This is a genomic window from Nocardioides ginsengisegetis, assembly GCF_014138045.1.
GTDB lineage: Bacteria > Actinomycetota > Actinomycetes > Propionibacteriales > Nocardioidaceae > Nocardioides > Nocardioides ginsengisegetis.
Genome location: NZ_JACGXA010000001.1, coordinates 2,549,177 through 2,604,583, shown reverse-complemented (window position 1 = coordinate 2,604,583; position 55,407 = coordinate 2,549,177). Strand labels below are relative to the sequence as shown.

Annotated in this window: 55 protein-coding genes, 2 tRNA genes and 2 pseudogenes (2 of these 59 only partly in view); 33 read left to right on the top strand and 26 right to left on the bottom strand. The window is 69.7% G+C overall.

The genetic code is table 11. The features are described from left to right. The 5 genes from FB382_RS12490 to cimA form a co-directional block, all read left to right on the top strand. Nucleotides 1–115, top strand: partial view of a hypothetical protein gene (locus FB382_RS12490; protein ID WP_182539570.1) — the 3' portion only. Its footprint begins 23 nt before the window's first position; 115 of the gene's 138 nt are visible here — the last part of the coding sequence; the start codon falls outside the window, past its left edge; it ends in the stop codon at nt 113–115. 10 nt (nt 116–125) lie between these two features. After that, nucleotides 126–1,196 (top strand): 3-isopropylmalate dehydrogenase, encoded by a 1,071-nt coding sequence (locus tag FB382_RS12485; protein ID WP_182539568.1) that lies wholly within the window; start codon nt 126–128, stop codon nt 1,194–1,196. A gap of 68 nt (nt 1,197–1,264) precedes the next feature. Next, complete coding sequence (locus FB382_RS12480) at nt 1,265–2,338, top strand: branched-chain amino acid aminotransferase (RefSeq protein ID WP_182539566.1); 1,074 nt, start codon at nt 1,265–1,267, stop codon at nt 2,336–2,338. A gap of 85 nt (nt 2,339–2,423) precedes the next feature. Beyond that, entirely contained in the window at nt 2,424–4,073 is a 1,650-nt protein-coding gene (locus FB382_RS12475; protein WP_182539564.1) for a protein kinase domain-containing protein, read from the top strand. A 257-nt stretch (nt 4,074–4,330) separates the two neighbouring features. Then, on the top strand, nt 4,331–5,929 hold the full coding sequence (cimA, locus tag FB382_RS12470; protein WP_125038936.1) for a citramalate synthase: 1,599 nt from the start codon (nt 4,331–4,333) through the stop codon (nt 5,927–5,929). Between the two features lie 12 nt (nt 5,930–5,941). Here the strand turns inward: cimA and FB382_RS12465 are convergent, their stop codons facing one another. The 4 genes from FB382_RS12465 to FB382_RS12450 form a co-directional block, all read right to left on the bottom strand. Next, nucleotides 5,942–6,724: a hypothetical protein gene (locus FB382_RS12465; RefSeq protein WP_182539562.1), complete on the bottom strand. Its 783-nt coding sequence runs from the start codon at nt 6,722–6,724 to the stop codon at nt 5,942–5,944. A gap of 4 nt (nt 6,725–6,728) precedes the next feature. Beyond that, the gene (locus FB382_RS12460; RefSeq protein WP_182539560.1) at nt 6,729–7,586 is read right to left on the bottom strand and encodes an ABC transporter permease; all 858 of its coding nucleotides are present in this window, start codon (nt 7,584–7,586) and stop codon (nt 6,729–6,731) included. After that, a complete protein-coding gene (locus FB382_RS12455; RefSeq protein WP_182539559.1) occupies nt 7,583–8,518 on the bottom strand; it encodes an ABC transporter ATP-binding protein in 936 nt (311 codons plus the stop codon). Before FB382_RS12455 ends, FB382_RS12460 begins: the two co-directional genes overlap by 4 nt. Nucleotides 8,519–8,581: 63 nt before the next feature. Next, a complete protein-coding gene (locus FB382_RS12450; RefSeq protein WP_182539557.1) occupies nt 8,582–9,181 on the bottom strand; it encodes a TetR/AcrR family transcriptional regulator in 600 nt (199 codons plus the stop codon). Nucleotides 9,182–9,312: 131 nt separating this feature from the next. Between FB382_RS12450 and FB382_RS12445 the strand changes: the two genes are divergently transcribed. Together FB382_RS12445 and FB382_RS12440 are read left to right on the top strand one after the other, a co-directional pair. After that, on the top strand, nt 9,313–9,861 hold the full coding sequence (locus FB382_RS12445) for an NADPH-dependent FMN reductase (protein WP_182539554.1): 549 nt from the start codon (nt 9,313–9,315) through the stop codon (nt 9,859–9,861). Between the two features lie 37 nt (nt 9,862–9,898). Then, nucleotides 9,899–11,290, top strand: a complete 1,392-nt coding sequence (locus FB382_RS12440) for an amidase (protein ID WP_182539552.1) — start codon at nt 9,899–9,901, stop codon at nt 11,288–11,290. 3 nt (nt 11,291–11,293) lie between these two features. Here the strand turns inward: FB382_RS12440 and bioD are convergent, their stop codons facing one another. The 3 genes from bioD to FB382_RS12425 are packed head-to-tail and all read right to left on the bottom strand — an operon-like array spanning nt 11,294 to nt 14,402. After that, nucleotides 11,294–11,962, bottom strand: a complete 669-nt coding sequence (bioD, locus tag FB382_RS12435) for a dethiobiotin synthase (RefSeq protein ID WP_182539550.1) — start codon at nt 11,960–11,962, stop codon at nt 11,294–11,296. Further along, nucleotides 11,959–13,092 carry an 8-amino-7-oxononanoate synthase gene (locus tag FB382_RS12430; RefSeq protein WP_182539548.1) on the bottom strand — a complete coding sequence of 378 codons (1,134 nt, stop codon included), beginning with the start codon at nt 13,090–13,092 and terminating at the stop codon, nt 11,959–11,961. Before FB382_RS12430 ends, bioD begins: the two co-directional genes overlap by 4 nt. Then, nucleotides 13,089–14,402: an adenosylmethionine--8-amino-7-oxononanoate transaminase gene (locus tag FB382_RS12425; protein WP_182539546.1), complete on the bottom strand. Its 1,314-nt coding sequence runs from the start codon at nt 14,400–14,402 to the stop codon at nt 13,089–13,091. Before FB382_RS12425 ends, FB382_RS12430 begins: the two co-directional genes overlap by 4 nt. Nucleotides 14,403–14,514: 112 nt before the next feature. On the opposite strand from FB382_RS12425, the gene bioB reads away from it, so the two are divergent. Continuing rightward, a complete protein-coding gene (gene bioB / locus FB382_RS12420) occupies nt 14,515–15,510 on the top strand; it encodes a biotin synthase BioB (protein ID WP_182539544.1) in 996 nt (331 codons plus the stop codon). 10 nt (nt 15,511–15,520) lie between these two features. Beyond that, nucleotides 15,521–15,703, top strand: coding sequence for a biotin synthase auxiliary protein BsaP (gene bsaP / locus FB382_RS12415; protein WP_125038853.1), 183 nt, complete (start codon nt 15,521–15,523; stop codon nt 15,701–15,703). 123 nt (nt 15,704–15,826) lie between these two features. On the opposite strand, the gene FB382_RS12410 is transcribed toward bsaP, so the two are convergent. Genes FB382_RS12410 through FB382_RS12400 form a run of 3 tightly spaced genes read right to left on the bottom strand, consistent with a single transcriptional unit; the run spans nt 15,827 to nt 17,569 of the window. Further along, on the bottom strand, nt 15,827–16,429 hold the full coding sequence (locus tag FB382_RS12410; RefSeq protein ID WP_182539542.1) for a pentapeptide repeat-containing protein: 603 nt from the start codon (nt 16,427–16,429) through the stop codon (nt 15,827–15,829). Further along, entirely contained in the window at nt 16,422–16,688 is a 267-nt protein-coding gene (locus tag FB382_RS12405) for a DUF2087 domain-containing protein (RefSeq protein WP_182539540.1), read from the bottom strand. Before FB382_RS12405 ends, FB382_RS12410 begins: the two co-directional genes overlap by 8 nt. A gap of 17 nt (nt 16,689–16,705) precedes the next feature. Next, a complete protein-coding gene (locus FB382_RS12400; RefSeq protein ID WP_182539538.1) occupies nt 16,706–17,569 on the bottom strand; it encodes a 3-methyladenine DNA glycosylase in 864 nt (287 codons plus the stop codon). Nucleotides 17,570–17,601: 32 nt separating this feature from the next. Here FB382_RS12400 and FB382_RS12395 point away from each other — a divergent pair, with 32 nt between their 5' ends. From FB382_RS12395 to FB382_RS12375, 5 genes are all read left to right on the top strand, one after another. Beyond that, nucleotides 17,602–18,411: a fumarylacetoacetate hydrolase family protein gene (locus tag FB382_RS12395; RefSeq protein ID WP_125038848.1), complete on the top strand. Its 810-nt coding sequence runs from the start codon at nt 17,602–17,604 to the stop codon at nt 18,409–18,411. Beyond that, complete coding sequence (gene gltX / locus FB382_RS12390) at nt 18,408–19,871, top strand: glutamate--tRNA ligase (RefSeq protein ID WP_182539537.1); 1,464 nt, start codon at nt 18,408–18,410, stop codon at nt 19,869–19,871. The genes FB382_RS12395 and gltX overlap by 4 nt, the downstream gene beginning before the upstream one ends. Further along, entirely contained in the window at nt 19,868–20,833 is a 966-nt protein-coding gene (locus FB382_RS12385) for a CPBP family intramembrane glutamic endopeptidase (RefSeq protein WP_343055589.1), read from the top strand. Before gltX ends, FB382_RS12385 begins: the two co-directional genes overlap by 4 nt. 36 nt (nt 20,834–20,869) lie before the next feature. Then, nucleotides 20,870–20,941 (top strand) — tRNA-Gln (locus FB382_RS12380). Nucleotides 20,942–21,063: 122 nt separating this feature from the next. Beyond that, nucleotides 21,064–21,136: transfer RNA gene (locus FB382_RS12375), tRNA-Glu, on the top strand. A 186-nt stretch (nt 21,137–21,322) separates the two neighbouring features. Here FB382_RS12375 and FB382_RS23085 read toward each other — a convergent pair. Further along, nucleotides 21,323–22,375: pseudogene (locus tag FB382_RS23085) on the bottom strand (tyrosine-type recombinase/integrase); the annotation flags it as partial. A 38-nt stretch (nt 22,376–22,413) separates the two neighbouring features. Beyond that, nucleotides 22,414–22,656 carry a helix-turn-helix domain-containing protein gene (locus tag FB382_RS12365; protein WP_182539535.1) on the bottom strand — a complete coding sequence of 81 codons (243 nt, stop codon included), beginning with the start codon at nt 22,654–22,656 and terminating at the stop codon, nt 22,414–22,416. Between the two features lie 68 nt (nt 22,657–22,724). On the opposite strand from FB382_RS12365, the gene FB382_RS12360 reads away from it, so the two are divergent. Then, entirely contained in the window at nt 22,725–23,378 is a 654-nt protein-coding gene (locus FB382_RS12360) for a helix-turn-helix domain-containing protein (RefSeq protein ID WP_182539533.1), read from the top strand. A 3-nt stretch (nt 23,379–23,381) separates the two neighbouring features. Here FB382_RS12360 and mobF read toward each other — a convergent pair whose 3' ends face one another. Further along, nucleotides 23,382–25,979: a MobF family relaxase gene (gene mobF / locus FB382_RS12355; RefSeq protein WP_343055588.1), complete on the bottom strand. Its 2,598-nt coding sequence runs from the start codon at nt 25,977–25,979 to the stop codon at nt 23,382–23,384. Between the two features lie 811 nt (nt 25,980–26,790). On the opposite strand from mobF, the gene FB382_RS12350 reads away from it, so the two are divergent. Then, nucleotides 26,791–27,168 (top strand): hypothetical protein, encoded by a 378-nt coding sequence (locus tag FB382_RS12350; RefSeq protein ID WP_182539531.1) that lies wholly within the window; start codon nt 26,791–26,793, stop codon nt 27,166–27,168. Between the two features lie 231 nt (nt 27,169–27,399). Here the strand turns inward: FB382_RS12350 and FB382_RS12345 are convergent, their stop codons facing one another. The 3 genes from FB382_RS12345 to FB382_RS12335 form a co-directional block, all read right to left on the bottom strand. Beyond that, entirely contained in the window at nt 27,400–28,032 is a 633-nt protein-coding gene (locus FB382_RS12345) for a hypothetical protein (RefSeq protein ID WP_182539529.1), read from the bottom strand. Nucleotides 28,033–28,050: 18 nt separating this feature from the next. Then, nucleotides 28,051–28,728, bottom strand: a complete 678-nt coding sequence (locus tag FB382_RS12340; protein ID WP_182539527.1) for a hypothetical protein — start codon at nt 28,726–28,728, stop codon at nt 28,051–28,053. 838 nt (nt 28,729–29,566) lie between these two features. Further along, complete coding sequence (locus FB382_RS12335; protein WP_182541497.1) at nt 29,567–30,073, bottom strand: SigE family RNA polymerase sigma factor; 507 nt, start codon at nt 30,071–30,073, stop codon at nt 29,567–29,569. Between the two features lie 86 nt (nt 30,074–30,159). Between FB382_RS12335 and FB382_RS22570 the strand changes: the two are divergent. From FB382_RS22570 to FB382_RS12310, 6 genes and pseudogenes are all read left to right on the top strand, one after another. Next, a pseudogene (locus FB382_RS22570) lies at nt 30,160–30,350 on the top strand (transposase); the annotation flags it as partial. Between the two features lie 341 nt (nt 30,351–30,691). After that, complete coding sequence (locus tag FB382_RS12330) at nt 30,692–31,243, top strand: integrase core domain-containing protein (RefSeq protein ID WP_246377172.1); 552 nt, start codon at nt 30,692–30,694, stop codon at nt 31,241–31,243. A gap of 205 nt (nt 31,244–31,448) precedes the next feature. Further along, complete coding sequence (locus tag FB382_RS12325) at nt 31,449–31,826, top strand: DUF6188 family protein (RefSeq protein WP_182539523.1); 378 nt, start codon at nt 31,449–31,451, stop codon at nt 31,824–31,826. A gap of 582 nt (nt 31,827–32,408) precedes the next feature. Next, nucleotides 32,409–32,912, top strand: coding sequence for a sigma-70 family RNA polymerase sigma factor (locus tag FB382_RS12320; RefSeq protein ID WP_182539522.1), 504 nt, complete (start codon nt 32,409–32,411; stop codon nt 32,910–32,912). A 709-nt stretch (nt 32,913–33,621) separates the two neighbouring features. Continuing rightward, nucleotides 33,622–34,341, top strand: a complete 720-nt coding sequence (locus FB382_RS12315) for a hypothetical protein (RefSeq protein ID WP_182539520.1) — start codon at nt 33,622–33,624, stop codon at nt 34,339–34,341. Further along, nucleotides 34,329–34,943: a hypothetical protein gene (locus FB382_RS12310; protein ID WP_182539517.1), complete on the top strand. Its 615-nt coding sequence runs from the start codon at nt 34,329–34,331 to the stop codon at nt 34,941–34,943. Before FB382_RS12315 ends, FB382_RS12310 begins: the two co-directional genes overlap by 13 nt. Before the next feature lie 363 nt (nt 34,944–35,306). Here the strand turns inward: FB382_RS12310 and FB382_RS12305 are convergent, their stop codons facing one another. Together FB382_RS12305 and FB382_RS12300 are read right to left on the bottom strand one after the other, a co-directional pair. Then, nucleotides 35,307–35,789 (bottom strand): helix-turn-helix domain-containing protein, encoded by a 483-nt coding sequence (locus tag FB382_RS12305; RefSeq protein WP_182539515.1) that lies wholly within the window; start codon nt 35,787–35,789, stop codon nt 35,307–35,309. A gap of 5 nt (nt 35,790–35,794) precedes the next feature. Beyond that, nucleotides 35,795–36,742, bottom strand: coding sequence for an ImmA/IrrE family metallo-endopeptidase (locus FB382_RS12300; RefSeq protein ID WP_182539513.1), 948 nt, complete (start codon nt 36,740–36,742; stop codon nt 35,795–35,797). A gap of 128 nt (nt 36,743–36,870) precedes the next feature. Here FB382_RS12300 and FB382_RS12295 point away from each other — a divergent pair, with 128 nt between their 5' ends. Then, entirely contained in the window at nt 36,871–38,346 is a 1,476-nt protein-coding gene (locus FB382_RS12295; protein WP_182539510.1) for a Dyp-type peroxidase, read from the top strand. A gap of 620 nt (nt 38,347–38,966) precedes the next feature. Here FB382_RS12295 and FB382_RS12290 read toward each other — a convergent pair. Next, a complete protein-coding gene (locus FB382_RS12290; protein ID WP_182539508.1) occupies nt 38,967–40,055 on the bottom strand; it encodes an LCP family glycopolymer transferase in 1,089 nt (362 codons plus the stop codon). Nucleotides 40,056–40,137: 82 nt separating this feature from the next. Here FB382_RS12290 and FB382_RS12285 point away from each other — a divergent pair, with 82 nt between their 5' ends. Beyond that, the gene (locus FB382_RS12285; protein WP_182539506.1) at nt 40,138–41,655 is read left to right on the top strand and encodes a DNA-3-methyladenine glycosylase 2; all 1,518 of its coding nucleotides are present in this window, start codon (nt 40,138–40,140) and stop codon (nt 41,653–41,655) included. A 1-nt stretch (nt 41,656) separates the two neighbouring features. Next, nucleotides 41,657–42,136 carry a methylated-DNA--[protein]-cysteine S-methyltransferase gene (locus tag FB382_RS12280; protein ID WP_182539504.1) on the top strand — a complete coding sequence of 160 codons (480 nt, stop codon included), beginning with the start codon at nt 41,657–41,659 and terminating at the stop codon, nt 42,134–42,136. Between the two features lie 7 nt (nt 42,137–42,143). On the opposite strand, the gene FB382_RS12275 is transcribed toward FB382_RS12280, so the two are convergent. Continuing rightward, nucleotides 42,144–42,866, bottom strand: a complete 723-nt coding sequence (locus FB382_RS12275) for an IclR family transcriptional regulator (RefSeq protein WP_125038842.1) — start codon at nt 42,864–42,866, stop codon at nt 42,144–42,146. A 99-nt stretch (nt 42,867–42,965) separates the two neighbouring features. Here FB382_RS12275 and leuC point away from each other — a divergent pair, with 99 nt between their 5' ends. Together leuC and leuD are read left to right on the top strand one after the other, a co-directional pair. Beyond that, a complete protein-coding gene (gene leuC / locus FB382_RS12270; protein WP_182539502.1) occupies nt 42,966–44,366 on the top strand; it encodes a 3-isopropylmalate dehydratase large subunit in 1,401 nt (466 codons plus the stop codon). An 11-nt stretch (nt 44,367–44,377) separates the two neighbouring features. Then, a complete protein-coding gene (leuD, locus tag FB382_RS12265; protein WP_182539500.1) occupies nt 44,378–44,977 on the top strand; it encodes a 3-isopropylmalate dehydratase small subunit in 600 nt (199 codons plus the stop codon). Here leuD and FB382_RS12260 read toward each other — a convergent pair. After that, complete coding sequence (locus tag FB382_RS12260) at nt 44,974–45,687, bottom strand: GNAT family N-acetyltransferase (protein WP_182539499.1); 714 nt, start codon at nt 45,685–45,687, stop codon at nt 44,974–44,976. The genes leuD and FB382_RS12260 overlap by 4 nt on opposite strands. A gap of 300 nt (nt 45,688–45,987) precedes the next feature. Between FB382_RS12260 and FB382_RS12255 the strand changes: the two genes are divergently transcribed. Continuing rightward, nucleotides 45,988–46,689 carry an HU family DNA-binding protein gene (locus FB382_RS12255; RefSeq protein WP_125038839.1) on the top strand — a complete coding sequence of 234 codons (702 nt, stop codon included), beginning with the start codon at nt 45,988–45,990 and terminating at the stop codon, nt 46,687–46,689. Between the two features lie 83 nt (nt 46,690–46,772). On the opposite strand, the gene cofC is transcribed toward FB382_RS12255, so the two are convergent. Then, a complete protein-coding gene (gene cofC / locus FB382_RS12250; RefSeq protein WP_182539497.1) occupies nt 46,773–47,387 on the bottom strand; it encodes a 2-phospho-L-lactate guanylyltransferase in 615 nt (204 codons plus the stop codon). Nucleotides 47,388–47,528: 141 nt separating this feature from the next. Here cofC and FB382_RS12245 point away from each other — a divergent pair, with 141 nt between their 5' ends. Both FB382_RS12245 and FB382_RS12240 read left to right on the top strand, forming a co-directional pair. Beyond that, complete coding sequence (locus FB382_RS12245; protein WP_182539495.1) at nt 47,529–48,293, top strand: 1-acyl-sn-glycerol-3-phosphate acyltransferase; 765 nt, start codon at nt 47,529–47,531, stop codon at nt 48,291–48,293. Then, nucleotides 48,290–49,300, top strand: coding sequence for an NAD(P)H-dependent glycerol-3-phosphate dehydrogenase (locus FB382_RS12240; protein ID WP_182539493.1), 1,011 nt, complete (start codon nt 48,290–48,292; stop codon nt 49,298–49,300). Before FB382_RS12245 ends, FB382_RS12240 begins: the two co-directional genes overlap by 4 nt. Before the next feature lie 5 nt (nt 49,301–49,305). Here the strand turns inward: FB382_RS12240 and FB382_RS12235 are convergent, their stop codons facing one another. Further along, complete coding sequence (locus FB382_RS12235) at nt 49,306–50,406, bottom strand: trans-sulfuration enzyme family protein (protein WP_182539491.1); 1,101 nt, start codon at nt 50,404–50,406, stop codon at nt 49,306–49,308. A gap of 33 nt (nt 50,407–50,439) precedes the next feature. Here FB382_RS12235 and FB382_RS12230 point away from each other — a divergent pair, with 33 nt between their 5' ends. Further along, nucleotides 50,440–51,570 carry a D-alanine--D-alanine ligase family protein gene (locus tag FB382_RS12230; RefSeq protein ID WP_182539488.1) on the top strand — a complete coding sequence of 377 codons (1,131 nt, stop codon included), beginning with the start codon at nt 50,440–50,442 and terminating at the stop codon, nt 51,568–51,570. 13 nt (nt 51,571–51,583) lie between these two features. On the opposite strand, the gene FB382_RS12225 is transcribed toward FB382_RS12230, so the two are convergent. Both FB382_RS12225 and FB382_RS12220 read right to left on the bottom strand, forming a co-directional pair. After that, nucleotides 51,584–52,072 carry a DUF3515 domain-containing protein gene (locus tag FB382_RS12225; RefSeq protein ID WP_182539486.1) on the bottom strand — a complete coding sequence of 163 codons (489 nt, stop codon included), beginning with the start codon at nt 52,070–52,072 and terminating at the stop codon, nt 51,584–51,586. A gap of 47 nt (nt 52,073–52,119) precedes the next feature. Next, nucleotides 52,120–52,356, bottom strand: coding sequence for an Lrp/AsnC family transcriptional regulator (locus tag FB382_RS12220; RefSeq protein WP_028645383.1), 237 nt, complete (start codon nt 52,354–52,356; stop codon nt 52,120–52,122). A 147-nt stretch (nt 52,357–52,503) separates the two neighbouring features. Here FB382_RS12220 and FB382_RS12215 point away from each other — a divergent pair, with 147 nt between their 5' ends. Then, the gene (locus FB382_RS12215) at nt 52,504–53,463 is read left to right on the top strand and encodes a thiamine-phosphate kinase (protein WP_182539484.1); all 960 of its coding nucleotides are present in this window, start codon (nt 52,504–52,506) and stop codon (nt 53,461–53,463) included. Between the two features lie 205 nt (nt 53,464–53,668). Here FB382_RS12215 and rpmB read toward each other — a convergent pair whose 3' ends face one another. Then, nucleotides 53,669–53,854 (bottom strand): 50S ribosomal protein L28, encoded by a 186-nt coding sequence (rpmB, locus tag FB382_RS12210; protein ID WP_011756723.1) that lies wholly within the window; start codon nt 53,852–53,854, stop codon nt 53,669–53,671. A 193-nt stretch (nt 53,855–54,047) separates the two neighbouring features. Between rpmB and FB382_RS12205 the strand changes: the two genes are divergently transcribed. Continuing rightward, nucleotides 54,048–55,407 carry the 5' portion of a DAK2 domain-containing protein gene (locus FB382_RS12205; RefSeq protein WP_182539482.1) on the top strand. The gene runs 299 nt beyond the window's last position, so only the first 1,360 of its 1,659 coding nucleotides appear in the window; the start codon lies at nt 54,048–54,050; its stop codon lies beyond the right edge, outside the window.

The following is a 55,407-nucleotide window of genomic DNA, read 5'->3' as shown; positions in this document are numbered from 1 at the left end:
GGGACCCGCCAGCCACCACCCCGAGAACCCGCGCAGCGCCGAGAACATCCGGGCGGCCGTCCAGCGCTCGCTTGACCTGCGAGACAACGGCGGCGAGCGCCCCGACGACAACTAGCGTTGCGGGCATGACTTCCGACTCGAACACGGGCACCCTCAAGCTCGCCGTCATCCCCGGTGACGGCATCGGCCAGGAGGTGACGGCCGAGGCACTCAAGGTGCTCGAGGTCGCCGCCCCGGCCGGCGTGAAGTTCGAGCCGACCCGCTACGACCTCGGTGCGGAGCGGTACCTCGCGACCGGCGAGGTGCTGCCCGACTCCGTGCTCGCCGAGATCCGCGAGCACGACGCCATCCTGCTCGGCGCAGTCGGGGGCAAGCCGGGCGACCCGAACCTGCCTCCGGGCATCCTCGAGCGGGGGCTGCTGCTGCGGCTCCGCTTCGAGCTCGACCACTACGTCAACCTGCGGCCGTCCCGGATCTTCCCGGGGGTCGCGTCGCCCCTGGCCGCCCCCGGCGAGGTCGACTTCGTGGTGGTCCGCGAGGGGACCGAGGGGCCCTACACCGGCAACGGTGGGTCGATCCGGGTGGGCACCCCCCACGAGGTCGCCACCGAGGTCTCCCTCAACACGGCGTTCGGCGTCGAGCGGGTCGTCCGCGACGCGTTCGCCCGCGCCCAGCGACGTCCCCGCAAGAAGCTCACGCTGGTCCACAAGACCAACGTGCTCGTGAACGCCGGGGCCGTCTGGTCGCGCCTGGTGGCCGAGGTGGGCCGGGAGTTCCCCGACGTGACCGTCGACTACCTGCACATCGACGCCGCGACGATCTTCATGACCACCGACCCGTCGCGCTTCGACGTGATCGTCACCGACAACCTCTTCGGCGACATCATCACCGACCTCGCCGCCGCCATCACCGGCGGCATCGGCCTGGCCGCGTCCGGCAACATCAACCCGGACCGCACCGCGCCGTCGATGTTCGAGCCCGTCCACGGCTCGGCCCCCGACATCGCGGGGCAGCAGAAGGCCGACCCCACCGCCGCGATCCTGTCGGCGTCGCTGCTGCTCGACCACCTCGGGTACGCCGATGCCGCGGCCGCCATCGAGACGGCCGTCATCGACGACCTCGCGGCGCGCACCGCCGGCACCACGCGTCGTACGTCGGAGGTCGGCGACGCCATCGCCGCCCGAGTAGGCAGCTGAGCTCGCCGACCCACGGCGGGCAGACGTCACCCATCCCTGCTCCCGAGAGGTCGGCTAACTTGTCTCCCATGCAGATCAGCACCACCCACTCGACCAACGCCGTCGACGACGCGCGCCTCGCCGAGATCCTCGGCAACCCCGGCTTCGGGCAGTTCTTCACCGACCACATGTTCACGGTCGAGTGGACGCCCGACGCGGGCTGGCACGACGCCCGCATCGAGCCCTACGGCCCGCTCACCCTCGACCCGGCGACCGCCGTCCTGCACTACGCGCAGGAGACGTTCGAGGGCATGAAGGCCTACCGGCACGCCGACGGCTCGATCTGGTCGTTCCGGCCGGAGGAGAACGCCGCGCGGATGGTGCGTTCCAGCAAGCGCCTGGCCTTCCCCGAGCTCCCCGTCGAGGACTTCGTCGCGGCCGTCGACGCCCTGGTGAAGATCGACCAGCGCTGGGTGCCGGACCCGGAGGGCGAGAAGTCGCTCTACATCCGCCCGTTCATGATCGCCACCGAGAAGTTCCTCGGCGTCCGCCCCTCGCAGCACGTCACCTTCATGGTGATCGCGAGCCCCGCCGGCGCCTACTTCAAGGGCGGCGTCAAGCCGGTCACGCTCTGGCTCACCGAGGAGTACACCCGCGCCGGCCGCGGCGGCATGGGCGCGGCCAAGACCGGCGGCAACTACGCCAGCTCGCTCGTCGCGCAGCAGGAGGCGACCCGCCACGGCTGCGACCAGGTCGTCTTCCTCGACGCCCAGGAGGGCACCTACGTCGAGGAGCTCGGCGGCATGAACATGTACTTCGTCTACGACGACGGCTCGATCGTCACCCCGGAGACCGGCACGATCCTCGAGGGCATCACCCGTGCCAGCATCATCGAGCTCGCGGGCAAGCTCGGCCACCAGGTCGAGGAGCGGAAGTTCTCCATCGACGAGTGGCGCGACGGCGTGACCAGCGGCCGGATCGTCGAGATCTTCGCCTGCGGCACCGCCGCCGTCGTCACGCCGGTCGGCGCCCTGAAGTGGGACGGGGGAGAGGTGCCTGCCCCGGCCAGCACCGACCTGACCATGAAGGTCCGCTCGGCCCTCGTCGACGTGCAGTACGGCCGCGCCGAGGACTCCTTCGGGTGGATGCACCGGATCGTCTGAGCCCCGTCGCGCCCGGCGCCACGGCGTCGACATCGTTACCTCCCGCCTGCGCGGCGGGAGGCATCGGCCCGAGTAGCCTCGAGCCGTGACGACCACGCCGCGCCACGACGGGCGCCGCCCTGAGCAGGCCCCGCCGGGCCTGACCGTGGGTCCCTACTCCCTCCTCTCCCGCATCGGTGAGGGGGGCATGGGCGTCGTCCACCTCGCCCAGAGGCCCGGCGGGGAGCGGGTCGCGCTCAAGGTGCTGCGCCCGCACATCGTCGGTGACGACGAGGCCCGTGCGCGGCTGGCCCGCGAGGTCAACTCGCTGAGCCGGATCCGCAGCCGCTGGGTCGCCGAGATCGTCGACTCCGACCCGTGGGGCGACATCCCCTTCGTGGCGACCCGCTACGTGCCCGGCCTCTCGCTGCACGACCACGTCGTCGACGAGGGTGCCATCACCGGCCGCGACCTGGTCTGGTTCGCCGGTTGCCTGGCCGAGGGCCTCGCCTCGGTCCACGACGTCGGCGTCCTGCACCGCGACGTGAAGCCCACCAACGTGCTGATGGAGGGCCGCACGCCGATCCTCATCGACTTCGGCCTGGCCCGCGTCGCCGACGACCCCAAGCTCACCCACACCGGCTGGCTGCTCGGCACCCCCGGCTACCTCGCGCCCGAGATCCTCTACGGCGACGACGCCAGCGCCGCCTCCGACGTGCACTCCTGGGCGGCCACGGTCGCCTACGCCGGCACCGGCCACGCGCCCTTCGGTCGCGGCCCGTCGATGGCGATCATGGACCGCGTCCGCCGCGGTCAGCACGACCTCTCCGGCCTGCCCCGCGACCTGCACGACGTGGTCGCGGCGGCCCTCGACCCCGACCCCGGCCAGCGCCCGACGCTGGGAGCGATCCTGGAGTGGCTGCGCCCGCAGACCACCCGCGTGCAGGCCGTCGTCCCGCCGCCGCCCACGGGACCGGGCGACGACCACACCGTCCCGCTCGCGATCGCCGCGCAGGCGTGGGGCGATGACGAGACCGACGTGCTCCGGGACAGGCAGGGCGACGGCGAGGAGCCCGACGGGGCCACCCGGATGTACGAGACCGAGCGGATCGACGAGTGGGGCGAGCCGGTCGAGTTCGGCCAGCCCCGCGTCCCGGTCCTGGTCCGGTTGCGCCGCCTCGCCCTGCTCGTCGCCGGTGCCGTGACCGTGGGCGCCGGCGCCGCGGCGTACCCCTGGCCGACCGTGGCCCTGGTCCTCGTCCTCGTCTGGCTGCTGCGCAGCGGCTCGCTCGCGGCCAGCGCGGTCGGCAACCGCCGATCGCGGCGCGGCCGGAAGTGGTACGACGGCGCGCAGTTCCTCCTCGGCGCGCCCTGGGACCTCGTCCGCTCGATCCCGGGCACCGTCCTGCTCACGCTGTGGAGCGCCGGGCTGGCCACCGCCGGCGCGCTCCTCTGCTACGGCGCGTCGGCGGGCACGCAGGTCACCCTCTTCGTCAGCGGTCTCCTGCTGGCCGCGTCGTTCTGGTTCGGCCCCGGCGGCTCCCGGGTCCGGTCCCCGCTGGGACGTGTGGTCAACCCGCTGGCCGCGGAGGGCCGGCGGTTCCTCGTGGGGCTCGTGGTCCTGCTCGCGGTCGCCGCCGTCATCGGCTTCCGCGTCGACACGGCCGGCACCAGCTGGCTGCCCGGCAACGGCCGACCCTTCGCCCACTGGTCGGTGCCCGACCGGCTCTCGGGGCTCCACGTGCCGATGGGGTGATCTCCCACCTCGCGCCGCGTCGTGGCCGCCCGCCGGCCGACCACGCACCCCCGGCGCGTTCAGATCCCGAGATCCGGGCCCACGGACCGGGACGCGGTGGCAGCATGGAGGACATGCAGCACCAGCAGGCGATCATTCCCTAGCGCGTCGAGCACCACCTCGACGCGCCACCTCTCGCACCCCCGAGAGGTTTTTTTGTGCCCGGACCGCCCTCGTTGGTCGAGCTTGTCGAGACCACACCTGAAGGAAGTACCCCGATGGACCTGCACGGCTCGTTCCACGTCTACGACACCACCCTGCGCGACGGAGCGCAGCAGGAGGGGCTCAACCTCTCCGTCGCCGACAAGCTGAGCATCGCGCGGCAGCTGGACGGGCTCGGCGTGGGTTACATCGAGGGCGGCTGGCCGGGCGCCAACCCCAAGGACACCGAGTTCTTCCGCCGCGCCAGCCAGGAGCTGGACCTGCGCAACGCCCGGCTCGCGGCCTTCGGCGCCACCCGCCGGGCCGGCGTGAGGGCCGCCGACGACCCGCTGGTGGCGGCGCTGCGCGACAGCGGCGCCGGGGTGGTCACCCTGGTCGCGAAGTCCCACGACCGGCACGTCGAGCTCGCGCTGCGGACCACGCTCGAGGAGAACCTCGCGATGATCCGCGACACCGTGAGCCACCTCCGCGCGGAGGGCCAGCAGGTCTTCCTCGACGCCGAGCACTTCTTCGACGGCTACCGCGCCAACCGCGACTACGCCCTCGAGGTGCTCCGCACGGCGTACGACGCGGGCGCCGAGGTGATCGCGCTCTGCGACACCAACGGCGGCATGCTCCCCGGCTGGGTCGCCGACGTCGTCCACGACGTCCTCGAGACCGCCCAGGTGCGCGTCGGCATCCACTGCCACAACGACACCGGGTGCGCCGTGGCCAACACCCTCGCCGCGGTCGACGCCGGCGCCACCCACGTCCAGGGCACCATCAACGGCTACGGGGAGCGCACGGGCAACGCCGACCTGGTCTCGGTCGTGGCCAACCTCGAGCTCAAGCTGGACCGCCAGGTGCTGCCGCCGGGCCTCCTGCGCGACGCCACCCGGATCGCCCACGCGGTCGCCGAGGTCACCAACTTCCCGCCCGCGTCCCGGCAGCCGTACGTCGGCACCTCGGCCTTCACGCACAAGGCGGGGCTGCACGCGAGCGCCATCAAGGTCGACCCCAACCTCTACCAGCACATGGACCCGGTCGGGGTCGGCAACGACATGAGGCTGCTCGTCTCCGACATGGCCGGCCGGGCGTCCATCGAGCTCAAGGGTCGGGAGCTCGGCTTCGACCTCAGCGGGGACAAGGACCTCGTCACCCGCGTCACCGACCGCGTCAAAAAGCTGGAGTCACGCGGCTACACCTTCGAGGCCGCGGACGCCTCCTTCGAGCTGCTGCTGGTCGAGGAGGTCGAGGGCCGGCGCCCGTCGTACTTCGAGGTCGAGTCGTGGCGGGTGATCACCGAGACCCTCAGCAACCGCGGCGCCGACGACGAGGCGGTCTCCGAGGCGACGGTGAAGCTGAAGGCCGAGGGCGTCCGCTACGTCGTGACCGGGGAGGGCAACGGCCCGGTCAACGCGCTGGACGCGGCGCTCCGCTCGGCGATCGGCCAGGCGTTCCCCGAGGTCGCGAAGTTCGAGCTGATCGACTACAAGGTCCGGATCCTCGACCAGGGGCACGGCACCGACGCCATCACCCGCGTGCTGATCGAGACCAGCGACGGGGTGTCGTCGTGGGTGACCGTCGGGGTCGGCCACAACGTGATCGAGGCGTCGTGGGGGGCGCTGGTCGACGGACTCACCTTCGGCCTGCGCAAGCACCACGACGCCTCATGACGCGTCGCTGAGCTACTGCTTCTGGACCGGCAGCACCACCGGCGAGTCCGAGCTGTAGCCGGTCGCCGGGGTCACCTGGAACGAGACCTCCTTGGTCCCGTCAGGAAGCGCGTTCGGGAACGGGATCCGGGCCGTCGCCTCCTCCTTGAGCCGGTAGGGGACGACCCCCAGCGAGGTCTTCCCGGCCATGGCGGTGATCGTGCCGGCACAGCCCTGGCTTCCCGTGCCGCAGGTGACCTGGGCGTTGACCAGGCCCTGACCGTCGGGCGTCACCGAGGGGCTGGTGATCGCGAAGACCGAGGGGAACGTGGTGCCCGTCGGGGTGTCGTCCGTGGCGGGGTCGAAGCAGCCGTCGAACTCGAAGAGCGGGTTGGTCACCTCGCGGCCGCGCTTGTCGGTCAGCGTGAGGAAGCCGGTCAGCTTGCTCGGCCCGGCGGCGGTGAAGCAGTCGTTGCTGTGCACGTTGAGCTCGAACTTGCCGTAGCCCTCCGAGGGCATCGGCACCTGCGGGTCGGTCCAGCTCATCAGGCAGATCCAGTCGCCGCCGGGGCCGACGTCGGCCACGTCGGGGCCGTGCTTGTCGCACATGGCCTGCGGCTCGAGGGACGCCGCGGTGATGTCGGTGCGGCCCAGCAGGCGGGCCTGCTGGACGTACATGTTGGCGAACACCACCGGCAGGGCGCGCTCGAGTCGGGCCTTGGTGACGGTGCTGCCGCTTCCGCCGGCCACGGCCGCGGCGCCGATGGCGGCCACGACGAGCAGGGTGGTGAGGACGGCGATGATGCTGCGACGCATGGCGTCAGCCTCCGGTGATGTCGCGACGGCGGAGCAGGACGAAGGCGACGGCGAGGGACGCGAGGCTCCACACCGCGCTCACCAGCACCCCCTGGACGAGCGGACCGGTGAAGGCCGGTTGGGTGAGCAGGCCGTGCCAGGACTCGAACGGCGTGGTGAGCAGCAGCGGCCGCACGGCCTCGATGCCGCCGAGTGCGCCGACGAGCTGCATCACCATGCCGATCACGACCGGGGCGGCGATGCCGACGGCGGGGTTGCGGGCCCACACCGACAGCAGGATCGCCAGGCAGGTGAAGCCGATCATGGGCGGGAGGGTGGTCGCCCAGCTGGCGGCCACGAGCTCCAGGGCGGACCGCGGGTCGACGGTCTGGCCGGAGAGGCCGATCAGCGGCTGGTGGCCCACGACGAGGAGGCTCGAGACGATCGTGGAGGCGGCCAGGACGGCCAGGACGAGGACGGCGAATCCGCTGGCGACCAGGGCCTTGGCCCAGAACAGCTGGGCCCGGCTCGTCGAGCGGGTCAGGACGGTCTTCCACGTGCCGTGCTGGTCCTCGCTGGCGAAGACGTCGCCGGCCACGATCGCGGTCAGCAGCGGCAGCACCCACTGCGAGGCGAAGCCGAGCACCAGCAACGCCAGGGCGAAGCCGTTCTCCGTGGCGAACCGGCCGAAGAGCGTGTCCTTCGGCGGCCGCGACTGTCCGTGGATGATGAACACGACGGGGATCGGGCCCAGCAGCGCCCCGAGGAGCACGGCCTTCGCGCGGTATTGCGCGCGCAGCTTGCGGGTCTCCCACCGCAGCACGGCCCCCAGCCCGGGGTGCGTCCGCGTGGTCGCGGCGACGGCCTCCAGCGTGGTCGTCATCGGACTTCCTCCAGGTCGGGAGTCGCGTCGGTGAGCATGAAGAACAGCGCCTCCAGCGGCGTCCGGGTGGGGGTGAACGCGCGCAGGTCCAGGCCGGCGCGCACCAGGTCCGCGACGTACGCCGAGACCTCGTGCTGGGGCCCGGTGACCACCAGCGCCGCCTCGGGGTCGCGCTCGACCTCGATGCCGGGCCGGTCGGCGGCCAGCGCGAGCGCCCGCGCGTCGTCGGTGGTGGCGAGCAGGTGGCCGGGGTCGGGGGCCATCGCGCGCAGGTCGGCGATGGTGCCGTGGAAGGCGACACTGCCGCGCCGCATGATCGTGACGTTGTCGCAGATCTCCTCGACCTCGTCCATGTGGTGCGAGCTCAGCAGGACCGTCAGCCCGCTCCCCGCGAGCCGCTTCACCAGCGCCCGCATGTCCCGGATGCCGGCCGGGTCGAGGCCGTTGGCCGGCTCGTCGAGGATCAGCAGGCGCGGGTCGCGCAACAGGCTGGCGGCGACGCCGAGCCGCTGCCGCATGCCGTAGGAGTAGCCACCCACCTTGTCGTCGGCGCGGTCGGCCAGGTCGACGATGGCCAGCACCTCCTCGAGACGGCCGGGCCGGGCGCCGCCGTCGAGGAGCGCGAGCCCCTCGAGGTTGGCCCGTCCGGTCAGGTAGGGGTAGAACTTCGGGCTCTCGATGAAGCCTGCGACGCCGTCCAGCACGGCGGCCCCGTCCTCCTCCCACGTCCGGCCGAAGACCCGGATCGTGCCGGCGTCGGGGCGGATCAGCCCGAAGAGCATCCGCAGGAACGTCGTCTTGCCGGCGCCGTTGGGCCCGAGCACGCCGTACACCTCACCGGGGGCGACGCGGACGGTGATGTCGTCCACCGCGCGCAGGGACCCGAAGGCCTTGGTCACACCCACGGCGTCCACGGCCAGCGGTTCTGTCATGGACGCACCGTAGAGGCACGAACATGAGCGGAACATGAACGCGCCAGGACGTGGCCATTCCCGCTACGGCGACCGCACCACCCGGCGGGCGAGGTCGACCCAGCCGGCGTACACGCGGTCGACCTCGAGGCCCTCGATCCGCACCTGCTGGTCCAGGATCGGCGCCTCCAGCGGGGCCATCAGCGCGGTGGCGAGCAGCGGCAGGTCGCCGGTGACGTGCAGCTCGCCGAGGAGGTAGCGCACGTGCATGGCCACGAAGGAGTACGCCGCGAACGACCGCGACCCGGCGCGGCCGGCGTGCCGGATCAGGTCGGCGTGCTTGATCGTCGTCTCCAGGCGCGAGCGGCCGAAGGCCATCAGCCGGTCCCACGGCTCGGCGCCCGGGCCGAGCGGCGGCGGGCCGGACATCACCGCGGCCTGCCACTCGGTCTCGGAGAAGTTCAGCAGCGCCGCCATCAGGCCCTCGCGGGAGACGAAGCGGCGGAAGACCGTGCCCTTGCCCACACCCGCCTCGTGCGCGACGGCGTCCATCGTCACGCCGTCGACCCCGCAGTGGTCGACGAGCCGCTGGGCCGCGAGCAGCAGCGCCTCGCGGTTGCGCGCGGCGTCGCGACGCTCGGGGTGGGGAGCGTCGAGCAGCGGCAGGAGGCGGGGTTCGGACATCAGGGGTCAACTCTAGGAGGAGTGGGTATCAGGGGGTCGGCAAAAAAGTTCGCCGATCCGGAATAAGAACCGGACCGCGGTCCGTTTGAAACCGTGAACGGCCCTGAACTCGACCCCCGTAGGAGCACCCCATGTCGGACACCCGCGTCATCGTCCTCGTCGGCAGCCTTCGCGCCGACTCCCTGAACCGCAAGATCGCCGAGACCCTGCGTGACCAGGCGCCCGAGGGCGTCACGGTCGAGATCGCCGAGAACCTCGAGGCGCTCCCGTTCTACAACGAGGACCTCGACGGCGAGAACGTCCCCGCGGCCGCCGCCGAGCTGCGCGCCCGCGTCGCCAACGCCGACCGCGTGCTGGCCGTCACCCCCGAGTACAACGGCACCATGCCCGCCGTGCTCAACAACGCCATCGACTGGCTCTCCCGCCCCTACGGCGTCGGCGCCATCAAGGGCAAGCCGTTCGGCGTCGTCGGTGCCACCCCCACGCCGTACGGCGGCAAGTGGGCCCACCAGGACACCGCCCGCTCCGCCGGCATCGCCGGTGCGGTCGTGGTCGAGGACGTCACCGTCTCGCAGTCGGCCCTCGAGGTCGACGTGCTGACCGACGCCGACGTGCTGGCCAAGCTCAACGGCGCCGTGCAGACCCTGGTCGACTTCGACGCGGAGACCGCCGCGGCCTGATCGGACCGCTGTCCGCGGGCAGCGTAGTTTCAGGGGCATGACTGACCTCCACGACCTGACCGCCCTGGAGCAGGGCGACCTCGTCCGGCGTCGTGAGGTCTCCTCCGCCGAGCTCACCGAGCACTACCTCGAACGCGCCGACCGACTCGACTCGGTCGGCGCGTTCGTCACGCTCACCCCCGACCTGGCCCGGGTCCGGGCCCTGTCGCTGGGCACCGGGACGTCGCCGCTCTACGGCGTGCCGACCGCGATCAAGGACCTGAACATGACCGCCGGGGTCCGCACCACCTTCGGTTCCGCGGCGTTCGACGACTTCGTGCCCGACGTCTCCGACGGCGTGACGCTGTCGATCGAGGCCGCCGGGATGGTCAGCATCGGCAAGACCAGCACGCCGGAGTTCGGGTCGCCCTGCTACACCGAGCCCGAGGGGCTGCCGCCGGCGGTGACCCCCTGGGACCGCACCCGGATGGCCGGCGGCTCGTCGGGTGGTGCGGCCGCAGCGGTCGCGGCCGGCCTCGTGCCCGTCGCCCAGGGCTCCGACGGGGGAGGGTCGATCCGGATCCCGGCCTCCTGCTGCGGGCTGGTCGGCCTCAAGCCCACCCGCGGCCGGATCAGCGGCCACCCGATGTACGGCGACCCGGTCGGCCTCGCGACGGCCGGCTCGATCGCCCGGACGGTGCGGGACGCAGCCGCGCTGCTCGACGTGCTCGAGGGACGCCGGCCCGGCGACCCGTCGTGGGCGCCACCGCCGGACGCCTCTTTCCTCTCGGCCTGCGACCGGCCGCCGGGTCGGCTGCGGATCGCCCGCTTCGTCGAGCCCGTCATCGCCGACGTGCCGGTCGACCCGGAGTGCGTCCGGGCCTGGGAGGACGCCTCGGTCCTGCTCGAGTCGCTCGGCCACGAGGTCGTCGACGTCGCGGTCCCGCTGCCGCGCGAGGCGGTGCCGGTCTTCGAGACCTGCTGGTCGGTGCTGACCGCGCTGTCCGTGGTGCCGCCCGAGCGCGAGCACCTGCTGCGTCCGCTGACCCGCTGGCTGACCGAGCGCGGCAACGCCGTCAGCGGGCCTGGTTTCGGGCTCGCCATCGGCGCGATGAGGCGGTTCGCGGCCGAGGCGCTGACCGCGCTGGCGCCGTACGACGCGGTGCTGACGCCGACGCTCGCAACTCCGCCGTTGCCGGTCGGGGCGCTGCGCAACGACGCCGACCCGGGGGCCGACTTCGAGGCCCAGAAGGACTTCACGCCGTGGACCTCGGCCTGGAACGTCACCGGCATGCCGGCGGTCTCGCTCCCCACGCACTGGACGCCTGACGGGCTGCCGGTCGGGGTGATGCTGGCCGCCCGTCCCGCCGAGGAGGCGTTGCTGCTGTCGCTCTCCGCGCAGGTCGAGGAGGCCGCGCCGTGGGCCGACCGGCGGCCGCCGGGCTGGTGACGCTCAGGCGAACCAGGTCGGCGACTGCTCGCGGAAGGCCTCGCGGTCCAGCGTGCCCACGCCGGCGGGGATGGTCGCCAGCACCGGCAGTCCGGTGACGCGGGGGAGGTCCTCGGCGTTGCAGCGCTCGGCCAGGCCGGGCTCGGCCGGCCAGGCGCCGATCACCACGCCCGCCGGCTCGAGGCCGCGGGCGCGGATCGCGCCGACGGTGAGCTCGGCGTGGTTGAGGGTCCCGAGCTGCGGCCCGGCGACGACGACGACCTCGACGGGGAGCGTCTCGGCGAGCTCGGCGGCGAGGTCGAGGATCGTGCCGCCGTCGGTGTCGAGGCGGACCAGCAGCCCGCCCGCGCCCTCGACGACGACCGTGTCGTGGAACTCCGCGAGCACCCGGATCCGGTCGGCGTACTCCGCCACGGGCGGGATCCGCACGCCCTGCCGACGGGCCGCGGTGTCGGGTGCGAGGGGCTCGTCGAGCGCGGTGTACTCCTGCACGCCGCAGCCGGTCAGCCGGTGCACCTCCCCGGCGTCGCTGTCGCCGTCGACGATCCCGGTCTGCACGGGCTTCACGACGGTGACGGTGCCGGACCCGGCCGCGCGCAGCGCGAGCGCCGCGGTGGCGACGGTCTTGCCGACGCCCGTGGACGTGCCGGTGACGACGACGATGCGGCTCATGGCCTGAACTCCTTCACGACGGCGACGAGCACCTCGACGGCGCGCGCCCAGTCCTCGTCGGACGGGCCGGCGCTGGAGGTGATCCGCAGCCGGGAGACGCCGTCGGGGACCGACGGCGGCCGGAAGCAGCCGACCCGGACGCCCTGCTCGAGGACGGCGCCCTGAGCGGCCAGGGCGACCTGCGGCGAGGCCATCGGCACCGACAGCACCGCGCCGGCCGGCGGCTCGACGCCCAGCGCGGCGGCCAGGTCGGTGACCCGCCGCCGGACCACGCCGGGGAGCGCCGGGTCGCCGCGCAGCAGCTCGAGAGCGGCCAGGGCCGCGCCGGCGGCCGCGGGGGCCAGGCCGGTGTCGAAGATGAACGGACGCGCCCGGTTGACGAGGTGCTCGACCAGCGCGGGCGAGCCGAGCACGGCCCCGCCCTGGCTGCCGAGCGACTTGGACAGGGTGGCCGTGACGACGACGTGCGGCAGACCGGCCAGGCCGAGCCGGTGCACGACGCCGGGGCCGTGCACGCCCAGTCCGTGCGCCTCGTCGACGACCAGGAGGGCGCCGTACTCCTCACAAGCGGCGGCCAGCTCGACGAGCGGGGCCTCGTCGCCGAGCACGGAGTAGACCGACTCGGCCAGCACCAGCGTGGGGCGGCCGTCGGCCCGAGCCAGCGCCTCGCGCACCGCCGTCACGTCGCTGTGCGGCACGATCTCGAGCGCGGCCCTCGACAGGCGCACGGCGTCGACGAGGGAGGCGTGGACGTGCGCGTCGGAGACGACGTACGCCGTCCGGTCGGCCAGCGCGGTCACGATCGAGAGGTTGGCGTGGTAGCCGGTGGAGAACACCAGCGCCTCCGGCTGACCCGTGTAGTCGGCCAGCGCGCGCTCGAGTTCGGCGTGGATCGTCAGCGTGCCGGTGACGAGCCGCGACGCACCCGCGCCGCCGCCGAAGGCACGGGCCGCGGCGACGGCCCCGGCCACGACGTCGGGGTGCCGGGACAGGCCGAGGTAGTCGTTGCCCGCCAGGTCGATGGTCGGGTCGTCCGCCTTCCGCGGGACCAGGCGCCGGGTCAGCCCGGCTTCGTCGCGCGCCGCCGCCTCGGCGGCCAGCCACGCGTCCCAGCCCGACGGGGTCGTCATGCCACGACCGCCGCGGCCGCGATCGCCGCACAGATCGTGGCGACGTCCTCGTCGGAGGAGACGTAGGGCGGCATCGTGTAGATCAGGTCGCGGAAGGGCCGCAGCCACACGCCGTGCTCGATCGCGACCTCGGTGGCCTTCACCATGTCGACGGGGTGGTCGAGCTGGACGACGCCGACCGCGCCGAGCGTGCGCACGTCGGCGACGCCGGCCAGGTGCCGGACCGGCGCGAGCCCGGCGACGAGCCCGGCGTTGATCCGGGCGACCTGGGCCTCCCAGTCGTTGGCCTCGAGGAGGTCCAGCGACGCGAGGGCGGCCGAGCAGGCGAGCGGGTTGCCCATGAAGGTCGGGCCGTGCATCAGCACGCCGGACTCGGAGTGGGAGAGGCCGACGGCGATCCGCGACGTGCAGAGGGCGGCCGCGAGCGTCAGGTATCCGCCGGTGAGGGCCTTGCCGACGCACATGATGTCGGGGGAGACCCCGGCCGCGTCGGCGGCGAAGAGCGTGCCGGTGCGGCCGAAGCCGGTCGCGATCTCGTCGAAGACCAGCACCAGGTCGTGCCGGTCCGCGACCTCGCGCATCACCTGCAGGCACTCGGCGGGGTAGACGTACATGCCCCCGGCGCCCTGCAGCAGCGGCTCGACGATGATCCCGGCCAGCTCGTGGGCGTGCTCGGCGGCCAGCGCCTCGAACCCGGCGGCCCAGGCCGCGACACCGTCGGGGGACGACGGCGGCTGGTCGGCGAAGACCTGCTGCGGCAGCACGCCGCTGAACATCGAGTGCATGCCACCCACCGGGTCGCACACGCTCATACAGCCGAACGTGTCGCCGTGGTAGCCGCCACGGATCGTCAGCAGCCGGGTGCGCTCGGGATGGCCGACCCCGCGCTGGTACTGCAGCACCATCTTGAGCGCGACCTCGACGCTCACCGACCCGGAGTCGGCGAGGAAGACGTGCTCGAGCCCGACCGGGGACAGGTCGACCAGCCGCCGGGCCAGCCGGATCGCGGGCTCGTGGGTGAGCCCGCCGAACATCACGTGCGCGTAGTCGGCCGCCTGCGCGGCGAGCGCGGCGTTGAGCACCGGGTGGTTGTAGCCGTGGATCGCGGCCCACCACGACGACATCCCGTCGACCAGCTCGGTGCCGTCGGCCAGGGTCAGCCGGGTGCCGGACGCCCCGGTCACCAGCCGCGTCGGCGTCGGGTCGGTCATCGAGGTGTAGGGGTGCCACACGTGCTCGCGGTCGAACGCGAGCAGGTCCGGGGCGGTGCCCGCGCCCGGCGCGGGGATCTGAGTGGGGGAGGCCGTCATCGCCCCGGCAGTCTACGAGCGACGACACGCGCGCCGACCTGCACGTCCGGCGTACGTTCCAGTAACCGACCGGCGTACGCCGCGCGTCCCCACGGCGGTTAACCTGCCTTGCGTGACTGACATCCTGGAGCGCGCCCGCACGAAGGTCCTCGACGACGGCGAAGGACTGTCGTACGACGAGCTGGTCGAGGTCCTCCAGCTCCCCGACGACCAGATCCCCGAGCTGCTGGAGCTGGCCCACGGGGTCCGCATGAAGCACTGCGGCCCCGAGATCGAGGTCGAGGGGATCATCAGCCTCAAGACCGGCGGCTGCCCCGAGGACTGCCACTTCTGCAGCCAGTCCGGCCAGTTCACCTCGCCGGTCCGCTCGGTGTGGCTGGACATCCCGCAGCTGGTCAAGGCCGCCGAGGAGACCGCCGCCACCGGCGCCACGGAGTTCTGCATCGTCGCCGCCGTCCGCGGCCCCGACGAGCGCCTGATGACGCAGGTCCGTGACGGCATCAAGGCCATCCAGGAGGCCGTCGACATCAACGTCGCCTGCTCGCTCGGCATGCTCACCCAGGAGCAGGTCGACGACCTCAAGGACATGGGCGTCCACCGCTACAACCACAACCTCGAGGCCGCGAAGTCCTACTTCCCCTCGGTGGTGACTACGCACTCCTACGAGGAGCGCTGGGAGACCTGCGAGATGGTCCGCGAGTCCGGCATGGAGCTGTGCTGCGGCGGCCTGGTCGGCATGGGCGAGACCCTCGAGCAGCGCGCCGAGCTGGCCTCGCAGCTGGCCGAGCTCGACCCCCACGAGGTCCCGCTCAACTTCCTCAACCCGCGCCCCGGCACCCCCTTCGGCGACCTGCCGATCATGGACTCCGCCGACGCCCTGCGCACGATCGCTGCCTTCCGCCTCGCGATGCCGCGCACCGTCCTGCGCTACGCCGGCGGCCGCGAGCTCACCCTCGGTGACCTCGGCACCCGCGACGGCCTGCTCGGCGGCATCAACGCCGTCATCGTGGGCAACTACCTGACGACGCTCGGCCGCAACGCCGACGAGGACCTCACCCTCCTCTCGGACCTGAAGATGCCGATCAAGGAACTCGCGAAGACCCTGTGAGCCGGCGGAGATGAACGACTTCTGCGGTCACTGCGGCGAGCCCGTCGAGGCCCGCGACCACACCGTGTGCGACGTGCAGCTGGTGATGGAGCCCCCGCGCTTCTGCACCAGCTGCCGTCGGCGCATGAAGGTCCAGGTCACTCCCCGTGGCTGGTCGGCCGAGTGCGTGGAGCACGGCGTCCTGACAAGTTAGTCACTCCTGTCCCACCGGACGCAGGAATCACCGGTGGACCGGCGTTCCCGTACGTTCTGGAGGGTTGCAACCCTCCATAACGTCCAGGACCACCGGTGAACCGGCGATCCCGACCGGCCCCGGCTAGACGCTCGCGTCCACCGACGCCCCGTGCAGCTCCGCCAGCAGTACGGCGCCCTCGAGGTCCAGCCGGGTCGCCCGGAGCCGGGCGGCGGCGAGGTCGACCCGGTCCAGGCTCGCGCCGCGCAGGTCGGCGCCGCCCAGGTTGGTCTCCCGGAGGTTGGCGCCGTCGAGCCGGCAGTCGCGCAGCACGGACCCGGTGAGGTCGGACATCGACAGGTCGGCCTCGCGCAGGTCGAGCCCGGTCAGGTCGAGCTTGGTCAGGTTGGTGCCGCGGATCGTGACGCCCTGCCACTGACCGCCGCGGATCTCGACCGGCCGCAGCGTGCACTCGGCGAACACCGAGCCGACCAGCTTGCAGCCGTCGAACGTCGCGTCGAAGAAGCTCGTCCGGCGGAAGTCGCAGGCCACGAACGCCGAGCTGGTGTGCGTCGAGGCGTTGAAGCGGCAGCCGTGGAACGTGCACCGGTCGAAGAGCGCCCCCGCCGTCGTCGCTTCCGAGAAGTCGACGTCGCTGAAGGTGCACTCGACGAACTGCGCGGCCTTCAGCGGCTCGGCGTACCAGTCCTCACCGGTGAACGCGACGCCCACCCGGGGCTCAGACATCGAAGCTGCCGCCGCTGCGCCAGTAGACGCCGTCCTCGCGGGTCAGGAAGAGGTTCTCCACGAGGTAGCGGCGCAGCGCGGCGTAGTCGGGGTGGAAGCCCTCGAGGATCTCGTTGACGTCCTTCTCGGGGTAGTGGCATCCCGGCTCGAAGGACTGCGCCAGGTGGTCGAGGACCACCAGCAGCTTGGCCTGCTTGCTCGGGATCGTGTGCAGCCGCCCCTCGGGCGTCATGAAGTTCCGTAGCACCCGCTCGTCCATGCGGCACACCGTAACCGTCACTCGGCGAGCAGCCGCTCGCACTCGGCGACCAGGCGGGCGCGCAGCGGCGCGCCCCGCTCGGCGAACCCGCGCTGCGCCTCGGCGTAGGCCGCCTTGCCCGCCGCGGTCTCGATCCGCACCGGCTCGAAGCCGTGGCCGTCGATCTCCAGCCCGGTGAGGTCGTACGGCGCCGCGCGCATGTCGAGGATGCGGATGTCGCGGGCCAGCTCGAAGCAGTCGGCGACCAGGTCCGAGCTGATCATCGGCGTGAGCCGGAACGCGTGCTTGTAGAGGTCCATCCCGGCGTGGAGGCAGGCCGGCTGCTCGAAGTCCGGCCGGTCGGTCGAGGTGGGGGAGAGCGTGTTCAGCGGACGCGCCGGCTCGGTGAAGAAGCGGTAGGCGTCGAAGTGCGAGCAGGCGATCCGGTGCGACTCCACGACCGCGTCGGTGCCACCCCCGCCCAGCCGCAGCGGCCAGTCGTGACGCTTCCCGTGCTCGGCCGCCCGATAGACCATCGCCCACTCGTGCAGCCCGAAGCACCCGAAGTTGGCGGCCCGCCCCGCCGTCGCCGACAGCAGCCGGCGCAGGGTCTCGAGCAGCACCCGCTGCGAGGCGACGTGCTCGGCCGTGACGCTGGCCGGCTCCCCGGCGTACCCCTTCAAGCCCGCGTACGACGCCCCGTCGGCCAGCCCCACGCCGTACCCCGGGTGCCACCGCCGCAGCTGGGCCGGCCGCTGGGAGTAGTAGGTGAAGAGGAAGTCGTGGACGGGGTGCTTGACCCGTGACTCCCGCCGCGCGAGGTGCGGCTGCACGAAGGCGTCGATGCGGGCCGCGTGTGCCGCGGCGCACGCCTGCCACTCCTCCCGCGCCAGCACCTCCATGGCGCCCAAGGGTAGGTCGATAGGCTCCCCGAGTGCGTATCGCGAGATTCACGACCGGAGAAGACCCCCAGTACGGCGTGGTGACCGGCGAGGTCGACCAGTTCGGCCAGCCGGCCGAGGACTCCGTCATCGTCGCCCTGGCGGGTGATCCCCTGTACGTCGGGGTGAAGCTGCTCGACGAGGAGCACCGCCTCGAGGACGTCCGGCTGCTCGCGCCGGTGCTACCGCGCAGCAAGGTGGTCGGCATCGGCCGCAACTACGCCGCCCACGCCGCCGAGCTCGGCAACGACGTCCCGGCCGAGCCGCTGATGTTCCTCAAGCCCAACACCAGCGTGGTCGGTCCCGGCGACCCGATCTTCTACCCGCGCCAGACCCAGGACCTCCACTACGAGGGCGAGCTCGCCGTCGTGATCGGCCGGATCTGCCGGGACGTGCCGCCGGAGCAGGCGACCGACGTGATCCACGGCTACACGATCGCCAACGACGTCACGGCCCGCGACCTGCAGAAGTCCGACGTGCAGTTCACCCGCGCCAAGGGCTTCGACTCCTTCTGCCCGCTCGGCCCGTGGATCGAGACCGATCTCGACCCGCAGACCTTCATCGACGGCGTCCGCCTCCAGACCTTCCTCAACGGCGACGTCGTCCAGGACGGCTCGACGGCCGACATGATCTTCGACATCCCCGCGCTGATCGCGCACGTCTCCAGCGTGATGACGTTGCTCCCCGGCGACGTCATCCTCACCGGCACCCCCGAGGGTGTCGGTCCCATGCAGGTCGGCGACGAGGTCGAGGTCTCGATCGCCGGTCTCGGCACTCTCACGAACAAGGTGGCCCAGCGTTGAGCAACGTCCGCGTCCGTTTCTGCCCCTCCCCGACGGGATCCCCGCACGTCGGCCTGGTCCGCACCGCGCTGTTCAACTGGGCCTTCGCGCGCCACCACGGCGGCTCGATCGTCTTCCGGATGGAGGACACCGACAAGGAGCGCAGCACCCAGGAGTCCTACGACGCGATCCTCGACCTGTGGCGCTGGCTCGGCCTGACCTGGGACGAGGGCATCGAGGTCGGCGGCCCGCACGGCCCCTACAAGCAGAGCGAGCGCGGCGACATCTACCGCGACGTGCTGGAGCGGCTGCGCGACTCGTCGTACACCTATGACTGCTTCTGCACCAACGACGAGGTCGACGCGCGCCGCAAGGCGTCCGGCTCCAAGGCGCAGGGGTACGACGGCTTCTGCCGCGACCTGTCCGCCGACCAGCGGGCGGCGTTCGAGGCCGAGGGCCGCGCGCCGATCGGGCGCTTCCGGATGCCCGACGGCTCGATCACGTGGGACGACCTGGTCCGCGGGGACATCACGTTCGAGACCGAGAACGTCCCGGACTTCGCCCTCTCGCGCGCCAACGGCGACCCGCTCTACACGCTGGTCAACCCGATCGACGACGCGCTGATGGAGATCACCCACGTCCTGCGTGGCGAGGACCTGCTCTCCAGCACCCCGCGTCAGCTCGCGCTCTTCGACGCCCTGGTCGAGCTCGGCATCGCCAAGTCCGTGCCGGCCTACGGACACCTGCCCTACGTCATGGGTCAGGGCAACAAGAAGCTCTCCAAGCGCGACCCCGAGGCGCACGCGCTGGCCTACCGCGACCAGGGCTTCATCCCCGAGGGCCTGCTCAACTACCTCGCGCTGCTCGGCTGGGCGATCGCCGGGGACCGCGACATCTTCTCGCTGGAGGAGATGGTCGAGGCGTTCGACATCAAGGACGTCAACCCCAACCCGGCGCGCTTCGACCTCAAGAAGGCCGACGCGATCAACGTCGCCCAGATGCGGCTGCTGTCGGTCGAGGACATCACCCACCGGGTGCTGCCGTTCCTCAAGGCCGCAGGCGTCGTCTCCGACCCGGTCTCCGACGCGGACGCGCAGCTGCTCGAGCTCGCGATGCCGCTGGTCGCCGAGCGGATCAACAAGCTCACCGAGGCGCCCGAGATGCTCGGCTTCCTCTTCGTCGACGAGGCCGACTTCACGCGCGACGAGGCCGACGTGGCGAAGCTGCTCGACGAGACCGGCCGCGAGGTCGTCCAGGCGTCGTACGACGCCCTCGCCGGCCTCGACACCTGGTCGACCGCCGCGATCCAGGACGCCCTGCAGGGCAAGCTCGTCGACGAGATGGGTCTCAAGCCCCGGGTGGCCTTCGGCCCGGTCCGCGTGGCCGTCACCGGCCGCAAGGTCTCGCCGCCGCTGTTCGAGTCGCTCGAGCTGCTCGGTCGCGAGCGCGGGCTGGGTCGTCTGAAGAGCGCACTGGCGTGACGGGGGAGCCGGCCGGGGCGGCCGTTCCCGGCCGGCTGCCCTACCAGCAGGTCCACCTCGCCGGCCGGGTCGCCTGGTGGCGGCCCGTCGTCGGCACGACGATGCTGATCGCGCTGATGCTCGTCGTGGTGCCGATCGTGTGGCAGGTGCCGTTCGCGATCGCCTTCGCGATCCAGGGGCGCCCGCTGGGCGACTCGATGACGCAGCTGCTCGACCTCGGAGACCCGACTCCCGCGGGCCTGGCCTACCTCAACCTCGTGCTGGCCTCGGCGATCCCCGTGACCTGGCTGCTCACCAGGGTGATGCACGGGCTGCGGCCGCGCTGGCTCGCGTCGGTGATGCCGCGGATCCGCTGGCGCTGGCTGCTGACCTGCTTCGGGCTCGCCTTCATCGGGCTCTTCGCGACCCTCGTCGTCTCCTCGCTGCTGCCTGCGCAGGGCGAGGGCACCGACATGAGTGGGCACCTCAACGACTTCGGCCGCACCACGCAGGAGTTCGCCCTGGTCGTGCTGCTGCTGACGCCGCTGCAGGCCGCGGGGGAGGAGTACGCCTTCCGCGGCTACCTCACGCAGGCCTTCGGCGGCCTGTTCCGCACGCCGTACGCCGCGGTCCTGGGGCCCGCCCTGCTCTTCGCCCTGGCGCACGGCGCCCAGAGCGCGCCGGTGTTCTTCGACCGGTTCGCGTTCGGCATCGTCGCGGGCATCCTGGTGATCCTCACCGGCGGCCTCGAGGCCGGCATCGCGATGCACGTGCTGAACAACTGGCTGGCCTTCGGCCTGGCCCTCGCGTTCGGCAACATGGGCTCCACGCTGAACCCTTCGGGGGGCAGCTGGTGGAGCATCCCGGCGACCCTCACCCAGTCGCTCGTCTACCTCGCGCTGGTCGTGTGGACGGCCCGTCGCAAGGGCCTGGAAACCACCATGGACCGGGGCGTTTTGGTGGCCCCGGAACCCTCCGTGTAAGGTTTCTTCTCGGTCCTCCGGGGCCGGCAATGCCAGTGGGATATGGTGTAATTGGCAACACGACTGGTTCTGGTCCAGTTATTCTAGGTTCGAGTCCTAGTATCCCAGCGAATCGCGGTCCGTCCGTTCTGAAGGCCGCGATTTTGTGCGTCACGACAGCGTTCGCTAGAGTTTCGCGGGTTGTCGCAGCAAGGCCGAGAGGCCTGAGAGCGACAGCGAAAGCAGGACAAGCCCCCGTTGTGTAGCGGCCTAGCACGCCGCCCTCTCAAGGCGGTAGCGCCGGTTCGAATCCGGTCGGGGGTACATCCCAGAATAGGGGCCCTGAACAGCGGAAACGCTGGGCAGGGCCCCGTCTGCATTTCGCTCAAGACCGGCGTCGGGCAACACGGGGGCAACACGGGGCAACGGACCTCGCCGCTGTCGCGCGGCCTCGCGAGCCCGATCCATGGCGTCCCCGACCTCGTCCAGCCGGTCCTCGAAGAGGTGGCCGTAGGTGTCGAGCGTCATCGTTGCCGAGGCGTGTCCGAGCATCTGTTGGACGACCTTGACGTCGGCGCCGCTCGCGATCGCCAAGCTCGCCGCTGTGTGCCGGAGCTGGTGCGGGTAGAGGTCCGGCACTCCGATGGCTAGGGCGGCCGCGCTGAACGCCGTACGAAACGTGCTCACCCGCAGCGGCTGGCCGCCGCGAATGCCGGCGAAGACAAGGTCGTCGGCCTTCTTGTCGGCGACGTGGGCGGCCAGCTCGGACGCTAGGAAACGGGGGATCGGGACCTCCCGGCGCTGATGGGTCTTGGGTGTGCCCCACACCAGTCCATGGCCCTGGACCGGCGTCACGGATTCCGCGATGACGGCGCGGTTGCGGCGAAGGTCCAACCGCGCCACCCGGAGTGCGGCCATCTCCCCGAAACGAACTCCGGTGTAGGCCAGGAACAGGACGATGAGCCGGTAGGTCTCGTTGGCGCGGGTGTCGTGGCTGCTGAACTTGCTCGCATCGCTGGGGTAACCGGTCGCCGTCGCGAGATGCTCGACCTGGTCGTGGGTGAGATACCGGTGCTCGTGTTTGACGGTCCGCGGCAGGTTGACGCCGGCGGCGACGTTGCGAACGAGGCGGCCGTCCTTCACGGCGAGGTCGAGGACCAGGCTGAGCACCCGGTGGATCTTCTGGACCGTGGCGGGGGAGTGGTCCCTTGCCAGCTCGGTGACCCAAACCTGAACGTCGCCGTGCGAGACGTTGGCGATCTTGACCCGATCCCACTTCGGACCGATGTGCTTGCTCAGGATCCCTGCGTATCGGGAGTGCGTGGTCGGCTTGAGATGCGCCTGCCCGTCGAGCCAGCGCTGTGCCCATTCGCCCACCGTGACTTTCGCGAGCGCCGGGTCGACGTACGTACCGACGACCTTGGCGTTCTCGACGCCGACCAGGAACCTCTCGGCGTCGACCTTGCGGGCGAAGCTCTTGTTGCGTTGCGCCCCTGCGGGGGTGCGGTAGTGCGCCCGCCACGTTGTCTGACCGTCCCGAATGCGCTTCTCGATGCTGGCCATGGCTCATCGTGCCTCGATGAGGCGACAGCTGTCGCGAGTCACCGTCGGTCCTGTGCACGGTTGGTCTGTTCGGTGAGCCAGAGGACGAGGTCGGCGCGCCAGTAGCGGACGTGGCGGCCGATCTTGAAGCTGCGGGGTCCAGCGCCGAGGTGGCGCCAGTACCGCAGGGTGCCTTCGGGGATCCGGAGGTAGGCGCAGGCTTCCTGGAGGGTGAGCATGTCGTCGCCGGGATTCCTGGCCGGAATGCGGATCTTGGCGGGGTCGATCAGCGGTGCAGTCATAGTGCTCCTCGATGGTTCGACCCGGGCGGGTCGCGGGTCGGTGTTTCCGGCCTCTGTTTAAGGTGCGCATGGCATTCCAATCGATGATCGGCGATCATTGGGATGTGGAGCCGATGACGGTGATCGAGTCTGCGAGGCGGGCTGCTGGGTTGTCGCAGCGCCGGTTGGCGGAACTGGCTCGGACGCAGCAGTCGTCGGTCTCGGAGTACGAGTCGCACCGCAAGTCGCCGACGCTGGAGGTGGTCGAGCGTCTCCTCGAGGCGGCGGACCATGAGTTGCTGGTGAGGCCGAGGGTCTTCTTCGACCGGATCGAGGATCGTGTGGTCGGCGCGTTCTGGGTTCCGGACCGGTTGTGGTCGGTGCCGATGCCTCAGTGCTTGGCCCGGGTGCAGGTGTTGAAGTACATCTTCGATACCGACGACCACCAGGTCTGGGACCTCTCGGACCCGACCGAACGGATCGGCTACTTCGAGCTGGTCCTGGTGCATGGGCTTCCGGAGATGCTCTTGGACTCGGTCGATGGCGTGTTGTTGATCCAGGCCTGGCCGCACATGGTTCTCCCCGACGTGGTCCGCGAGGCCTGGCGGCCGGTGATCGAGGCGGCCACCAGATCGCAGGACCGAGGGCCGCGCGATCCGGGCGGACTCAGCGCCCGGATCGCAGATGAGATCGGGATGGCCTGGCCACCGCCGGCTCAAAGCGGTCGCCGGCGCAGGCGTTGACTCTCAAATGCTGAGGCTGTGGTCGCCGCCCGGTGAGGGTGACGCCGCCGGCACCGGTCGGTGTCGGGGTTGGGTGCCGTAGCGGTCGATGGCATCGATCGCCTGGCGTCGCGCGTGGGCTGGTCCGAGGTCGGCGCGGTCGCGGCCGATTACCTCGATCCACTGGCTCCTGGCTCCCTCGAGGTCCGCGGCGACGAGGTGGGCCGTGTTGGTCTCGCGGCCGCGGGTCATGGCGACGTACGCCGACGCGGCCCCGGTGTGTTCACCGACCAGGAAGTGTGCCGATCCGACGGTGTCACCTTGGGTTCCGTGGACGGTGGTGGCGTAGGCGAGCTCGACGAAGCGGGTCGCGTAGTCGGCTGATATCTCCCGTGCCCGTCCATGGCCGTACAGGACGAGGCTGCCGTCGGCCCCGATCCCGGTGACGGTCCAGGTCTGACGGTTTGCGGCCTGCAGGTCAGGGTCGTTGCGTCGGGTCGCGACCCGGTCGCCCAGCCCGATCCGCTCGCCGCCAGCAGTGGTGATCTCCCCAAGCGTGCCCGGGTCGTCGTGGCGGTGGCGGCGGTGGTGGTCGCGGATGGTGGCGTTGAGGTCGGCGACCTGGTCGCGGGTGTCTGCGATGACCAAGTCGCCGGCGGCGCCGGCCTCAGCGAGCGCGGCGGTTCGTTCGGCCTCGGAGGGGTGGATCACGACCTGGCCGCGGCGATGAAGGGTGTCGAACACGGCGCCGGGGTCCTCGCCGGTGCGCATCCGCAGGGTCAGGGCGGCGTAGTCGGGGTCGGTGAACCGGTGCACCGTGTCCAGGGTGACGATGGCGGTCGGGTGCGCCCAGGCGACGGCGTGGTCCAGAACGCCGCCGCGGCCGACTGCCGGGAGCTGGTGCCGGTCGCCGACGAACGCGATCCGCGCGCCGTTCTCGTCGGCGACCGTCAGGAGCGCCCGGGCGGTGTCTTGGTCGAGCATCCCGGCCTCGTCGACGAGCAGGAGGTCACTGGCCCGGAGTCGGGCTATCGGATCGGGCAGGGGGTTCGGTCGGCGTGCCCAGTGGCCGTCGGTGTCCCAGCGCCAGCCGTGCTGGTGGATCAACCACGCCGCGGAGCGACCCTCGGCACCGGTCTCGACCGCGGCGATCTCCGCGGCCTTCAACGTCGGCGTCACCACCAGGAGCCGACGCCCCTGTCTGGACAGCAGCTCCTGCGTCGAGCGCAGGGCCGTGGTCTTCCCGGCGCCCGCGGCACCTTCGACCACCACCAACGGCCCGTCGCCGGCCAGAACCTCGACCACGTGCGCCTGGACCGGATCGACCCTCACCAGTCCGCGCCCGCCGACCCGGGACTTGCGGGCTGGCCGAGATCCTCGTCGCGCGAGCCGGGTGACGAGGTCGGCCTCGACCTCGAGGACCTGCGGTGAGGTCAGAGACCGGACGTGCTCAGGTACATCGGTGCTGGCGAGCAACCTGGTGCACCGGGCCGTCGCCCGCGCGGTGATGTCCTCGGCGAGCTCGGCCCGCACCGCGGGGTCGGCCAGGAGACCGGTCTGGGCGAGAAGAACGTCGGTCTTGCCGCGGATGTCTGCGGTGTTCCATGCCGACCTCCTCGCACCGAGGATCGAGACAACCAGCTCGGCTGCGGAATCGCGGTCGATCCGTCCCGGCCTCGTCCCCGTCAGCAGTACAGGCGCGCTCGGGTCGGTGTAGCCCAGCTCGCGGAGCTCGTCGTTCCAGCGGGCCACCAACTCCTGCCCGTCCTTGGGGACGACCTTGTCGGGGCGCGCCTGCGCCCATGCCCGCCGGTCCCACGCCTCCCGTAGCCGGGGACCAGGCTCCTCAACGGGGTGCTCGCTGCGCCAGGTCGCCTCGTAACGGTCGACGTTGCGACGGATCTGCCCGGTCCGGGCGCTGAACGCCCCCACGTACGGAGCCAGCTCGCGGATCTCGCTCGTCTCCGGGTCGAGCGTGAGCCCGTACGCGGCGAGCACCGACCGGAACATCGGGTTCGTGACGACGGCCGCGTGCCCGATGCCGTTGATGGCCTCGATGCTGTCGCGGATCCCGACCGAGTGGATGCCGCGCCACGCGCCGGCCGCCCAGACGCGGGCGTTGATCTGCAGATGTAGATGGCGGTGCGGGTCGCCGGCCCGCGACGTGTAGTGCCGGATCACGGCTGCCTCGACCTTCTCGACCGGGACTTGCACCTGCCGGCCGCGCGGCCCGACCCGAGTCGTGGCGTGAGCGGCTACCCAGCCGAGGATCTCGGCGGCCGCGGCGTCTTGGGCTTTGTCCAATGCAGCAGAGGTGTCTGGGTGCAGGGCCGCGGCCAGCGACCAGGTCTTGGGTCCGTTGACGACCACCTCGACGAACCGCAGCGCGTTCGCGTCGTCGCGGACCCGTCCCTTCTTGCGTCCGGCATCGACGTCGATCCCGGCGACCCACTGCTCGTAGGTTTCGCCGTCCATCTGACCGGCTCTCGCGACGCCAGCTGGGGTCGCGGTGAGTCGCTCGGCGATGCCGGTGCCCTCGGCGAGGTAGTAGTCATCGGCCCGGGAGCGATCCCGTTCGACGTAGGCGCGGGCGGCACTAGCGGCACCGCGGTAGAACTTCACGCCGCCATGCACCCGAACCACCGCCTCCGCGACGTCCGTCGACAACCAACGGACCCCTAGAAATGCCGCGTGGGCCGCCCGATCAGGGGCGACCCACTACGTCCTTCGTAGCATGCGTGCCGCTCGGAAAGAAGGTCAGATCTGAGGCTGAACGGCGACCTTAGTGACGGGATCGTGGGCGCCGATGGGAACCATCGACGTTCGGTCATTGCGGGGATGAGCGGCGAGTTGCGTCGTTCATGGTCGTGTTCGAGAGAGGTTCCAGTGACGTCGCGCTTGTCGTGGTGACCGGCATCAAGTGGCGTCGTCTGGGGGGCAGGTCACTACAACCACGAACGGCCCCACTCCGGACTGGAGATGCGGACGCCGGCCGCCTATGCGGCGTACATTGCCAACCTGCCGTCGACGCCGTCGGCAGTGGCCAGTGAGAGCGGTGAATGAGAGTGCCTTCCACCACTGCCGCTGGACCAGTTGACGCTCTGTCCCAGGACCTGGTCGACCTCGAGTTCTCTCAGATCATCTGGACCAATTTCTCGGGGCAGGTCACCGAGGTCAAGCCGAACGCGACTGTGCGCGATCTGTTGCACATTGCTCCTGGCACTGCTCGGGAGCCGCTCAGGGGTGGTCTAGCGTCGCGTCGAACTGATCAGGAGCTTCTGGATTCGGTCATGCGACCCCGAGACGGCACATACTTGACTGTCAGCAGGGATGGTGCACTGCTTGAGGGCAACCATCGTCGCTTAGAACTACTGGATCGAGTTCATGATCCGCAGTCGAACATCGACTGGGATACGCCGATCTTCCTTGACGGGTGGCCGTGGTGAAGAGACTCACACGCCGCTCGAAGGCCGCCGTCAAGCTGGAGATCAGACGTCTGAGCCTCAATGAAATTGGGGTCCTCAGCCAAGAGGCGTCGGATCATGCCCGAAGTGCACGTGGGCGACCCGAATGGCTGGCTCGCAACGCTGACGATATTCGAGAAGCAGTCATGAAGGTATTCGGGCCAGAGTCTGAAGGTGTCACGCGATGCGTTGTCACGCTCGTCATGGAGTCGGGCGCACCGCGATGGTTCACCCTCGACGTGGCGAACGAGGTTCTGAAGGAACTGCCGGTCCTCGACCGGCAAGAGCTGGCGGACTTGGCGAGCCTGCTCCTAGAGCACGCGGTCCATATCCAGCTGGATGAATGAGATTCCTAAACCGCCCCAGGGGTTCCGGACGCACCATCTGGGGACATGCCTGGGCGGTTCACAACAGCCCAGAGGGAGTTCTTTCACCACGGGGGCCCACCGCGGGGTTCGCTCTGTCTGCCCCTCGCCTTTCGGTCCGTCTCGTTTGTGAGTTCTCGGATGTTGTGAGTGCTGATCGAGGTGGTCATGCCGGCTAGGAAGAGGTACACGACCGAGCGCCCTGGCGGTCGATTATGGGCAAACAACGCTCCTGGCCAAGGCGACCATCGCTTCGGGGTCCCGAACGGCAATCAATACATAGTCCTGTCGACCATCGCGCCACGTGATGCGATGCGCGCGAGTGCCAGTATCGTCTGGGTCGTCCCAAGTGAGGGCTGCCTGGAACTGTCCTACGGTGACCGCAAGAGCTCTCTCTGGAAACTGTTTGAACATTACTTCGGACAAGGGAGCGCTATCCGATTCCGGGTAGGTGCGTAGTACGACGGCCCCAGCTTGCAGTGCGTCACCCGGTCGGGAACCATCCACCGTCGACTTGGAGTAGAACACGTCGGTGACGCCGGACAGGTCTTGAGTTTGACCTTCTGGTGCCATGCCGTCGATGGCCGTGCGGAAGTACGGGGTCGACCGCGTCGTGTCGTCCACGGGGTTGAGTTTGATGGCGACAGACCGAGGTACGCCACTGAGGCGTGCTTCGGCGGGGCTGAACTGTTGGTTCTCGACCAATTTTGGAACGGTCTGCGAGCAGCCGTCGGTGATCGCCGAGGCACGCCCTTGTGGAGCTTCCGTCTGGCTGCCACAGGCCGTCAGGGTCGCGGCGATGGTCGCTGCCGACGCAATGTTGGTCAGCCTGCGGATGGTGTTCATATTGGACTCCCGAGTTGCCTAGTCGAGTGGTGCCAGATAGGTGTCGAATCGTGTTGATGAGTTCGAGGTGACGGTGTAGTTCGGATCCAACACAATGTTGTAGCCGGTGCCAAAGTCCACCCAGGAGCCGCTTACTCGAACTTGCATGTCGAGGAACCGGACGTCGAGATTCTTGTCTGTTGTGAGGCCGTTAGTCGTTTCGAGTCCGCTCGCGGCCGTGTACGCGTTCCCGTGGGCATTCGAGTAGCAGTTGTAGGTCAAGCCCTGCATGGACAGTCGCCATCCGTTGCCACCTGCCGCGCATGTGCCGTATTCGATTTGAAATGGGGGAATATTTCCTGCGGCGATGGCGTCTGAGTTCTCGAGTTGACAGAAGTACTGTCCGTTGGTGCTGCCGTCGGTGTAGATGTTCCACAGATTGTCATAGTCGTCCGAGCAACCGGTATTGGGCACTCCGGCGCTCTTATAGGTCCCAACTGCGACAAAGTCTCCGTTGTTCCAGATCAGCTGATTTGGGTGAGCGTAGCCATAAGTGAGTGCATACGCTGGATCGGTGCGAATATTGTTGCTGCCTCGATACGCATCGAAAGTTCCATCTCGACCTCGCGCTGCCTGCTCGGCGAATCCTGCCTCCGCTTGGAACGCGATTAGTCCGCAGATAATGAGGGCCGCACCCCCGAGAATTCGTTTGACCATGGCTCATGTTCGCCACTCCGTCGCCGATTTCCTAGGAGGGTCTAGACCATCTGCACGGCGGCTGAGGTCGGCCGCGCTAATTGACCGCCGGCCGTCCAGCAGTGTTAGACCGTCCACAGCTCGCCCTGTTCGCGCTCGGTCGGGTGCCAGGTCGTGGTCAGAGTCGTGGTTCGCGTCTTGAGAAGGTCTGCGCTCGGCTGGGGTCCCCTTAGCGGCTGAGCTGGGGAGCCATTCGCTTCGTCAAGGTTCGTTGAGATGAACCGCAACTTGGCGCCTCCACCGGACAGGATCAAGGTTTTGTCTGTCGCTACGAGGTGCGTGACGGAATGAAGTGCTTCAAGGTATCTGCCCCTGGTGGGATCGACCGATCCGAACGGGCAACTCAGCATGCTGCCGACCGATTCGATTTGGAAACGCATGGACCCTTCGCTTGGGGAAATCGTAACCCTCACTTGAACCACCGTGCAGCCAGCAATGGCCTGCCCCCTTCCTCCAGCCAAGATTCTGAGCGTCGGTGGCTGAGCATTGTCGCCATAGCTCGCCCGCTTTCCGCCGACATCGGCGGAGGAAAGCTGCCAGAGTCCAACCGCCGCAGGGCTTCGCGGTCCATGCGCAGCTGGATCGTTCGCGACCAGGTGCCGCCCACGCTCGTCGCCGTTGGTGAGACCTAGTCCTCCTGCGGTAACCGCCGCCATGGCGAACGCGATGGCGCTGCCACCGACGGCGCGCCTGCGCCTCCGTACGGTGCGGCCAACTTCCAGCATGGCCCCAATCGGCGGGTTTCCGGTTGGAATATCGCGCCACAACCGACCGAGAGTTTCTGTGCGGTCTCCGTTCATTACTTGTGTCCTTCCGCGAAGTCCGACAAGTGGCTGCTCTTAGCGAGCTGAGCGAGTGAACGCGAGAGGCGGCTCTTCACAGTGCCGGGCGATATTTTCAAGATGTCCGCCGTTTGCGCTTCGCTCAACTGAGCGCAATGACGCAGCACTACCACCTCGCGGTTGTGATTCTTGAGTCCGGCGAGAGCGCGGTGGACCGCGTCGGCAACGTCGACAGAATTTGTTTCGTCTTGCATGGCCCCTAGAGATGGTGGCGCAGCGAACGGCCGCTCGCCCCACCAACGTCTCCGGCGGCTGTCGCGGAGGCAATTGAGTAATATTCGATACACATAACCCTCCCTATCGTCCGCCGCCTCAACGCGTCGCCAGGAGACGTAGCAGCGTATGAGTGTCGTTTGGGCCAAGTCTTGAGCGTCATCGACGGAGCAGCCTAAGGAGACTGCGGAACGCACGAGTCCGCTCCAGTGCGCGGCGGCATATTCGGAAAACTCTTGGTCCCGACCCATACCTGCCTCACTGTTCCTCACTCATGTACGACGAGGTGGGACGCGGTTGGCGTTCCGCGTGGGTGCAGGAAATTTTCTCACAGCGTGAGCAGGCGTTTTACCGGTGGCGCACCAAGTAGGGGGCGTTGAAGGAGGACGAGGCCATCCGGTTGAAGACCCTGGAGCAGGAGAACGCCCGGCTGAAGCGGATTGTTGCCGAGCTGGCGTTGGATATGTCGATGCTCAAGGACGTGGCGAAGGGAAACTTCTGAGCCCGGCCCGGCGGCGGGATGCGGTGGCGATGCTGATCAGGAAGCACAAGGTCAGTGAGCGCCGCGCATGTCGGCTGGTCGGGCAGCACCGATCGGCGAACCGGTACGAGCCGAGGCCCTCGGATCTGGAGGCGAAGCTGGTCCAGCGGATGCACCGGTTGAGCGAGGAGGACCCGGAGTGGGGCTACCGGATGCGCGCCGGATCTTCCCGGTCGTCCAGGTGATCACTGCCGACTGATGATCCAAGGCCTCCTGGTTGAGGAGGGCTGGCCGGCCAACAAGAAGCGGATCGAGCGTTTGTGGTGCCGCGAGGGGTTGCAAGTGCCCCCACGGAAGGCGAAGTCCTCGGGTCGGAAGGCGCGTGGGCATGACTCCAACAGCACCCGCCGGCTCCCGGCCCGCTATCGCAACCACATCGGGTCCTACGACTTCATCAAGCGCCGCACCAGTGACGGGCCGGCCGGTGCGCGTCCTCAACGTCATCGATGAGTTCACTCGGGTCGGGCTCGGATCCCACGCAGCCCGCGGCATCGGCGCGAAGGGCGTGAAGCACCACTTGGAGGAGCTGTTCAAGAAGCACGGGAAGCCGGCCCTGATCCGGACCGACAATGGCCGAGAGTTCATCGCCGACACGCTGCTGGACTGGCTCGGGGAGCAGCAGGTCCGGGGCGTGTTCATCGCGAAGGCGAGTCCGTGGCAGAACGGCATCAACGAGCGGTTCAACGGCACCATGGAGCGCGAGCTCTTCGGCCACGAGGTCTTCCACTCCGTGCTCGAGGTCCAGTTCGTCGTCGACGCCTGGGTCGAGAAGTACAACACGAGGCGAGTGCATCGCAGCTTGGGCGGACAGACGCCAGCGGCGTACGCCAAGATGCTCACGGAAGCGACGCCGTACGACGTGGGTGGTGGTAGCCAGTGAGAGTTGCTGCCAACGCTGCCCGTGGAGCAGTCGCAACCTTCCGATCCAGATGCCCGGACCGGATCGGATCAACCAGCAACCCTCACAAGTGCTGGACCAGAACTTCGGGGCCGGACAGACTCAACGGGAAGCCGGGGCCCAACTCGGAGACCCACATACCGCGCAATCCAGATCGCACCTACGATCTCCCGGAGGGGTGGTAGTGGTGGATATCGACATCGTTGGACGTGTCGTCGCCAGTGTCGGCTCCGAACATGCCATCACTCTCAGCCTGTCCGGTGGCGCTGAAGTCCGGATAGAAACGGTCTCTGAATTTACCGAGCCGGATCGTCCGCAGCTCGTCATCGACCCGCAGCATCTGGAGACCGATCAGGAGCTGCAGCGCGTTCTGCCGGGTCGCATTGTCGAGCAAGTGGCGGTGGACGCCGATGCCGGTTCGCTTGTTGTCACACTTGAGGGTGGTGTCGACCTGCGCGTATTGCCAGACATCGACTTCGAGGCTTGGTCCCTAACCTTGGACGACGGGTCTTCATATGTGTGCCTGCCGGGCGGGGGGCTTGGTCGATGGGGGCCGCGACACTGAGCAGCCTGATTTCTGCACGGGCGGGCTGGTCGCCGCCTTCGTCGAGGAAGAGAACCGAATACCTCGAGATCTGGCACAACAGGCGCCGCCGTCGCAGCCAACTCGGCGGGCTCACGCCGATTGGAGTTGGAGCGAAACCGCATCATCACTGGGGCATGAGAGCCCAAGATTCACGACTCCGCGGACCCCGGGCAGACTAGCCTCCGCTGAACCCAGGGCGGTTCACATCTTCCTAGCCGGCATGACCACCTCCAACAGCACGCTCAAAATCCGAGCACTCACAAACGAGATGGACCGAGAATCGGAGGGGCCGGACAGCTGGGAAAGCGCTGCCCAGCCCCGCTCAAAGTCCGTCCGCACCGTTTCGGGGGCGGCGGCGCCGACTCGGCAAGCGCCGCCGATCCGACGAAGTCGCCAGGCGACTCTTGAGGTGAGCCGACCGCTCCTGGGCGAGGCTCGCGGTCTACGACGTTGCCGATACGCCGGGATGCCCAACGCCCTGGAACCCCCGACTTGGGCTGGAACCTTTTCGCGCGTTCAGGACTCTGTAAGTCTGGTAGTCACCCAAGGAACTGAGGGCGGATGAGTCACGGCGATTTTCACGACTACGTCGAGGCGAGATGGACCAACTTGTGCAGGTTCGCTGTGTTGCTGGGCAGTTCTCAACAAGACGCAGAGGACTTGGTCCAAACGTCCCTTGCCGACTGTTGGGCCTCTTGGGACCGGATTCGAAAGTCGCGCGACGTTGATGCCTACGTCTATCGCGTCGTCATCAACAGATGGCGTAGGACGCGGCGCAACGGGCGCAAAGAGTCAGAGTCGCTCCGCTTCATCGGCGAGCCGGCGACTGCTGCCTTTACGGACTCTGTTGACGACGCCCTGGCCGTGCGCTCAGCTCTGTCCAGGCTGCCGCCAGACATGCGCGTCATACTCACGCTCCGTCGATTGGCGGACCTTTCAGAGGCGCAGACTGCATCAGTGCTGCGCATCCCTATTGGCACTGTTAAAAGTCGGCTGGCGCGCGCCCAAGCACTGTTCTTGGAAGACCCGGCCATCAGCTCGCTTCGCACCCAGGAGAATAGATGAACCAGGATACAGAGCCCGCCGTCCGGAACATGCTGAGACAGGCGTCTGAGGGGATCGCAGTTGGCCAGGCGCCGCGACAGGAAAGTCTCGAACACCTCGGCCGACGTCGACTCCGGGTCCGACGGGTCAGCGAGTTGGCTGTTGCGATGATGGTTTTCGCCGCGTTCTCTTTCGTATGGGGAACTATGCAAACCCACAGGCCGACCCAACAGATTGCGCCGAGCGGGACACCCGTCGTCACTGAATCCGGGCCATGCGCGGGAACTTACTTCGGCATCGTTCAGGGTCCGGAATTCTTTGATCTAAATCCGTACGGCCCGTCCGGCACCAGTACTGACATGGTCACGCTCAATGGATCCCGGGCTGCGTATCTCCGGCAGGGTGGGCCGTGCGCCCAGTCGATTCAATTCTCGGCAAGCCCGTCGACCGTACTCTCCGTCGGGGCCGACGGACGACTAATCCTCAGTCAGGGGCACGCCGAACTGATTGTTGGTGGAAACGCGTGCGCTCCCGGCCTGGACGGGTGCCGCGGCGGGCTCGTTGGCGGCCTGCCTCGCACCCTGGTCGTCAAGGCGGACTAGACGCACTGGACAAGTGGGAGCGCCTTGGAGAACCGTTGCCGTTCAACGACTCGGGAGGAGCGACTTTGAAGATCTTAGACTCAAGAAGTGCGACGCGGCCACTGCTTCTAATCGCGTTCACGTCTGTGATGTTGGCCCTCTGGCAACCGGCCGGACCTGCGGCAGCCACCAATTGCGCGACGGCGAATCTTTACTTTGCTGGAGGTGTGACAGATTTTTCGTCTGCCACGCGTGGCGCACGCGCAGACATTCAAATTCCAACAACCGTTCCCACGATCTGCACGGGCGCCGCAGACGCAAGCAAGTTTTCCGATGCTTGGTCGATGGTTTTCGCGTACAACCCCTCGCACAGCACCTACTACTATGCCCAGGTCGGCTTCGGGAAAGACACTCTCACTGAGACTCAAAACTCATACCTGCCCAATGCGCGGCTTACCTCGTTCGCTCAGTACCGCAAGAGTGACGGAAGCAATTGGACGACCGCCATATTCGCAGCTCCAACTTTAGGGAGCACAGTGACCTACAAGAACAACTGGCGCTCCGACGATGGTCACATCCACATGCTTGCCGACGGTGTGCAGTACTTGGAAACGAACTACGATCCCACATCCTATTGGGATTCGTCCTGGCAGGGACAGTTTGAAAACGAGACAGGATATCGCGACACCCAGACCTGGGGAACACTGAACGACAAGACGATTTGGACGCATGTGGACAAGTCCGATTCAAGCGGCAATTGGTCTTCATTTGGATCGATGACTGCCGTAAACCAGGGGAATGGAGCGTGGTCGGTGAATACCTTCCACCCGGCGAGCGGCGGTTGGGGAGTGATGGTATGGACACCGTGACTCGGCGTGCAGCCCGGACAATCGGGTTTGGTGTGGTCAGCCTGGGACTTGTCCTCGGCCTCGCGTCAGCCGGCATCGCCAACGTCGGCCGCGTCGCCGAGATGGGTTCGGAGTACCCACCCCTCTCCAGTGAAGCCAAGTCACAGTTGGCCAAAGACAGCTTCATTGAGGTGACGGCTTTCGATCCCGCACGGCCGTCCATCGTGAGGCCCACTCGAGACACCGAGGTCGACCACAACAAGGGCTTGCCTCCGCTGTCTGTCGAGGAGGCGGTGAAGATGGCCCGTGATGCCGTGGGACTGAGCGACAACGCTGTCGTCGCCAGCGCCTCACTGGTCTCTGTGACTCCCCACGCCTACGGGTACGAGCTAGCCAAGGACACGGAGGCATCTGCGATTCTTCCGATATTCGAAGGAACTGCTTCGTGGGCGATCGAGTTCGCCGACCTGTTGATTCCCGTAGCAGACCCTCGTTACGCGGAAGAGGCCAACCCGCCGGCCGCGGAACGTTTGAGCTACATGACCAACATGGTCATCTTTGTGGACGCCTACGACGGCTCGTTCATGCTTGGCGGTCAGTTCGACCCTAACCCTGAGAATTAAAGAGCAGCCCGCTAGTCCCCGACCGCGAAGTGGTCGGCGTCCAACTGATTGGAACCAGCTACCACCAGGGGGAGGGCCACACTTTGTGACCCTCCCCCGTTTCTTGGTGGGTAGTCGGAGAGGAAGCACTCCATGCTGATAAGCGCTGTGGCGACCTGATCCAGGTCGAGGTCGAGGTCATGGCCCTCGCTACCGCTGCGCTCATGACAGCGGCATTCGCATTGATTATTCATCGTGACGGCCACGGCGGGTTGCTGAGGGAACTGCCCGGGCCGCGAGCGGCCAAGCAACGTGCCCGCGGACCGTTAGCTGCCAACCAACTCGTCACCATCGCGATCACGCCGGCGGACCAGCAGTGTTCGCTTAACGGTCGATGTGGTCGAGAGCAGCGCTCATGCTGATCGCGTTGTAGATGTATGCCCAGCGTTCCTTGGTTTTTGGCGCTTGGCCTCGGAAGGCAATCCCGGCGAGCATGTCGATGTCACGCTGATGAAGTTTTTTCTCGATGGCGAATTCGCGCAACTCGTCTGGGATGGTGTGCGGCTCCGCGTTGATTTCTCGTCCAACAAGGTCGGCGAGGGTTATGCCTAGGGCATCGGCGATCTTGTGTAGCACTGCGGCTCCTGGCCGGCTCCCGGACCCCTTCTCGACCGTGGATAGGTAGGACTTACTGACGCCGGCTTGCGAGGCGAGCTCGCCGAGGGAGAGATCCTTGTCGTTCCGAAGGGTGTTGATTCGGCGGCCGATGTCGGCGACATTGGGTTCGGCACTAACGCCGTCTGGAATGGGCGGATAGGAGTCCGATGGACGTTTGACGCTGGTGGCGTTGCTACGAGCGGGGGTCATGGCGATCAGCTGGCGTGGGCAAGTCGGGTGGGCGGGTTGACTGTGAGTTCGTGTCGCAGCATGGCGTGGTGTGGGGTGGCAAGGACAATGGCACGCATGACCAGGTTTCCTTCGTTGTCGATGTAGGGATCGGTTTCGGCGGAGACGCACGCTCTCTGGGTCGTCGCTGGCAGGAAGCTGACGTCCACTACGTCGTCAAGTTTGTTCGTGGCGAACACCTCGCAGAGCGGGTGGCTTTCTGCCAGCAGCGTCCCTCGAAGTTGCGCCGGGGCAACAGGGCACCAAGCGCTGTTGCTGAAAGCGCGGTGAATTGAGGTACGGGGAGTGAAATCGGCATCGGTTGTGCGTCGGATGTCGAGGACGATCGCCGGGCGGTCGGTCAGGTTGATCAGACGCCGCAGAGTGGCGTCAATACTGGCGTGGTAGGCGTTCGCGATTCGTCGAACGGAGGCGATCGTGTAGGCCGAGTCATTGAACTCTGGTCCAACGTAGCGGCGCGGCAAGAGCAACTCGGCCGCTCCAGCGTCGGCAACCCGCTCGAGATGCCTGCTCATCGACTGCAGCCGCCATGATGTGCCACCGCTACGCCCGTCGTCCTCATCCTTTACCGGTTGGCCCCCGCATCCCAGCCGCCGGTACTGGGTGACGCTGTAGCCGGGCAGAAGCGTGTGCACGATCTCGTGGCCGATGGTGAAGTTCCGACGGTGCGGGCTGTCGGAGGATCGGACGGTGATCGTGAGCGTCCCATCCTCCGCCGGGGCGAGCATCCCGGACCATCCGATGTTGTCGTACCGGATGGTCTTGATCTGCTGGTAGCTCGCCGCACGGTGCAGGTGCGTTGGAGGAGCGAGCTCGAGCGTCCGGCTCAGATCTTCGACGAGACGCTCAATGAGCACAACGTCAGACACGCCCGGGGCAAGGGCGCGTGCAATCTCCAACTGCGACAGGTTCATTCTGGATCAAGGCTATCCCGTTCGCAATCGCGGACGCTACGTGCTAACGTTCTAGCGTTCGCAGTTGCGGACGAGTCGTTCGTTACTCCGGACGCCTTGACGAGTCGCTCCCGAAAGGAACGCGCGCCATGACCGACGCCAGCTTCAGCCCCTCCGAGGAGCTGCGAGACATCCAGGGAGGCGCCATCGGGTTTCTCAAGGACCACGAGCGGCTTCTGTTCATCAACTTCACCGACGCGGCAAGCGCAAAAGCCTTCCTCGCCGAGATCGAGCCGACTCTCGCGAACGGCCTCGAAGTCCGCAGCTTCAATGAGGCGTTCAGTGAGAACCGCCGCCACAACGGCGACCCCGACGCGCTGCAGTCCACCTGGGTCAACATCTGGCTCACCCGCAGCGGCCTGACGTGCGTCGGCGCTCCCGGCCTGGAGACGTTCCCCGAGGAGTTCGCCAGCTCTATGTGCGGCCGCGCCGCCTTGATCGGGGACGTTGGCGCCTCCGACCCGTCCACGTGGCAGGCCCCGTTCACCGGCGGCGCAGAGCCGCATGCTGCCATCGTCCTTGCCGGCGACAACCTCGCTGACCTCGACGCCCGCCGCGCCAAGGTCGAGGATGTGTGCGCCCGCCACAGTGTCACCATCGTTGGCCGTCAGGACGGCGACGCCCGGCCTTCTCCGTTCCGCGGGCACGAGCACTTCGGGTTCAAGGATGGTGTCTCCCAGCCGGACATCGAGAAGTTCACCAAGCGGGGCAAGGGTGGCACCATCCCGCCCGGCGACGTCTTCATCGGGTACCCCGACTCGGAGGGCAACATCAGCGGGCAGCCCGTCACCATTCCGCCGCCGGCTCCGTCGGCGTACAACCCCACCCCGGTGCCGCCTCCAGCGCAGCCGCTCCCCGACTGGACCCGCAACGGCAGCTTCGTCGTGTACCGCAAGCTCCGCCAGGACGTCGCCGGGTTCAACACATCTATGGCGAATGCCGCGCCCGGCATCGGCCTCACGCCTGAGCAGCTCGCCGCCAAGTCCGTCGGCCGCTGGCCCTCCGGCGCGCCAATGGAACGCGTCCCCGGCTGCCCCGCCCACATCGACCCGGCACTCACCGATCCATCCGCAGAGACCCCGGCGCTCCTGAGTGCGGAGAAGATCAACGCGTTCGACTTCACCGACGACCCCGACGGCAACAACGTCCCCCGCGGTTCCCACATCCGCAAGACGAACCCCCGCAAGGACGTCCTCGCCGACGGCGACACCTCCGACAAGCACCGCATGGTCCGACGCGGCATCACCTACGGCCCCGAGTTCGCCCCCGGTGAACTGGCCTACGGCCAGACCGTCCCCGACTCCCAGGATCGCGGACTGCTGTTCATCAACTACCAGTCCTCCATCGCACGCACCTTCGAGTTCGTCCAGTCCCACTGGGCCAACCGTGAGGACTTCCAGATGCCCGGCGACGGCAAGGACCCCATCATCAGCCAGGACAATGCGGACGGTATCTTCAACGTCCCTGCGCATGGCCAGGTGACCTTCGCCCGTTGGGTCACCACTGTCGGTGGCGGCTACTTCTTCTCGCCGTCGCTTTCGGGCCTGAGGACCCTCGCCCGGTAGCGACTAACGCTGACCCGGCCGTCCTGGCGGACCGCATCTGCCTGCGACGGCCGGGTAGTCCCGGATCCAAAGCGCATCAAGAGGCAGCAAGTAGTCGGTATGAGGGCCTCGTCGCGGACCTCGCCGGCGACTGACCCTGGAGCCTGCACGGATGCCGTGGCTCGCTCGGACCTCAGGCCCGACCCAGCGGGCAGACCGACACGACGCGAGCGGTACTCGATTCGCTGTTGTGCATCGGGACCTCGGCGACTACCAGGGTGTCCCGTGGCAATCATCTCCGCCTGGCGCGTGGACGACCTGACGAAGTGGGTAAGCCGGATGCATGGCCATCCAGAAGGAAGCTCCGACTCTCAAGCCCCTTGACTCTGGGCCTGGGACGTCTGTCGCTCGGGCAACACTGGGGCAACAAGAAGTCCGGAAATCGCCAAAGTCGACCAATGACAACCCATCACCCATTTGCGCTCTGACCTGGACGTTCACTCACGTCCAACGTCGTCCGTCGACAAGTCGATCCCTCTCTCAAGGCGGTAGCGCCGGTTCGAATCCGGTCGGGGGTACATCCCACGAAGGGCCCGGATCCACCAGGATCCGGGCCCTTCGTCGTTCTCCACCACCTCTTCTCAGGCGCAGATCCCGGCCGCCGCCGCGGCGTCGCGAGCGGCCCGACCGGGATGGGCGCGCGGACCGCCGGCGGTGACGGAGCCGAGGCCGAACTTCCCGATCGGCAGGTCCTCGTGCACCCGCTGGACGAGGCGCTCGTACGCCGGCAGCAGGCCGACGTGCGGGTAGCCCGCCGTCCCCGGCGCGAAGAGGAAGTTCGGCATCGTGACGAACCTGATGTGGGCGACGTCGGCGTCCTTGAGCTGCCGGGCCAGGTCGACGAGCGCGCCGGCCCCGGCGAGGTCGGGGCTCGCCTGCAGCGACCCCGTGAGCGCGTCGGCGAAGCCCAGCAGCCGGTCCGGCCGGGTCAGCGTGCCGGCCGAGAACACCTTGCCCACCATGGCCGCGATGAACGCCTGCTGCCGCTTCATCCGGCCGATGTCGGTGCCGCTCAGCACGTGCCGCAGCCGGACGTAGCTCAGCGCCTGGGCGCCGTCGAGGTGGACGTCGCGGCCGGCGTCGAAGTGCACGTGCAGGTAGGTCGGGTCGTCGAGCGGCTGCGGGATGCAGACGTCCACGCCGTCGATCGCGTCGACCATGTTCTTGAAGCCGCCGAAGTTGATCGTCAGGTAGTCGTCGACGTAGATCGGCGCGAACACGGACTCGACCTGCTCGACCGTGCACTCGGGCCCGCCGACGGCGTACGCGTCGTTCCAGAGCACGTCCGTGGCGCCGGGCACGCGCTTGCCGTCGACCGTGCAGTCGGGCCGGTCGACGACCAGGTCGCGGGGGATCGAGATGCCGTACGCCGACCGCCGGTCGGCCGCGACGTGCAGCAGGATCGTGGTGTCCGAGCCGCCGAGTCCGGCCTCGCCGTCGACGTGGCAGCCCGCGCAGTCACGGGTGTCGCTGCCCATCACCAGGATGTTCAGCGGCTCGTGCGGCTGACCCGGTCGCACCTGCTTGGTGGCGTGGTGGTGGATCTCCGGGCCGGCGGCGATGTTGCCGTCGAGGTGCCGCACGACGAGCACCACCACGCTCCCGGTGACCAGTGCCACGACCAGCTGGGTGATGAGGATGACGAGCAGGACCCGCCGACGATGTGGCACCCGCGCATCGTAGTCAGGAGGGTTCCGGGTCCGTGTCCGATTCCCGCGAGAACTTGTCGGCGTCATGGGTGAGGATGGGGCCATGTCCACCAGCACCCGGCACGAGGAGCGGCTCGACCGCGAGTCCTGCTACCGCGCGGTGAAGTCGCGCGACCGGCGCTTCGACGGCGTCTTCTACACCGCCGTCCGCACGACCGGAATCTACTGCCGGCCGTCCTGTCCGGCCCGGACCCCGGCCTTCCAGAACGTCACGTTCCACCCCAGCGCCGCGGCCGCCCAGGCGGCCGGCTACCGCGCCTGCAAGCGGTGCCTGCCCGACGCCACGCCGGGCAGCCCCGACTGGGACGTCGCCGCGACCGCGGCGGGCCGGGCGATGCGGCTCATCGCCGACGGCGTCGTCGACCGCGAGGGCGTGGAGGGGCTGGCCCGCCACGTCGGCTACACCCCGCGCCACCTGACCCGCATCCTCGGCGCCGAGCTCGGCGCCGGGCCGCTCGCCCTTGCACGGGCCCGACGTGCCCAGACGGCCCGGGTCCTGATCGAGACCACGGAGCTCGGCTACGCCGACATCGCCTTCGCGGCCGGCTTCTCCAGCGTCCGCCAGTTCAACGACACGATCCGCGAGGTCTACGCCTCGACCCCGACCGACCTCCGCGGCCGGCGCGGCGGCGGGGTCACCACCGGCACGGTGACGATGCGGCTCGCCGTACGCACGCCGTACGCCGGGCGCGCGCTGCTCGGCTTCCTTGCCCTGCGTGCGATCCCGGGCGTCGAGGTCGCGGGCGGCGGGTGGTACGCCCGGACCCTCGCGCTCCCGCACGGCACCGGCACGGTCCGGCTGGAGATACCCGACGTCACCGAGCCGGGGGAGACGGCCTTCGTGACCGCGGCCTTCGCGCTCGAGGACCTGCGCGACACCGCCGCGGCCGTCGAGCGGGTCCGTCGCCTCCTGGACGCCGACTGCGACCCGGTCGCGGTGGCCGACGCGTTCGCCGGTGACCCGGTCATCGGCCCGCTGGTCCGTCGCCACCCCGGGCTGCGCGTGCCCGGCCACGTCGACGGCAACGAGATCGCCGTCCGCGCCGTCCTGGGCCAGCAGGTCAGCGTCGCCGGCGCGCGCACGGTCGCGGCCCGGCTGACCGCGGCCCACGGCCGGCCGGTCGCACCGCCCCCGGACTCGATGCCCGAGGGCCTCACGCACACGTTCCCCGATGTGGCGACGCTGGCGGGCCTGGACCCCGAGGAGCTGCCGATGCCGCGAGCCCGCGGGCGGGCGCTCGTCGCCCTGTGCGCCGCGCTGGCCGATGGCGACCTCGCCCTGGACCGCGGGCCCGACCGCGACGACGTACGCCGTGCCCTGCTGGAGATCCCCGGCATCGGGCCGTGGACGGCCGACTACATCGCGCTGCGCGCCCTCGGCCACCCCGACGTCTTCCTGCCGACCGACATCGGCATCCGCGACGCCCTGCGCGGGCTCGGCCAGGACCCGGCCCGGGCCTCAGCTCTGGCCGAGGGCTGGGCGCCCTGGCGGTCCTACGCCCAGGTGCACCTCTGGCAGACGCTCGCACCCACCACCACCGCCACCGGCAAGGAGAACTGACATGTGGACCCTGATGGACTCACCCGTGGGCGAGTTGCGGATCGTGGAGAAGGACGGCGCGATCACCGCGATCGAGTTCACGCCCTACCGCGACCCCGACGGCCGCGTGCGCGGCGACCGCGCCGACGACCACCCCGTCCTCGCGGAGTGCGTCCGTCAGCTGCGGGCCTACTTCGACCGCGACCTCAAGGAGTTCGAGCTCCCGCTCGCCCCCGAGGGCACCGACTTCCAGCAGCGGGTCTGGAGCCAGCTGCAGGGGATCGCCTTCGGCGAGACCGCGTCCTACGGCGAGATCGCACACCGCCTCGGCATGACCAACGCGGCCTCCCGCGCCGTGGGCCTGGCCAACGGCCGCAACCCGATCCCGATCGTGATCCCGTGCCACCGCGTCATCGGCGCCAACGGCACCCTCACCGGCTACGCCGGCGGGCTGGAGCGCAAGCAGACCCTGCTCGACCTTGAGGTCGACGGGTTGTTCTGAGGCTGGGCTACTCCGCCGCAGCCCGCCGCAGCGACTCGCTGAGCCGCTCGGCGGCGGCAAGGACGGCGGGGGCGTGCATCCGGCCGGGCTGGCGCGAGAGCCGCTCGAGCGGACCCGACACCGAGACGGCCGCGATGATCTTGCCGCCGGGGGAGCGGACGGGGGCCGACACGGACGCGACGCCCTGCTCGCGCTCGCCGACGGACTGGGCCCAGCCGCGACGGCGGATGCCGGAGAGAGCGGCGGCGGAGAAGGCGGCGTTCTGGAGGCCGCGGTGCATGCGCTCGGGGTCCTCCCACGCGAGCAGCACCTGGGCGGCCGAGCCGGCGCGCATGGTCAGCTGCGAGCCGACCGGGATGGTGTCGCGCAGGCCCGAGGGGCGCTCGGCCGCGGCGACGCACACGCGGTGCTCGCCCTGGCGGCGCCACAGCTGGGCCGACTCACCGGTGATGTCGCGCAGCCGTGCCAGCACCGGGCCGGCGGTCGCGAGCAGCCGGTCCTCGCCGGCGGCGGCGGAGAGCTCGGCCAGCCGCGGCCCGAGGACGAAGCGGCCCTGCATGTCGCGCGCCACGAGCCGGTGGTGCTCGAGGGCGACGGCGAGGCGGTGGGCGGTCGGTCGGGCCAGGCCCGTGCCGGCGACCAGCCCGGCGAGGGTGGCCGGACCGGACTCGAGGGCGGTGAGCACGAGGGCGGCCTTGTCGAGGACGCCGACTCCGCTGGTGTTGTCCATATGGCAATACTGCCGTCTCAGAACTTGGGATGCAAGCGTTAGGGTGGAACCCGTCGTCACCACGCAGTGCAGCACACCTGGCAGAGAGGGAGTTCAGGCATGGGCAAGACCCTGTCCGAGAAGGTCTGGGACGAGCACGTCGTCCGGTCCACCGAGGGAGAGCCGGACCTGCTCTTCATCGACCTCCACCTCATCCACGAGGTGACCTCGCCGCAGGCCTTCGACGGCCTGCGCCTCGCCGGCCGTCGCGTACGTCGCCCCGACCTGACCCTGGCCACCGAGGACCACAACGTCCCCACCCTCGACTGGGACAAGCCGATCGCCGACCCTGTGTCGCGCACCCAGGTCGAGACGCTGCGCCGCAACGCCGAGGAGTTCGGCGTACGCCTCCACCCGCTCGGCGACATCGAGCAGGGCATCGTCCACGTCGTGGGCCCGCAGCTCGGCCTGACCCAGCCCGGCATGACCATCGTCTGCGGCGACAGCCACACCAGCACCCACGGCGCCTTCGGCGCGATCGCCTTCGGCATCGGCACCTCCGAGGTCGAGCACGTGCTCGCCACCCAGACGCTCATGCAGGCCCGGCCCAAGACCATGGCCGTGACCGTCAACGGCAGCCTGCCCGCGGGCGTCACCGCCAAGGACCTCGTGCTCACCCTGATCGCGCACACCGGGACCGGCGGTGGCCAGGGCTACATCGTGGAGTACCGCGGCCAGGCCATCGAGGAGCTCTCGATGGAGGCCCGGATGACCGTGTGCAACATGAGCATCGAGTGGGGCGCCAAGGCCGGCCTCATCGCGCCCGACCAGACGACCTTCGACTACATCGAGGGCCGCAAGGAGGCGCCGAAGGGCGACGACTGGACCGCCGCGGTCGAGCACTGGAAGACCCTCGTCACCGACGAGGACGCCGAGTTCGACAAGGAGATCGTGCTCGACGCGAGCACGATGACCCCCTTTGTCACCTGGGGCACCAACCCCGGCCAGGGCGTGCCGCTCGGCGCGAACGTCCCGGCTCCCGAGGACTTCGAGGACGCCCAGGACCGGATCGCCTGCGAGAAGGCCCTCGAGTACATGGGCCTCGAGGCCGGCACCCCGCTGCGCGAGGTCAAGGTCGACACCGTCTTCGTCGGCTCGTGCACCAACGGACGCATCGAGGACCTCCGTCTCGCCGCCTCGATCATCGAGGGCCGGCAGGTCGACAAGGACACCCGCCTGCTCGTGGTGCCCGGCTCGGTGCGGGTGCGCCTGCAGGCCGAGGAGGAGGGCCTCGACGTGATCTTCAAGGAGGCCGGCGCCGAGTGGCGCGGGGCCGGCTGCTCGATGTGCCTGGGCATGAACCCCGACCAGCTCACCCCCGGCGAGCGCAGCGCCTCGACCTCCAACCGCAACTTCGAGGGCCGCCAGGGCAAGGGCGGTCGCACGCACCTCGTCTCGGTGCCCGTCGCCGCCGCCACCGCCGTCCGCGGGACGCTCTCGTCGCCCGCCGACCTGGACTGAGGGAGATCGCCATGGACAAGTTCACCAGCCACACCGGCGTCGGTGTCCCGCTGCGCCGCAGCAACGTCGACACCGACCAGATCATCCCGGCCGTCTACCTCAAGCGCGTGACCCGCACCGGCTTCGAGGACGGCCTGTTCGCCGCCTGGCGCAACGACCCGACGTTCGTGCTCAACGACGAGGCGTACGCCGCGGGCTCGGTGCTCGTGGCCGGCCCCGACTTCGGCACCGGCTCGTCGCGCGAGCACGCCGTGTGGGCGCTGCAGAACTACGGCTTCAGGGCCGTGATCTCGCCGCGGTTCGCCGACATCTTCCGCGGCAACTCCGGCAAGGCCGGGCTCGTCGCGGCGCAGGTCGACGAGAAGGTCGTGCAGCGCCTCTGGGACCACCTCGAGGCCAACCCCGGCGCCACCGTCACCGTCGACCTCGAGTCCCGGACGGTCCGTGCGGGTGAGGGCCCCGACGCCATCGAGGACTCCTTCGACATCGACGACTACACGCGCTGGCGGCTGCTCGAGGGCCTCGACGACATCGGCATCACGCTCGGGCACGACGCCGACATCGCCGCCTTCGAGGCGACCCGCCCGAGCTGGAAGCCCGCGACCCTCTAGTCCTGAGGGTCCGGGAGCCGGATCGCCAGCTGGGTGCACCAGGCCTGGAAGCCCAGGCGGCGTGCGGCCTGCATGGACGCGTGGTTCTCCGAGCGTGCCGTCCACCGGGCGACGTCGTGCCGGGCGATGGCGTAGGACGTCGCCGTGCGGGCCACCCGGTCCACGAGTCCCTGGCCCCGGTGGTCGGGGTGCACGAGCACGCACACGTCGCGGGCGGCGTCGGGCCAGGTGCTCAGGGCCGCCGCGGCGACGGGCTGGTCCGGCGGACCCAGGGTGAAGGTCACCGTGACATCGTCGGCGCCGAGCCCCGACTCCTCCCACTCCTCCGGCGTCACGTGCTCACGGAGGGGCAGGGCGGCCGAGGGCTCGCCGATGCGTACGTCGGGGTCGGACCCGGGGTCGAGATCGAGGTAGTGGTGGGTGGCGGGACCGATGAGCCGACCGCCCAGGTCGTCGGCCAGCGACTGCCAGAACGCGGCCGACTGCAGGACGTCGAGGCTCGCCGACGCGATCCGGCTGGGCAGGCCGGCGTCGATGCCGGTGGGTGTCGACACGTGCACGCCGTCAGCGCGCCACGCCACGAAGAAGCCGGCGTAGTCGCCCAGCTGCGCATGGGGCTGCACGGTCAGCGCTTTCCAGACCTCGTCACCGGCGATGCCGAACACGTCGGCCCACCAGGAGTCCACGAAGTCCTCCGTCTCCCGTTCCACGCACTGACACTAGGGCCGCCCGACCTGCCACGCACCGCCTTTGGGGCCAGACGCCCTTTCGACACAAGGCGACACTCCGCGCGCGACGAGAATCGTCAAGCGGGGTTGGGGAAAGTCCTCGTCGCACGGACCAGGATCGTCGAAGTGCCACTACCAGACCCGTCTGGTCAGGTCCACTCCACACGAAGAAAACCCCGGAATGTTCGGCGTGGCGATTGTGACGGTGACCACCTTTCCCTAGCGTGCGTTGAAGAAAGTCGAGCATCGGCTCGGCCCATGGGTTCATTGGAAGGGAAGCTAGTGAACAAATCACAGCTCATCGACACCCTGGCTCAGCGCTACGAGGGGAATCGCAAGGCTGCCGCGCACGCACTCGAGTCCGTCCTGGACACGATCACGCGCGAGGTGGCGAAGGGCGAGAAGGTCGCCATCACGGGCTTCGGCTCCTTCGAGAAGCGCATCCGCGAGGCGCGCTGGGTCCGCAACCCGCAGACCGGCCAGCGCATCAAGGCGAAGAAGACCGCCGTCCCGAAGTTCAGCCCCGGCGCTGACCTGAAGAACGTCGTCTCCGGTGCCAAGAAGCTGCCCAAGCTGACGCTCGCTGCTGCCGGCTCCTCGGCCAAGGCTGCGACCGCCCCGGCGAAGAAGGCCGCGGCTGCCGCCAAGAAGGCGACCACGAAGGCCCCGGCGAAGAAGGCGGCCCCGGCCAAGAAGGCTGCTCCGGCTGCCACGAAGGCCGCTCCCGCCAAGAAGGCGGCCCCGGCTGCCAAGAAGGCCGCTCCCGCCAAGAAGGCTCCGGCCAAGAAGGCACCCGCCGCCAAGAAGGCCGCGCCGGCGAAGACCACCGCCGCAGCCAAGAAGGCGCCGGCCGCCAAGAAGGCCCCGGCGACCAAGGCTCCGGCCAAGAAGGCGCCGCCGGCGAAGAAGGCTGCTCCCGCGGCCAAGAAGGCACCGGCTGCCAAGAAGGCACCTGCGAAGAAGGCCCCTGCCAAGAAGGCCTGATCCGCACACCCGTTCGTGGGCCGTCTCCCGGTGGGGGACGGCCCACGGTCGTGTCCGGGTGTGTTCCGCTGTGTCCGGCAGGGTCAGACGAGCGCGGCGGTGTGCCGCCCCAGGCCCAGGGCTCGTGCGGCGTCGAGGTCCACGAGGTCGTCGACGTCGCGACGCAGGGTGGGGAGCTTCCCCTCGATCTCGGTGGCGTCGAGGTCGAGGTGCGCGGCCCGGGACTCCACGCCGAACCGGGGCTCGAAGAGACGCAGCGGTGCGGTGTAGAGCGTGGTCCCGATCCCGTCGGCGTCGGCCACGAAGCACGGGGTGTCCGGCACCACGCGGCTCAGTGCGGCGGTGAGGTCGGCCGGCACGAGAGCTGGGAGGTCGGCGCAGATCGCGACCGGTTGGAGCCCGGGCCAGCGGCGCCCGGACTCCGCGGCGGCCTGGGCCAGGCTGGCGTTGAGGTCCCCGGTGACGCCGTCGGGGATCGCCGCGCAGCCGAGCGCGGCCAGCTGCGCGGAGAACGCCGCGTCGTCGGTGACGACCAGCACCTCGGCCACCTGGGCGCACGCCAGGCAGGCCGTCACCGTGTCCAGCGCGAACGCCGCTGCGAGCGCCCGGCGACGGTCGTCGTCGAGGCCCACGAGGCGCGACTTGCCGCGCGCCGGAGGCTTGACCGGCACGACCACGGCGTACTGCTGGCTGGTCATCGCCCCGATCCTGTCAGGCGGCGAGAAGTCGCCCTCCGTGGGTGTGTCGCCACGAGACGGAAGGACCCCGACTGCGAGTAACCTGCACTCGACGCACGGCGCGTCACGGCCCGGTGGCCGCGAGGAACGACGGGGTTGCTGGTGACCGTTCGCAAGCTGCAGCAGAAGCGTGGCTGGGCCTGGAACATCGCTGTGCCGTTGCTCAAGCCCCTGCTGCTCGGGGTCGCCTCCCGCACCTGGATCGACGGCGAGAAGCTGCCGGCCACCGGCGGCTGCATCGTGGTGTTCAACCACCTCTCCCACGTCGACCCGCTGCTCTCCGCCCACTTCGTCTACGACCACGGCCGGTTGCCGCGCTACCTCGCGAAGTCCGGCCTGTTCAAGAACAAGGCGCTGGGCGGCTTCCTCAGCGCGGCGGGCCAGATCCCCGTCGAGCGGCTCACGCGCAGCGCCGTCGGGGCGTACGACGCCGCCGTGGCGGCCGTGAACGCCGGCGAGTGCGTCGTGGTCTATCCCGAGGGCACCCTCACCCGCGACCCCCACCTGTGGCCGATGACCGGCAAGTCCGGTGCGGCGCGGATCGCGCTGGCGACCGGCTGCCCGGTGATCCCCGTCGGCCAGTGGGGTCCGCAGGACCTGCTGCCGCCCTACGGTCGGCCCGACTTCCTCCCGCGCAAGCACGTGACGATGAAGGCCGGCGACCCCGTCGACCTCTCCGACCTCCTGGCCCTCGAGCACACGCACGCGGTCGTGCAGCAGGCGACCGACCGGATCATGGCGGCCCTCACCGGCCTCGTGGAGGAGATCCGCGGCGAGCAGGCCCCGGCCGAGCGTTTCGACGCGCGGGCCGCGGGTGTCAGTCTGATCGGCAACCCCAACAAGAAACCCAAGAAGGAGCGTCCATGAGCCGCGAGGGCAAGGTCGCGATCTTCAGTGCCGGGTCGTGGGGCACGGCCTTCTCGATCGTGCTCGCCGACGCCGGCAACGACGTGACGCTCTGGGCGCGTCGCGAGGAGGTCGCCAAGTCGATCAACGAGCAGCGCGAGAACCCCGACTACCTGCCGGGCATCGAGCTTCCCCGGTCGGTGGGGGCGACCCACGACGTGGAGGAGGCCCTCGACGGGGCCGACATGGTCGTGCTGGCCACGCCGTCGCAGAGCCTGCGGGGCAACCTGGTCGAGTGGGCGCCCCACATCAGCGAGGACGCCGTGATCGTCTCGCTGATGAAGGGGGTCGAGCTCGGCTCCCTCAAGCGGATGAGCGAGGTGATCGCCGAGGTCACCGGCGCCGGCCCCGAGCGGATCGCGGTCATCAGCGGCCCCAACCTCGCCATGGAGATCGCCCGGCGCGAGCCCGCCGCCTCGGTCGTGGCCTGTGCCGACGAGGACGTCGCCAAGCGCATCCAGCAGCGCTGCCACGCCCCGGCCTTCCGCCCCTACACCAGCACCGACGTGCTCGGCTGCGAGCTGGGCGGCGCCTACAAGAACGTCGTCGGCCTCGCGGTCGGCATGGCCGTGGGCCTGGGCTTCGGCGACAACACGACCGCCTCCGTCATCACCCGTGGCCTCGCCGAGACCGCCCGCCTCGCCACCCGCCTCGGCGCCAACCCGCTGACCCTGATGGGGCTCGCCGGCCTGGGTGACCTGGTCGCCACCTGCTCCTCACCGCTCTCGCGCAACCGCAGCTTCGGCGTCAAGCTCGGCCAGGGCATGACCACGGAGGAGATCTACGCCTCCACGCGTCAGGTCGCCGAGGGCGCCAAGTCCTGCTCCTCGCTGCTCGCCCTCGCCGAGCGCACCGGCGTCGACGCCCCCATCGCGCACCACGTCGACGCCGTCGTGGCCGGCCGGATGACCGCGCAGCAGATGATGGACTCCTTCATCGCCCGCGACACGAAGGCGGAGGTGGAGTGACCTAGTCACCCCACCAGGTCGTCGAGCGCTCCGCGCAGGTCGTCCCACAGGTCGTCGACGTCCTCGATGCCCACCGACAGCCGCACCAGGCCGTCGGGGATGGTGGCGGGCTCGGACTTCCAGCGGCGGCGCCGCTCGAAGGTCGACTCCACGCCGCCGAGCGAGGTGGCGTGCACCCACAGCTTCGTCTTGCGGGTGAGCAGGTCGGCGGCCATGGCCCCCTGGGCGAGCACGATCGACACGATCCCGCCGAAGCCGGGGTAGCGGACCTCCGCGAGGGCGGGGTGCTCCTCGAGCCGTCGGACCAGCTCCTGGGCGTTGGCCTGGGCGCGTTCGACCCGCAGGTGGAGGGTGCGCAGCCCGCGCAGCGCGAGGTAGGACTCGAGCGTGCCGGGGACGGCGCCGACCAGGTCGCGGCGGCCCTTCAGCACGGCGTACAGCTCGTCGTCGGAGGTCACGACCGCCCCCATCAGCGCGTCGCTGTGCCCGGAGAGGTACTTCGTGGCCGAGTGCACGACCAGGTCGACGTCGAGCTCGAGCGGCTTCTGCAGCAGGGGAGTGGCGAAGGTGTTGTCCACCACGACGTAGGCGCCGGCCTCGTGGGCCGCGACGGTGATCGTCTCGATGTCGGCGATCTCCAGCGCGGGGTTGGTGGGGGACTCCAGCCACACCAGGGCCGCGTCGGCGCAGGCCGCGACGACGGCGTCGGTGTCGGTGATGTCGACGAGCTCGGTGCGCAGCCGGCCGCGTGACTCGAGGTCGGCCAGCTGCAGCACGGTGCCGTTGTAGGAGTGGCGCGGCGCGACCACCTTGGCGCCGTTGCCGACCAGGTCCAGCACGGTCGCGACGGCCGCGAGCCCGGACGCGAAGCTCAGGCAGCGGCCGCCCTCCAGCGCGCCCAGCGCGTCCTCGAACGCCGTCCAGGTCGGGTTGCCGTAGCGGCCGTACTCCAGGTCGCCGCCCGCGACGTACGTCGACGCCATCGTGATCGGCACGTTGAGCGGCTGGTCCGGCTCGTGGCTCGGCCGGCCGGCCGTGACGGCGACCGTCGACGGCTTCCAGTCGGGCGTGGGCGAGGGCTGGGGGGCGGAAGAGTCCTCGGGCATGGCCGCAACACTAGGCCGGTAGGGTCGTGCCCGATGAACGAGCCCTCCGCCGCCTCCCGCAAGCCCCGCGTCGCCGTCGTCTTCGGCGGTCGCTCGAGTGAGCACGGCATCTCGTGCGTGACGGCCGGCAGCGTGCTCCGGGCCATCGACCGCACGGCGTACGACGTGGTGCCGATCGGCATCGCCACCGACGGTCGCTGGGTGCTGGAGTCGGGCGACCCCGAGCGGCTCCGGATCGAGAGCGCCGACCGGCTGCCGGCCGTCGACGGCTCCCGCGCCAGCATCGTCCTGGCCCAGGACAGCACCTCCACCGACCTGGTCGTCCACGAGCCCTCGCAGCCGCCGCAGACGCTCGGCGAGGTCGACGTCGTCTTCCCGGTGCTGCACGGGCCGTGGGGCGAGGACGGCACCATCCAGGGGATGCTCGAGATGGCCGGGGTCCGCTACGTCGGCGCCGGCGTGCTCGCCTCGGCCGTCAGCATGGACAAGGCCTACATGAAGGTCGTGCTCCAGGCCGCGGGCCTGCCGGTGATGCCGTCGGTGACGATCACCCGGCGCCAGTGGGACCGGGACGCCCAGGGCTGCCGCGAACAGGCTGCGGGCATCGGCTACCCGCTCTTCGTGAAGCCCGCCCGGGGCGGCTCCAGCATCGGCATCTCCAAGGCCCACGACCCCTCCGAGCTCGACGAGGCCGTCGAGACGGCGCTGCGCGAGGATCCCAAGGTGCTGCTCGAGGTGGCCGCCGAGGGCGCGCGCGAGGTCGAGTGCGGCGTGCTCCAGTCCCTCGACGGCACGCCCGAGACGAGCATGCCCGCCGAGCTGCGCGTCGGGGGCGACCACGAGTTCTACGACTTCGCCGCCAAGTACCTCCCCGGCGAGCACACCGAGATCGACATCCCCGCCGACCTGACCGACGAGGTGGCGGCCGAGCTCCGCCGGCTGGCCGCCCTGGCCTTCGAGGCCGTCGGCTGCGAGGGCCTGGCCCGGGTCGACTTCTTCGCGTTCCCCGACGGCTCGCTCGTGGTCAACGAGATCAACACGATGCCGGGCTTCACCCCGACGTCGATGTACCCGCAGATGTGGGCGGCCAGCGGCCTGGACTACCCGGCCCTCGTGGACCGCCTCATCCAGCTGGCGCTCCAGCGCGACACCGGCCTGCGCTGACCGGCTCCCTGCCTCAGTGGCAGGGCTTCACGAGCTCGAGTGACCGGCGCACCGGCCCGGCCAGCTCGGCGATGACGGCCGCCGGCCCGGACGGGCGGTAGTCGGCCGGGACCTCGACCCGGACGATCGGCCGGTAGCCCACGGCGGTGAGCGTCACGTCGGCCGACTGGTCGTCGATGGTGGCGGGATCGACGTACCACCCCACGCCGTTGGCGACCTCGCAGGAGGAGAACTCGTCGAACCCCTTGGGTACGTCGACCCCGCAGGTCAGCGTGATCGCCGGGTCGCCCCAGGCCGCGCCCGGCGCGTCCGCGGGCGTGACCGTGCGGCGGTCCTGCTCGGCCAGGGTGTCGGGGAGCGCAGCGACGAGACGGTCGCAGGCGGCCGCGTCGTCGGCGCCCAGCGAGGGGCCGTCGACCTCGACGTCACCGCCGCCCGACGAGCAACCGGCGGCCAGCACGAGCAGGGCGGACGCGACGGCGCCCCGCGTCCGGAGGGACACGGGGCGCCGACAGCGTGCGTGGGTGTGCACGGGGCCCGTCAGTGGGCTCAGATGTGCACGACCGGGCAGGTCAGGGTGCGCGTGATGCCGTCGAGGTTCTGCACCTTCGACACCACCAGCTTGCCGAGCTCGTCGACGTTGCGGGCCTCGGCCCGCACGATCACGTCGTACGGTCCGGTGACGTCTTCGGCGAGCGTGACGCCCTTGACCTGGGCAATGGCGGTGGCAACCTCGGCGGCCTTGCCGACATCGGTCTGGATCAAGATGTACGCCTGGACGACCATCGTGGACTCCTTGTTGTTACCGGGGTTGAGATCCGGTGCGTTGACCGGCTTCTGTGCTCGTCAACCTACCCTGCCCGATGCCGTGCCGATAGGGAGTCTCGGGGTGCCGCACCCGCGAGTCGCCCTCCGATCTGGTGGGATGGGCGCATGGCCTTCCCCCCTGACGCCACACTCGCCGACGCGGGCGAGTTCGGCCTCATCAGCGCGCTCACCGACCTCTTCGCGCAGGGACCGCACGTCCTGATCGGTCCCGGCGACGACGCCGCCGTGCTGCGGGTGAAGACCGGACACGTGGTCGTCTCGACCGACCTGATGGTCGAGGGCCGGCACTTCCGCCGCGACTGGGCATCGGCCTCCGACGTGGGCCACCGCGCCGCCGCCCAGAACCTCTCCGACATCAACGCGATGGGCGGCCGCGCCACCTCGCTGACCATCGGTCTCGCCGCCCCCGCCGACCTGCCGGTGGCCTGGGCGCTGGAGTTCGCGCAGGGCTTCGCCGACGAGTGCGCCCTCGTCGGCGCGAGCGTCGTCGGGGGAGACCTGACGCGCTCCGACCAGCTCGTCATCGCCGTGACCGTCCTCGGCGCCTGCACCCAGGCGCCGGTCGTCCGCTCGGGCGCGGAGCCCGGCGACGTGGTCGCGATCTTCGGCCGCCAGGGCTGGGCGGCCGGTGGGCTCGCGGTCCTCGGCCGCGGCTTCCGCTCGCCGCGCGTGCTCGTGGAGGCCTACCGCCGCCCCGAGCCGCCGTACGACGCCGGTGCTGTGGCCGCCGAGGCCGGCGCCACCGCGATGATCGACATCTCCGACGGCCTGCTCGCCGACGCCGGCCACATCGCCGAGGACTCCGGGGTGTCGATGGACATCTTCCGCTCGGCCTTCGACGTGGCCGAGCCGCTCCAGGCCGTCGGATCGGCGCTCGGTGCCGACCCGCTCCAGTTCATCCTCGGCGGCGGGGACGACCACGCCCTGCTCGCCACCTTCCCGGCCGGAAGCGTCCCGGAGGGCTGGCACGTCATCGGCGAGGTGGCCGAGGCCGCAGACGACGGGCCGCGCGTCACCGTCGACGGGGCGGCGTACGACGGCCCGACCGGCTGGACGCACTTCTGAGCTGGACGCCGGCGGGCGGGATCACCGGTGGACCGGTGATCCCGGACGTTCTGGGGGGTTGCAACCCTCCAGAACGTCCGGGAGTGCCCGGGCAGTGATGCGCGTGGTGCAGGTGGTGCGCCCCCGGCCCGACCCCGACCTCCACGGCGCCAACGCGGAAAAGGCCGCCACCCCGAGGGGTGACGGCCTTCCGTGAAGACTCAGATCAGCGGGTGACCTTGCCGGCCTTGAGGCAGCCGGTGCACACGTTGAGGCGCTTGGGGGTGCCGTTGACCGTGGCACGCACGCGCTGGATGTTGGGGTCGAAGCGACGCTTCGTGATCTTGCGCGACCACGGCCGGTTGTTGCCGAAGCCAGGCTTCTTGGCGCAGATGTCGCAGACGGCAGCCACCGTGAACTCCTGAAAAATCGAGGTACGAGAAAAAGGGGCCCGAACGAGCGGGCAACCGAGCCAGAGTATCCGATTGCCCCGCTCCGGTGCGAATCGATGCAGAGCCACTAATCTGTGGCCCTCAACCGGGTGGGCAGCCGCAAAGGTGTCAGACATCCGGCGGATCACCCGAATCGGCGACACGAGGCAGGCGATGGAAGCACCCGAGAGCGGCAGCATCCAGCTCGCGACCGTGCTGCTGTTCGTCGACATCGCGACCGACGCCCTCGCCGAGGCGCGCGAGGAGATCGACGCCCTCAACGTCTATCCCGTGCCCGACGGCGACACCGGCACCAACATGTACCTCACCGTCTCCGCCGCCCGCGAGGCCATCCGCGAGGCCAGCGCCGGCGACCCCCACGCCGACCGCCGTACGTCGCTCGCCGCGTGCAGCCGTGGCGCGCTGCTCGGCGCCCGCGGCAACTCCGGGGTCATCCTGAGCGTGATGCTCGGCGCCGTCTGCCGCCGGATCGCCTCGTCGACCGAGGGGGAGCGCAACGCGCAGATCATGGCCGACGCGCTGACCGAGGCCGCCGACGCGAGCTACGCCGCGGTCGGCACCCCCGTCGAGGGCACGATCCTGACGGTCGCCCGGGCGGCGGCCGTGGCCGCCAACGAGTGCGCGGCCCGCGAGGACGCCCGCGCCCGCGACGTGATGGTCGCCGCCGCCGTCGGCGCCCGCACCGCCCTGGCCCACACGCCCGAGCAGCTCAAGACGCTCGCCGACGCCGGGGTCGTCGACGCCGGTGGCCGTGGCCTGAGCGTCATCCTCGACGCGGCCGAGACCGTGCTGACCGGCCGGCGCCCGATCCCGGTGACCAGCCCCATCGGCCGCTACGCCATCCCGATCCCACAGCCCTCCGAGGTCGTCGAGGGCGACCTGACGGCCGACGGTCCGTCGTACGAGGTGATGTACCTTCTCGACGCCGAGGACGACCGCATCCCGGTGCTGAAGAAGACCCTGGCCGGGCTCGGTGACTCGCTCGTCGTCGTCGGCAACGAGGGGCTGTGGAACGTCCACGTCCACGTCGACGACGTCGGCGCCGCGATCGAGGCCGGCATCGAGGCCGGCCGTCCCCACCGCGTCCGCGTGACCCACTTCGCCGAGCAGGTGGCCGAGTCCGCCCAGCGCGCCAGCTCCCGCACCGGTCGTCGCATCGTCACGGTCTCCGCCGGTCCCGGGCTCACGGCCCTGTTCGAGGAGGCCGGCGCAGTCGTGGTCGAGGGCGGGCCCGGACGCCGGCCGTCCGCCGGCCAGCTCCTCGAGGCCATCACCGCCTGCGGGGCGGCCGAGGTCGTGGTGCTGCCCAACGACGCCGACTCGGTCCGCGTCGCCCAGATCGCGGCCCGCACGGCCGAGGAGGACGAGGGCATGCGCGTCGCCGTCGTCCCCACCCAGGCGCAGGTGCAGGGCCTGGCCGCGCTGGCCGTCCACGAGCCCGGCCGCAGCTTCGACCAGGACGTCCTCGAGATGACCGCCACCGCCCGGCACGCCCGCCACGGCGCGGTCACCG

Coding starts and splice junctions, on each gene's coding strand:
- FB382_RS12485 (WP_182539568.1), top strand. CDS start 126: ATGACTTCCGACTCGAACACGGGCACCCTCAAGCTCGCCGTCATCCCC.
- FB382_RS12480 (WP_182539566.1), top strand. CDS start 1,265: ATGCAGATCAGCACCACCCACTCGACCAACGCCGTCGACGACGCGCGC.
- cimA (WP_125038936.1), top strand. CDS start 4,331: ATGGACCTGCACGGCTCGTTCCACGTCTACGACACCACCCTGCGCGAC.
- FB382_RS12465 (WP_182539562.1), bottom strand. CDS start 6,724: ATGCGTCGCAGCATCATCGCCGTCCTCACCACCCTGCTCGTCGTGGCC.
- FB382_RS12460 (WP_182539560.1), bottom strand. CDS start 7,586: ATGACGACCACGCTGGAGGCCGTCGCCGCGACCACGCGGACGCACCCC.
- FB382_RS12455 (WP_182539559.1), bottom strand. CDS start 8,518: ATGACAGAACCGCTGGCCGTGGACGCCGTGGGTGTGACCAAGGCCTTC.
- FB382_RS12450 (WP_182539557.1), bottom strand. CDS start 9,181: ATGTCCGAACCCCGCCTCCTGCCGCTGCTCGACGCTCCCCACCCCGAG.
- FB382_RS12445 (WP_182539554.1), top strand. CDS start 9,313: ATGTCGGACACCCGCGTCATCGTCCTCGTCGGCAGCCTTCGCGCCGAC.
- FB382_RS12440 (WP_182539552.1), top strand. CDS start 9,899: ATGACTGACCTCCACGACCTGACCGCCCTGGAGCAGGGCGACCTCGTC.
- bioD (WP_182539550.1), bottom strand. CDS start 11,962: ATGAGCCGCATCGTCGTCGTCACCGGCACGTCCACGGGCGTCGGCAAG.
- FB382_RS12430 (WP_182539548.1), bottom strand. CDS start 13,092: ATGACGACCCCGTCGGGCTGGGACGCGTGGCTGGCCGCCGAGGCGGCG.
- FB382_RS12425 (WP_182539546.1), bottom strand. CDS start 14,402: ATGACGGCCTCCCCCACTCAGATCCCCGCGCCGGGCGCGGGCACCGCC.
- bsaP (WP_125038853.1), top strand. CDS start 15,521: ATGAACGACTTCTGCGGTCACTGCGGCGAGCCCGTCGAGGCCCGCGAC.
- FB382_RS12410 (WP_182539542.1), bottom strand. CDS start 16,429: ATGTCTGAGCCCCGGGTGGGCGTCGCGTTCACCGGTGAGGACTGGTAC.
- FB382_RS12405 (WP_182539540.1), bottom strand. CDS start 16,688: ATGGACGAGCGGGTGCTACGGAACTTCATGACGCCCGAGGGGCGGCTG.
- FB382_RS12400 (WP_182539538.1), bottom strand. CDS start 17,569: ATGGAGGTGCTGGCGCGGGAGGAGTGGCAGGCGTGCGCCGCGGCACAC.
- FB382_RS12365 (WP_182539535.1), bottom strand. CDS start 22,656: ATGACTGCACCGCTGATCGACCCCGCCAAGATCCGCATTCCGGCCAGG.
- FB382_RS12360 (WP_182539533.1), top strand. CDS start 22,725: ATGGCATTCCAATCGATGATCGGCGATCATTGGGATGTGGAGCCGATG.
- FB382_RS12345 (WP_182539529.1), bottom strand. CDS start 28,032: ATGAACACCATCCGCAGGCTGACCAACATTGCGTCGGCAGCGACCATC.
- FB382_RS12340 (WP_182539527.1), bottom strand. CDS start 28,728: ATGGTCAAACGAATTCTCGGGGGTGCGGCCCTCATTATCTGCGGACTA.
- FB382_RS12335 (WP_182541497.1), bottom strand. CDS start 30,073: ATGGGTCGGGACCAAGAGTTTTCCGAATATGCCGCCGCGCACTGGAGC.
- FB382_RS12330 (WP_246377172.1), top strand. CDS start 30,692: ATGACTCCAACAGCACCCGCCGGCTCCCGGCCCGCTATCGCAACCACA.
- FB382_RS12320 (WP_182539522.1), top strand. CDS start 32,409: ATGAGTCACGGCGATTTTCACGACTACGTCGAGGCGAGATGGACCAAC.
- FB382_RS12315 (WP_182539520.1), top strand. CDS start 33,622: ATGTTGGCCCTCTGGCAACCGGCCGGACCTGCGGCAGCCACCAATTGC.
- FB382_RS12310 (WP_182539517.1), top strand. CDS start 34,329: ATGGACACCGTGACTCGGCGTGCAGCCCGGACAATCGGGTTTGGTGTG.
- FB382_RS12305 (WP_182539515.1), bottom strand. CDS start 35,789: ATGACCCCCGCTCGTAGCAACGCCACCAGCGTCAAACGTCCATCGGAC.
- FB382_RS12300 (WP_182539513.1), bottom strand. CDS start 36,742: ATGAACCTGTCGCAGTTGGAGATTGCACGCGCCCTTGCCCCGGGCGTG.
- FB382_RS12295 (WP_182539510.1), top strand. CDS start 36,871: ATGACCGACGCCAGCTTCAGCCCCTCCGAGGAGCTGCGAGACATCCAG.
- FB382_RS12285 (WP_182539506.1), top strand. CDS start 40,138: ATGTCCACCAGCACCCGGCACGAGGAGCGGCTCGACCGCGAGTCCTGC.
- FB382_RS12280 (WP_182539504.1), top strand. CDS start 41,657: ATGTGGACCCTGATGGACTCACCCGTGGGCGAGTTGCGGATCGTGGAG.
- FB382_RS12275 (WP_125038842.1), bottom strand. CDS start 42,866: ATGGACAACACCAGCGGAGTCGGCGTCCTCGACAAGGCCGCCCTCGTG.
- leuC (WP_182539502.1), top strand. CDS start 42,966: ATGGGCAAGACCCTGTCCGAGAAGGTCTGGGACGAGCACGTCGTCCGG.
- leuD (WP_182539500.1), top strand. CDS start 44,378: ATGGACAAGTTCACCAGCCACACCGGCGTCGGTGTCCCGCTGCGCCGC.
- cofC (WP_182539497.1), bottom strand. CDS start 47,387: ATGACCAGCCAGCAGTACGCCGTGGTCGTGCCGGTCAAGCCTCCGGCG.
- FB382_RS12240 (WP_182539493.1), top strand. CDS start 48,290: ATGAGCCGCGAGGGCAAGGTCGCGATCTTCAGTGCCGGGTCGTGGGGC.
- FB382_RS12235 (WP_182539491.1), bottom strand. CDS start 50,406: ATGCCCGAGGACTCTTCCGCCCCCCAGCCCTCGCCCACGCCCGACTGG.
- FB382_RS12230 (WP_182539488.1), top strand. CDS start 50,440: ATGAACGAGCCCTCCGCCGCCTCCCGCAAGCCCCGCGTCGCCGTCGTC.
- FB382_RS12220 (WP_028645383.1), bottom strand. CDS start 52,356: ATGGTCGTCCAGGCGTACATCTTGATCCAGACCGATGTCGGCAAGGCC.
- FB382_RS12215 (WP_182539484.1), top strand. CDS start 52,504: ATGGCCTTCCCCCCTGACGCCACACTCGCCGACGCGGGCGAGTTCGGC.